Raw genomic sequence first — 42,901 nt, forward strand, 5'->3', positions numbered from 1 at the left:
CGCCCCGACGCCGGGCGCGGGGCGGTCCGCCGCGCGGGCGCGCGACGCGGCGGTCGCCGCGCTCGCGCTCGGCGCCGTCGGGGCGGCGCTGGTGCTGGTGGCGCACGGCTCGGCGCAGCAGGCCGTGCGGTCCACGGGCTCCGTGGTGCTCGAGCTCGTGGGCTACGGCGCGCTCGTGGCCGCCGCGCTCGTGCTCGTGGTCGGGCTCCTGCGGGCGTTCGCCCGGCCCGCGCCCCCGTCGCAGGAGTGACCCGGCCGCGCCGGGGCCGGGGCCCGGCCCATCACCGGGCCGTCAGCGGTCGCCGGGGCCCGCCTGCTCGGCGAGGGTCTGCTGGGCCTCCTGCGCCTCGGTGATGATGCGGCGCATGGCGTCCTCGGCGGCCGCCGGCTCTCCCCGGCGCACGGCCCGGGCGACCTCGGCGTGCCATTCGATGGCGTCGGGATTCGGGTCGGCCGGCATCAGGTGGTGGTGGGTGCGCCCGGCGAGAACCTCGCCGACGACGTCGGCGAGCGCGGCGTACATCTCGTTCCCCGACGCCGCCAGCATCGTCGTGTGGAACACCTGGTCGGCCGCCAGGTACGCGTCGAGGTCCCGCGCCCGCGCGTGCACCGTCATGTCGGACACGGCCGAGGCCATCCGTGCCGCCTGCTCGGCGGTGGCGCGCTGGGCGGCCAGTGCCGCGGCGGCCGGTTCGAAGCCCGCCCGGAGCTCGCTGAGCGACCGCAGCTGGGCGTCGCGCTCGGCCCCGTCGAGGCGCCAGCGGATCAGCCGCGGGTCGAAGACGTTCCACGCCGCGCGCTCGCTGACGGTGATGCCGACGCGCCGCCGCGACGTCACCAGCCCCATGGCGCCGAGCACCTGCACCGCCTCGCGCGACACCGAGCGGGAGACGCCGTACGTCGCGTCGACGCCCTCGAGCGTCAGCACGGTGCCCGGCGGCAGGTCGCCGGCCACGATGCGGTGGCCCAGCGCGTCCAGCACGTCCTCGCGGCGACGGCCGGCGCCGGTGGACGGGGTGGTGGACGGGGTCGACGGGGTGGGGGACGGGGTGACCGACGGGGCGCCCGGGGGGTTCGGCACCAGCGCCTCCTCGCAAAGATCAGATTTATTCGCGTAACGGGGTTGTAAACGGCAGACGAATCATCGCACACTGTCCGGGCCCCGATGTGATGCCGCGCACAGCACGTGCGGGACGCCCGGGCGCCTGGACGAGGGAGCCGCCGATGACCGATCCGACCCGCCCGGGGCCCCGGCCCCTCGTCGTCGTCATGGGGGTGTCCGGCTCCGGCAAGTCCACCGTCGGAGCGGCGCTCGCCCAGCGCCTCCGCGTGCCGTTCGGCGACGCGGACGACTTCCACCCGCCGGCCAACATCGCCAAGATGTCCGCCGGCCACGCCCTCGACGACGCCGACCGCGAGCCGTGGCTCGAGGCCATCGGCGCCTGGCTCGCCGAGCGCGCCGAGGCCCGCGGCGGCGTCGTGACCTGCTCCGCCCTCAAGCGCGCCTACCGCGACCGCATCCGGGCGAGCGCCCCCACCGCCGTGTTCGTGCACCTGGCCGGCTCGCGCGAGGTCATCGCGGCGCGCCAGGCCAGCCGCCCCGGCCACTTCATGCCCGCCTCGCTGCTCGACTCCCAGTTCGCGACGCTCGAGGACCTCGAGCCCGACGAGACCGGCTTCGTCGTCGACGTCCGCCTCTCCGTCGACGACCTCGTGGACGCCGCGGCGGCGCGGCTCGCCGTACCCTCCGCCGACCCCACCCCCGACCCCACCCCCGACCCCACCCTCGACCCCGCGGGCCACCCCGCCGACGACCAGGAGCTGGACCGATGACCACCCTCCCCGTGCCCTCGACCGAGGGCCTGCTGGCGGCGGTGCGCCCGCTGGCCACCGGCGACCTCGTGCAGCCCGTCAACGGCGGCGCCCAGCTCGTGATCGGCGGTCTCGCCGGCATCGCCGTCGTCGTGGTGCTCGTGGCCGTCGCCAAGCTGCACCCGTTCCTGGCCCTCGTGCTCGGCGGGTTCACCGTCGGCGCGATCGCGGTCGTCGGCTCCGACGCGGAGGTCGACGGCGAGGCCTACGACTTCCAGCACGTCGTGACCGTGTTCAGCACGGGCTTCGGCAACACCACCGCCAGCGTCGGCCTGCTCATCGCGCTCGGCGCCATGTTCGCCAAGCTGCTCGCCGACTCCGGCGGCGCCGACCAGGTCGTCGACACGATCGTGGGCCGGGCCTCGCCGCGGGCGCTGCCGTGGGCGATGGCGGGCGTCGGTGCCCTCATCGGCCTGCCGATGTTCTTCGAGATCGGGCTCGTGCTGCTGATGCCCGTCATCTACCTCGTCGCCCGGCGCGCCCAGATCTCGCTCGTCGCGATCGGCATCCCGACGCTGGCCGGCCTGTCCGCGATGCACGCCCTCGTGCCGCCGCACCCCGGCCCGCTGCTGGCCATCGACAACCTCGGCGCCGACCTCGGCGTCACCCTCGGCCTCGGCGTCCTGCTGGCCATCCCGGTCGTCATCGTCGCCGGCCCGCTCTTCGGCATCCTGGCCGCCCGCTGGGTGCCGGTGGCCGCGCCGAGCGACGCCGACTCGCCCGTCTCGGTCGGCGGCCGCTCCGGCGGCGTCACCGGCGGCGGTGACCCGGGGGAGGCTGACGGCGGCGTGCGCCGGCCCGGCTTCGCGACGACGGTCGCCACCGTGCTGCTGCCCGTGATCCTGATGATGGGCAAGGCCCTGGCCGACGTGCTGCTGGAGGAGGGCAACGGCGTGCGCACCGTGCTCGACCTGCTGGGCACCCCGTTCGTCGCCCTGCTCCTCGCCGTGCTCGTGGCCATGTGGACCTTCGGCTTCGGGCTGGGCTGGAGCGCGGGGGAGGTCGGCAGGAGCGTCGAGAGCTCGCTGCCCGGCGTGGCCGGCATCCTGCTCATCGTGGCCGCCGGCGGCGGGTTCAAGGAGGTGCTGGTCTCGACCGGCATCGGCACCCTGCTGGCCGAGTGGGCGCAGGACGCGAACGTGTCGGTGATGCTGCTCGCCTGGGTGCTCGCCGTGCTCATCCGCCTGGCGACCGGGTCGGCGACCATCGCGACGGTCACGGCCTCCTCGCTGATGGCCGGCCTGGTCGACGGGCTCAGCTCCGGCGAGGTCTCCCTCATGGTGCTGGCGATCGGCTCGGGCTCGGTGTTCTTCTCGCACCTCAACGACGCGGGGTTCTGGCTGGTGAAGGAGTACTTCCGCCTCGACGTGCCCCAGACCATCAAGACCTGGTCGGCGATGGAGACCGTCCTGTCGGTCACCGGTCTCGTGCTGGTGCTCGGGCTCGACCTGGTGATCTAGGCGGGGTCCCCGGGCTGCCCGGGCTGCGGGGTCTCGTCGCCCACGACCCCGGCGACCCCCGCGGCCCGGGCGGCCTCGCCGTACGCCACCGCGAGGCTCGCGACCGTCTCGTGCGCGTTGAGCCCGCTGGGGTTCGGCACGACCCACACCTCGCTGGTGCCCCACGGCTCGGGCTGCCGCCCGGCGACGGCCTTGGGCAGCCCGAACGCGCCCCGGTACGCCGTGATCCCCGCGACCGCGACGACCCGCGGGCGTCGCTCCTCGACGAGCACGCGCAGGCGCGCCCCGCCCGCACGCAGCTCGTCGCCGGTCAGCTCGTCGGCCCGGGCGCTGGCGCGGCGCACCACGTTCGTGATGCCGATGCCCCGCTCGCGCAGGTGGGCCCGGTCGGCGTCGCTCATGCCGTCGGCCGGGTCGATGGGCCGCGTGATGATCCCGGCCCGCAGCAGCGCCGGGTAGAACCGGTTGACCGGGTGCGCGAAGTGCGTCTGCGTGGCCGCGGTCCACAACCCGGGGTTGATGCCGACGAACAGCAGCCGCAGCGGCGGGTCGCCCGGCCCGGGCAACAGGTCGGGCACCGTGGCGCCGTTGAACGACTCCAGCTCGGCGCGGGTGAACCGGGTACGGCGGGGCGGCGGCACCCGGCGAGCCTGCCACACCGCGCCACCGCCGGTTTGCGCCGACCGCGCCCGGGGAGGGTCGGCGTCGTGACCACTCCCCACGCCGCCTTCGCCACGCCGTACCCGCCGTCGGAGGAGACGTTCGCCGGCTCCCTCATGCTCCAGGTGGCCCGCGGCGTCGAGGACCTCGACGACCTCCGCGACCAGGTGGAGGACCTCGTCGAGCACGACGACTTCTCCGCCGTCCACCCCGACGACCCGGTGCCGACCCTCGAGGAGGCCCACGCCCTGCTCGACCAGGTCGTCGCCGCCCACGACGCGGTGGTGACGGAGCCCTCGCCGAGCGCGCTCGCCCTCGAGCGGGCGCTGGCCGCGCTGCCGGGCCGGGGGATCGCGGTGTCGGTCGGTGAGGGGTTCGACGCGGGCGAGGCCGCGCGGGAGGGGTACGCCGCCGCGCGCGAGCTGCCCGGTGCCGTCGGCTACGTCTACTGCCACCTGCAGGACCTCGACCGCGTGGTGCTGACCGGCCGGCTGCTGCTGGGCTTCAGCGGCATGTCGGGCCGGCTCGACGACGAGGCCGCGGCGGTCGGGCGGACCGTCGTCGAGGTGCTCACCGACGCCGGGCTCCCGGTCGCGTGGGACGGCGACCCCGGCGCCCGCGTCCTCGTCGACCCGGTGCGCTGGGAACGCCCCTTCGGCACGCGCTGACACGGGCCTGGTCCTGCGGCGGGCCTGGTCCTGCGGCGGGCCTGGTCCTCAGCGGGCCTGGTCCTCCCAGCGGCCGGCGCCCACCACGCGGTGCGGGAGCCGGCCCTCCGGCCCCGGGCCGGGCTGGCAGCGGGGGCACCACCAGGTACGGCGGTTCGCGGCGTCGTTCGCGAGCTCGGCCGCCACCTGCACGGTCGTGCCGCACCGCAGGCACGGGCGCCCGGCGCGGCCGACGACCCAGTGGCTCTCGCCGCGGCGGCTGCTGCCGGTGGTGACCTGGTAGGCCCCGGGCGCGGTGACCGAGTGCCGCAGGGCGGTGGCGGCGCGGGCCACGAGAACGGGCAGGTCGACCTCGCCCACCGGCGTCCACGGGCTGCGCCCGACGAGGAACGCGAGCTCGTTCACCCACAGGTTGCCGAGCCCGGCCAGGAGGGTCTGGTCGAGCAGTGCCGAGACGAGCGGGGTCGCGGGCCGGGTGAGCAGGCGCCGCACGGCCTCGTCGGGGTCCCAGTCCGCGCGCAGCGGGTCGGGGCCCAGGTGGCCCACCACCGCGCGCTCGTCCGACGTCGCCACCAGGTCGAGGTCGTGCAGCTTCTGGCCCCAGGCCGTGGGTCCCTCGGTCGTCGCGAGCACCACCCGTACGTCGGGCTGCACCCGCCGCGGCAGCTGCTTGCCGGCGCCCGTCACGGTCCAGCTGCCGTCCATGCGCAGGTGGGAGTGGAGCGTCACGTCGCCGGAGAACCGGGTGAGCAGGTGCTTGCCGTGGGTGGCGTGCTCGAGCACCGTGCGCCCGGCCAGGTCGCGGGTCGCGAGCCGCGGCACGCGGAAGTCGCTGCGGGCCAGCGTGCGCCCCTGCAGCGACCGGTCGAGCCGGCGCGCGAGCAGGTGGACGCTGTCTCCCTCGGGCACGCCGTCGACGGTAGCCGCCCGTGACAGATGTCATCCCCGACCCGTGACGACCGCTGCCGGACCGGTGACGGGGTGCACTGCCGCCGGGGCGCCAGCGGGCGGAGGGTGGAGCCATGACCACCACACCGACGCCCGCGACCACGCCCGGGGAGGCAGCCGTGCGCAGCACCCCGACGTCCGACGACCCGTCCGACAACGCCATCACGGTGCGCGGCCTCGTGCGCCGCTACGGCCGCGGCGCCGACGCCTTCGAGGCGGTCCGCGGGCTCGACCTCGACGTGCGCCGCGGCTCGGTGACGGCCCTGCTGGGCACGAACGGGGCCGGCAAGACCTCGACGCTCGAGGTCGTCGAGGGCCTGGCCCGCGCCACCGAGGGCGAGGTGCGGGTGCTGGGGCTCGACCCCGTCCGCGACCGCGCGGAGGTGCGCCGCCGTACCGGCGTGCTGCTGCAGAGCAGCGGCTTCTCCGGCGACCTCACCGTCGTCGAGACCGCGCGGATGTGGCACTCCACCCTCAGTGCGCCCCGCCCGGTCGACGAGGCCCTCGGGATGCTCGACCTCGCGGGCCGCGCCGACGTCAAGGTCCGCTCGCTGTCCGGCGGCGAGCGCCGGCGCCTCGACCTCGCCTGCACCCTCATGGGCCGCCCCGAGCTGGTGCTCCTCGACGAGCCGACCACCGGCCTCGACCCCGAGAGCCGCCGCGAGGTGTGGCGCCTGGTGCGCGGGCTGCGGTCCGCGGGCGCGACGGTGGTCATCACGACGCACTACCTCGACGAGGCGGAGGCGCTCGCCGACCGGCTCGAGATCATGCACGCCGGGCGGATCGTGCGCAGCGGCACCGCCGGCGAGATCGCCGCAGGCCACCCCTCCACCATCACCTTCGACCGCCTCGAGCGGGCGCTGCCGGACCTGCCCGGCGGCCAGGTGGACCCCTCGTCGTACGGCGAGCCCCGCACCGTGCTGCACACCGTCGACCTCCAGGTCACCCTCACGGCCCTGCTCGACTGGGCACGGACCGAGGGCATCCGCCTCGACGCGCTCGACGCCCGCACCGCCAGCCTCGAGTCCGTCTTCCTCGCCATCGCGGACGGCGCCTCCACCACCGGCACCCCCGCCGCGACCGACCTCCCGAAGGGAGCCTGACCATGTCCTCGACCACCCCGCTCGCGTCCCTCGACCTGACGCCGGCCCCGGCCGACGCCCCACGGGTCGGCCCGCTGCGCCGACTGGTCGGCCTGGCCCGCGCCAACGCGCTGCTGCTGACGCGCAACCGGATGACGCTGTCCTACGCCCTGCTGCTGCCCCTGCTGCCCCTCACCTTCCTGCTGGCGGGCGACCGCGGCGACACCACCGCCGGCACCACCGCGATGAGCAGCGTGCTGATGCTCGGCGCGCTCTTCCCGGTCTTCTACAACCTGCTCTCCCTCGTGGTGACCCGCCGCGACGAGCTCGTGCTCAAGCGGCTGCGCACCGGCGAGGCCCGCGACGGCGAGATCCTGCTCTCGATGGCGCTGCCGGGGGTCGTCGCCTTCGTGCTCATCTCGGCCGTCGCCACGGTCGCGCTGCTGGCCCTGGGCCAGCCGGCCCCCGCCAACCCCGTGGTCGCGATCGCCGCCGTCCTGCTGGGCGCCGCCGCCTTCGCCGGCCTCGCCTTCTGGACGGCCGCCTGGACCCGCAACGCCGAGGCCGCTCAGCTCACCTCGATGCCGGTCATCCTCATCGCCGTCGTCGGCAACCTGCGCGCCGTCTTCCCCGAGCGGCTGCAGCCGTTCGTCGACCTCACCCCCGGCGCCGCGCTCGACGCGCTCGCCCGCGCCGGCTGGTTCGGCCAGGACGTCGAGGGCGCGGAGCTGTCGTTCGCGGAGACCTTCACGACCGCCGCCGAGCCGCTGCTCGTGCTCGCCGCCTGGACCGCCCTGGCGGTCTGGCTCACCCTGCGCACGATGCGCTGGGAGCCGCGGGCCTGAGACCGGGCGGCGACCGCGGGTCGCCGCCCCGCCGCGGTGCCGGGCCTCCTCGGGGGAGGGGCCCGGCACCGCGTGCGTCGTGACGGACAGGTCGGGGAGGATGGACGCCATGGCGCGGTGGAACGGGTTCTGGACCCGGCGGACGGACGTCCAGCGGGTCGACCTCTACACCCGCTGGTCGTTCTACCTCATCGCCTGGTGGATGAACATCAGCCTCCTCGGCACCGCGCTCGCGGAGCTGGGCGGGGAGGCGGCGTCCGCGCTGCCGCTGCTGGTGGTCACCGTCGTGCTCACGGTCGCGGCGACGGCGGGCATCGGGCGCGTGCTCGACCTGCACCCCCGCGACCCCCTGGAGGACCCGCGGGCCCGGCGCATCGTCGTCGGCGTGGTGGTGCTCGCCCTCGCCGTGCTCGTGTCCGCCGCCCTGCTGCCGCTCGAGGGCCGGGTGGCCGCGACGGGAGTGGCGTTCTCGACGACCGCCTGGGTGCTCGGCGGGGTCCGCCACCGCGTCGTCGCCGCGGCCGCCCCGGCGGCGCTCCTCGTCGGCGCGCTGGTGCTCGTGCCCGACCGGCCCGGGTCGGCGGTCGCCTTCCTCCTCGTCCACGTCTTCTTCGTCTTCACGGTGCGGGCGTCGCTGTGGCTGCTCGGCGTCGTCCGGGAGCTCGACGTCGGCCGGGCCGCCCAGAGCGAGCTGGCCGTGGCCGAGGAGCGGCTGCGCTTCTCCCGCGACGTGCACGACGTCCTGGGGCGCCACCTGTCCACCATCGCGGTCCAGGCCGAGCTCGCGGCCACCCTGGCGCAGCGCGGCGACGAGCGCGCAGAGGCGACGATGCTCGACGTACGCTCCGCCGCCCACGAGGCGCTGCGGGAGGCGCGGGCCCTCGCGCGCGGCTACCGCCCGACCGACCTCGCGGCCGAGCTGCGCGGCGCGCGGTCGCTCCTCACCTCGGCCGGGATCCGGTGCGAGGTCGGCGTCGACGAGGTGCCCGAGGAGTGGCACGAGGCGGCGGGGTGGGTGATCCGCGAGGCGGTGACGAACGTGCTGCGCCACTCGTCCGCCACCCGGGTGCTGGTGCGGTGGCAGGCGGGCGAGCTGCTGGTGGAGAACGACGGGGCCCGCGGCGAACGCGGCACCGGGGCCGACACCGGCAGCGACACCGGCAGCGACACCGGCAGCGACACCGGCGGCGGGGCCGGCGTCGGGTCCGGCCTCATCGGGCTCGCGGAGCGCCTCGCGCCCCTGGGGGCGGAGCTCGACGCCCGCCGCGACGACGACTGCTTCCGGGTGCGGGTCCGCTTCCCGGTCCGAGCGCCGGGCGCCCCGGCGCCGGAGGAGGTGGAGGCGTGACGATCCGCGTGCTGCTGGCCGACGACGAGAACCTCATCCGGGAGGCGCTCGCGCAGATGCTCGGGCTGGAGGACGACCTCGAGGTCGTCGCCCAGGCCGCGAGCGGCAGCGAGGCCCTGGCGGTCGCCCTCAAGGTGCAGCCGGACGTCGCGGTGCTCGACCTGCAGATGCCGGGCCGCGACGGCGCCGGGCTCGACGGCATCGAGGTGGCCGAGGAGCTGGCCTCCCGGCTCCCGGGCTGCGCCTGCGTCATCGTGACCAGCCACGGCCGGCCCGGGCACCTCAAGCGGGCGTTGGCTGCCGGCGTACGCGGGTTCCTGCCCAAGACCAGCTCGGCCGCGACACTGGCCGAGGTGGTGCGCACGGTGCACCGCGGCGGCCGCCACGTCGACCCCGAGCTGGCCGCCGAGGCCATCAGCGCCGGCGACAGCCCACTGACACCGCGCGAGTCCGACGTGCTGGAGCTCGCGGCCGACGGCGCGCCCGTGGAGGAGATCGCCCGGCGGGCGGCGCTGTCGCCCGGCACGGTGCGCAACTACCTCTCGAGCGCCGTCACCAAGCTGGGCGCGGCCAACCGCCACGACGCCTGCGCGACCGCGCGCCGCATGGGCTGGATCTGAGCGGCGCCCCGGCGCCCCGGGGCCGGGCCCCTCAGCCCCGCGGCACCAGCGCGATCCCGTTGGGTACGGCGCGCACCGCCCCGTCCGAGGGCCGGTTGGCCAGCCGCAGGCGACCGGCGACGTGGGCGAGCATCGTCGTCGACCCGCCGCCGTCGAGGTTGAGGGCGTCCTCCGCGCCGATGCGGGTCGCGATGGTGCCCATCTCGTAGTGGGTGGCGCCGCGGCTGCGGGTGGAGCGCCCGTCGACGACGACGAGGAACAGCCGGTTGGCGTGCCGGTCGTAGGCGATGCTCGTGCGGGGCGCGAGCGTGGTGTCCGACCGGTTGACCACGCGGCCGTCCTTCGCCAGCAGGCCGCTGCCGCCGACCGCGACCGCCGGGTCGCCCGCGACCGAGGCGCGCGGGGTGACCACCCGCCCGTACGGCATCGCCAGCAACTGGCTGGCGGCGTCCCCGCGCGCGACGAGCACGTAGCCGTCGGCCGGCATGCTGCGCCGCTGCGTCGGCGCGTTGAGCACGACGCGGCCCCGGGAGACCACGGCGGTGCGCACGTCCCGGTCGCCGCCGGTGAGGGTCCCGGCGTCGACGGTCGCGCCCCACCGGGTGTTGTAGACGCCGACGGAGTCGTCGGCCACGCTGGGGGAGTTGATCCCGGACACCCGCACGGTCGGGAACTCGGCGAGCCGCGCCTGCAGGTCGAGCGGGCCGAGGCCGACGCGGCCGGTGCGGGTCAGGAAGAACGCGTGGTTCCAGCCCGCCTCGGGGCCGTGCAGCACCCCGCGGGACCGCGAGATCCCGAACCCGCGGGGCGCGCCGGTGCCCGCCACGTCGAAGAAGTCGCCGTTGACGGCCGCCACGGCGCCCCCGGCGAGCCGGTCGAGGGTGGCGCGCTGGGCGACGCGGTTCGTCGACGTGTTCTCGACGCCGACGCTCGTCGCGGAGAGGTTCACCGTGAGGACCTGGCCGGTGAGCCGGCCGCGGTCGTCGGCGTAGGTGAGCGCGTGGAGCGACACGCCCCGGGTCAGCATCTGCCCGTTCACGAGCCGGAGCGGCTCGGCGGCAGCAGCGGAGGCGGCGGCCGCGGCGCGGCGTACCTCGGCGGAGGGGGCGGCGGACACGGGAGGGGGCACGGCGCCGACGGCGAGCAGGAGGAGGCTCGCGCCGGCCACCGCGATGCGGTGGGAGGGCATCACCCCACCGTAGGGGCGGGGCCCCGTGGCGCGCGGAGCGGCGAGGTGAACGGTGCGTAAGATCGCCGCGATGCGCCCGACCCCGCCCCCCGCGACCGACCCCGCCGAGCTCGACGTCGACCCCGCCTGGGGCGTCCTCCCGCCCGTGTCGGTGGTGATGCCGGTGCTGGAGGAGGAGCCCTACCTCACCGAGTCGGTGGCGCGGGTGCTGGCGCAGGAGTACGGCGGGGAGCTCGAGGTCGTGCTCGCCGTCGGGCCGTCGCAGGACCGCACCGAGCAGATCGCCGCGGAGCTCGCGGCCGCCGACCCACGTGTGCACGTCGTGCCGAACCCGACGGGCCGCACCCCGCAGGCCCTCAACGCCGCGATCGCCGCCTCGCACCACCCCTACGTGGTGCGCGTCGACGCCCACGGCTTCCTGCCGCCCGACTACGTGCGCCGCGTCGTCGCGCTGCTGGAGGCGACCGGCGCCGCGAACGTGGGCGGGCGGATGCACGTCGAGGGCGAGGACGACTTCGGCCGCGCCGTCGCCGTCGCGATGAGCTCGCGGCTGGGCATCGGCGGCTCGCGCTTCCACGTGGGCGGGGAGCCCGGCCCCGCCGAGACCGTCTACCTGGGGGCCTTCCGCCGCGACGTGCTGGAGCGGCTCGGGGGGTACGACGAGCGCTACCGCCGCGCGCAGGACTGGGAGCTCAACCACCGCATCCGCGCCGCGGGCGAGACCGTGTGGTTCGACCCGTCGATCGCCGTCACCTACCGCCCGCGCCGCACGGTGCGTGCGCTCGCGAAGCAGTTCCACGGCTCGGGGCGCTGGCGCCGCCGCGTGGTGGGGCACTACCCGGAGACGGCGTCGGTGCGCTACCTCGCGCCGCCGGTCGTGACGGCCGCCGTCGCGGTCGGCGCGGTCGCCGGCGTGGTGGGCGAGGTGACCGGGTCGCGGCTGCTGCGGGCGGGCTGGCTCGCCCCGCTGGGGTACGCCGGCGCGGTCGCCGCCGCCTCGGTGCCGGAGGGCCGCGACCTGCCGCCGCGCGCCCGCGCCTGGCTGCCCGTCGTCATCGCCACCATGCACCTGTCCTGGGGTGCGGGGTTCCTCCGCGACGTCGAGCGCGAGCAGCGGGCCTGAGGTCTCCCCGCCTGGATGGGAAAACCCCAGCCGCCTACTTCTTCGCCGCCTCGACCTTCTTGCGCTGGGTCTCCATGTAGGCCTCGATGACCTCGTCGGGGTCGCCGTCGGCGCGCAGGACGCCGGAGTCGAGCCACAGCACGCGGTCGCAGGTCTCCTTGATGGTGCCCATCGAGTGGCTGACGAGCAGCACGGTGCCGGCGCGCTCGCGGATCTCGTCGATGCGGCGCTGGGAGCGGGCCTTGAACGAGGCGTCGCCGGTGGCCAGCGCCTCGTCGATCATGAGGATGTCCGGCGACGCGGCGGTCGAGATGGCGAACCGCAGCCGCGCCCCCATGCCCGAGGAGTAGGCCTCCATCGGCAGGCGCACGAATTCGCCGATGTCGGCGAACTCGACGACCTCGTCGTAGTGCTGCGCGACCTCGTCGGGCTTCAGGCCCAGCGCCAGGCAGCCGAGGATGATGTTGCGCTCGCCCGACAGGTTCTTGATGAGGGCGCCGGAGACGCCGAGCAGCGAGGCGACGCCGTCGGTGTAGATCGCGCCGCTGCTCACCGGCATCGCGCCGGCGACGGCGCGCAGGAGGGTCGACTTGCCGGAGCCGTTGTGGCCGATGAGCCCGATGGACTCGCCGTGGTGGGCGACGAACGAGACGCCCTTGACCGCGTGGACCATGTCGACCGCGCCGACGCCCTGGGTGAAGCCCTGGGCCCAGCCGGGCAGGCGGGAGCTGCGGGTGCGGCGCTTGCCGCCGTACGTCTTGTACTTCAGGTGCACGTCGTCGACGACGAGCACCGGCCGGCCCCGGTCGGGGGTCGCGGGCGCCGCGGGGGTCGCGGGCACGGGGGTGGGGGTCGCGTCAGCCACGGCCGTACTTCGCCTCCGCCCGCCAGAAGAAGAGGAAGCCCACCAGCAGGGTGCCGAACGCCCAGGCCGCGGCGGCGATCCACAGCGACGCCGAGGGCTCGGCCTCGACCATGAGGCAGGTGCGGGCGAGCTGCAGGTAGACGGCGACCGGCTGGTACTCCAGCACCGTGCCGAGCAGGCCCGAGCCGGCGTAGGAGGTGATGGAGAAGAACACGCCGGAGAAGTACATGAGCGCGCGCATCGCGAACGGGATGAGGTTCGCGACGTCGCGCACCTCCACCACGAGCCGGGCCAGCAGGAACGCCATGCCCGTGCCCCACAGGTGCATGAGGGCCACGGCCCCCGGCAGCGCCAGCCACCACCAGCGCAACGGCTCGCCGGAGATGGGCATGAGCACGAGCAGCACGACGATGGCGGGCAGGAACGCGATGAGCTCGGTCAGCACCGTGGAGATGGGCAGGAGCGCCCGCGGGAACTGCAACGAGTTCACGAGACCGGTGTTGCCGACCACGGCCTTCGAACCGAGCGTGATGGCGCGGGTGACGAACTGGAAGAAGAAGACACCGACGAGCAGGTAGGCGATGTAGTTCTCGACGCCCCGGTCGGTCTTCAGCACGTAGCCGAAGATCGTCAGGTAGACCGCCGCGTTGATGAGCGGGTTGAGGATGTTCCACGCCTGGCCGAGGTAGCTGCCCTGGTTCTGGCTGTAGGCCTGCGACCGCGCCAGCACGAGCGCGAAGTGGCGCCGCTCGAGCAGTCCCTTGAGGTAGGCACCCAGCCGGGGACGACCGCCCACCTGGCGCAGGCCGTGCCGCTCGGCGATCTCCTTCAGCGAGTGCCCGACCTCCTCGGGGAGGCGGCCCTGCTGGTCGGCGACCGGCTCGGCGCTCACGCGCGGACCTCACGGCGGCGGGTCATGCGGGGGCTCCTCGGGACGGTGCGGGGGACTGCTGGGGGACGTCTGCTCGTGCTGCGAGCACCCCGCAGAGTAGCGCGTGGGGCCCTCGCGTCCGAGTCGCGGCCCGCCCGCGTGGCCCCCGCGTCGCCGCCCACGTCGTCACCCGCGCACCCACCCGCGCGCTCACCCGCAGGGGATGGAGCCGAGGCGGGCGAGGCCCTCGAGGTCGCCCGGCCCGAACTCGGTCTGGCCCGTGTTCTCGGCGTGCATCAGCTCGGTGGGGTCATCGACGTGGCCGAGCCCGACGAGGTGCGCGAACTCGTGGTCGACGATGGCTTGGCGCTGCTCCGTGCCGCCCGGCTCCCGCTCGATCGCCGCGAGGTCCTCCCGGTCGAGCACGACGATCCCGCTCGCGAGGTCGCCGACCTCGTCCTCGTCGGCCCACATCACCAGGGCCGGCTCGGGGTTGCCCGCCGGGTCCAGCCCCCGGTCGTCGATCTCGCGGTCGTCGGTCTCGCCGACCACCTCGAGGTCGAGGCCGGTGGCGCCCTCGATGGTGGCGACCGCCCGGTCCACGAGCTCGCGGTGGTCGTCGGGCGCGCCCTCGGGGTTGACCACGACGCGGATCGGGACGCACGGGTCGTAGCCGACCGGCTCCTCGCTGCCGTCCTGGGTGGCGGCGAACGCGTAGGTGCCCTGGCCGGGCTCGTAGTCGGCGCCCTCGCCGTACCGCTCGAGGCCCAGCGCGGCCCGCAGGGGCGCGGCGGCCGGGGCCACGGCGAGCGTGGCGACGACGAGCAGGGCGACGACGATGCCGGCCGGGACCGCGCCGCGCAGGGTCAGGCCACCCCCGCGCCCACGCCGGGGAGGCGGCGGGGAGTACGGCGACGCGCCGAGCCCGTAGTGCGCGTCGAGGCGGTCCAGCGCCTCGAGGCGGCGGAGCATCTCCTTCTCCCACCGCACCCGCTCGCGCCGCTCGCGGCGCCCCTCGCGTCCCGTCCCACCCACCGCGTCATCATCCCCGCTGGCCCGGTGGCGACGGGCGGGAACGGGCGGGAACGGCGTCAGAGCTCCCGGGTCAGGAAGACGCTGTGCGGGTCCGGCGCGTAGTCGGCGAACGGCGGGCACTCGACGAACCCGTGGCGGGCGTAGAGCGCCCGGGCCGGGGCGAAGAACGGCTCGGTGCCGGTCTCGAGGCTGACCCGCTCCAGACCGCGGGCGCGGGCGAGGTCGAGCACGTGCAGCAGCAGCGCCGTACCCGTGCCGGAGCGGACGCGGCCGGGGTCGGTCCGCATCGACTTCAGCTCGCCGTGCGCGGCGTCGAGGCGCTTGAGGGCCGCGACTCCGAGCAGGGCGCCGTCGGGGTCGCGGGCGGTGAGGAACGTGACGGCCGGCTCCCGCAGCGCCTCGAGGTCGAGGGCGTGCACCGACTCCGGCGGGGAGACGGCCCGCATCTCGGCGAGGTGGCCGCGCAGCAGGGCCACCACGTCGGCGGCCGCGACGTCGGGCTCGGGGGCGATGACGGGGGCGGGGGCGGGCACGGCGCGAGGGTACGACGCGGGTCACCCGGCGCGGGCAGCCCGGTCGGTGCGCGGGTCAGGCCAGGTCAGACCCCGGACAGGACCACCCGCACGGCGAGGTGGTCGCTGTCGGCGACGCGGCGGGTCGCGGCGGCCGTGACGCCGACGACCCCCGCCGGGTCGTCGAGGAGCACGTGGTCGAGCTGCACCCGCGGCCGCACCGCCGGGTGGGTCGGCTCCCGCAGCGCCGGCGTCATGCCCGCCGCGCGCACCGCGAGGCGCCCGGGCAGGTTGAGGTCGCCGAGCAGCACCAGCGGCCGGGGCAGGTCGCGGCACCAGCGCACCACCTCGCGCAGCTGGTCGCGGGCGCGCCACGGGCTGAAGGACAGGTGCGTCGTCACGACGGCCACCTCGCGCGCCGGCGTCGCGACGACCGCCGCCACCGCCACCCGCGGCTCGTCGGGCACCCAGAGCACCCGGCGGCCCGCCCCGGCCGGCAGCGGCACCGGCAGCCGCACGCGCGACGGCCCCAGGCGCAGCTCGCGCCACGCGACGACGGGGTGGCGCGAGAGCAGCGCGACGCCGTACGACGGCTCGTCGGGCCGGTCCTGCGCGTCGTCGCCGGCGGGCCGGAAGGTCGACGCGGAGCCCGGCGTCCCGTGCACCGCCGCCGCGAACCGGGCGTGCCACGGCGGCGCCCCGGCGCCCCCGCGCTCCCGTCCGCGCAGCGCCGCGGCGAGCACCGCCGTCTGGTCGACGCGGCCGCTCCGGGGCAGCAGGTGGTCGACCTCCTGCACGGCGAGCACGTCGACGTCGAGGGCGGCGGCCGCGGCGGCCCACCGGCCCCAGCTCGCCGCGCCGAGCGCACCGCGCCGGTCGCGCCCGCTCGCCGCGTTCGCGGTCGCGAGGGTGAGGACGGGCGGCACGGCGCCCACGGTACGACCGGCGGGGTACCGGCGGCCGTGGACGAGACGAGCGCACCGCCGCCCCTCCGCCTGCTCGTGGTGCCGGGTCTCGGCCTCGACGCGCGGTCGTGGGCCCCGGTGGAGGCGCGCCTGGGGTGGCCGGTGACGGTGCGCACGCTCCCGGGGTACGGGGAGCCGGTGCCGCGCGGCACCGACCTCGCGCCCGCCGTGCTGGCGCGCCGGGTGGCCGACGACCTGGCGGGGCTCGGCGCCGGCCCGCCCGTCGTGCTCGCCGCCCACTCGTCGGGCTGCCAGGTCGCGGCCCACGCCGCCCGCCTCGCGCCGGAGCGGGTGGCCGCGCTGGTGCTCGTGGGCCCCACGACCGACCCCCGGGCCGCCGGCTGGCCCGCCCTGGCGCGGCGGTGGCTGGCGACCGCCGCCCGGGAGGACCCGCGCCAGGTGCCGGCGCTGGCGCGGCAGTACCGCCGTACCGGTCTCGGGTCCATGACCCGCACGATGGACGCCGCGCGCCGCGACGACGTGCGCCGCGCGCTCGCGGGCCTCACGTGCCCGGTGCTGGTGGTGCGGGGACCGCACGACCGGATCTGCCCCGCCGACTGGGCGGCGAAGCTGGGCCGCCCCGTCACGCTGCCGCGCGGCGCGCACATGGTGGTGACGACCCACGGGGCCGACGTGGCCGCGGCCGTGACGGCGTTCCTCACCGGGGAGGGGCTCGCCTGACGCATGATGAGCGCCGTGGCCTCCGAGCGGTGCGACAACGTCTTCGTCGAGGGCGACAACCTCGCGGTGCTCGCCGGGCTGCCCGACGCCTCGTTCGACGTCGCCTACCTCGACCCGCCGTACAACCGGGCCACGACGCTCGCCTACCGCGACGACTTCCGCACCGGCGCCCGCGCCACCCGGCACGCGGCGTGGGCGACGATGATGCGGCCCCGGCTCGAGGAGGTACGCCGCGTGCTCGCCCCCGGCGGCGCGCTCTTCGTCAGCATCGACGACCGGGAGGCGGCGCGGCTGCGCCTCCTGCTCGACGACGTCTTCGGCGAGGAGTGCTTCCTGGCCCAGGTGGTGGTCAACCTCAACGCGAAGGGCCGCCAGCTCGGCGGCGGGTTCGCGACCAACCACGAGTACCTGCTCGTCGTCGCCCGCGACGCGGCGGCCTGCGTGCTCGACCCGACGAGCCCCGACGGCGTCGACCCGGCCGACTTCCCCCACACCAGCGACGACGGCCGGCGCTTCCGGCTGCTGCCGCTGCGCAACACGAACAAGAAGTTCCGCCCGTCCACCGCGCCGACGCTGCACTACGCGCTGCACGGGGACGCCGCGACGGGGCGCGTCGCCACCGAGCCGTTCGCGGGGTCCGCGCCCGTCGTACCGGTCTTCGGCGACGGCAGCCCCGCCGTCTGGCGCTGGTCGCGCCCGCTCGTCGACGAGCGCCCCGACGACCTCGTGTGCCGCCGGGTGCGCGGCCGGCTGGGGGAGCGGGTCGACGTGTTCCAGCGCGACTGGTGGGAGGAGGGGCGGCGCAAGAAGCTGACGACCATCTGGACCGCCGCGGAGGTCGGGTCGACCGACACCGCCGTGGCCGAGGTCGGGGCGCTCGTGGGCAAGGCCTTCGACTCGCCGAAGCCGACCGGCCTGCTGCGGCGGGTGCTCGCGACGTACCCCGCCGACGCGCGCGTGCTCGACCCCTTCGCGGGCAGCGGCACCACGGGCCACGCCACCGCGCTGCTCAACGCCGCCGACGGCGGCACCCGCACCTGCCTCAGCATCAACCACGGCGAGGCCGTGCGGCCCGGCTCGCCGGCGTGGGACGCGGGGTTCCGCTCGGTCGCCGACGTCACCCGCGCGCGCCTGCGGGCCGTCGCGGCGAGCGTCGGGGGCGGGTACGTCGAGCGGCCCGGCCCGCTGCCCGCGGCGCCGGCCGAGGCGCCGACCGAGGCGCCGGTCGAGGACGCCCCTCAGGCGACGCCGACGGCCGACTCGAGCGCCGCGACCTCCTCGTCGAGGTAGGTCAGCAGCCGCTGCAGCCGCGGGACGGTGCGCCGGCAGCCGGTCAGCCCGAAGCCGAGGCGCCCGTCGTAGGAGGTGCAGGTGATGTTGAGCGCGATGCCGTGCAGCGGGATCGACAGGGGGTACATCCCGACCATCGGCGCCCCGTCGAAGAAGCGGGTGCCCTCGGGGCCCGGCACGTTGCTGATGATGAGGTTGAAGGGCGGGCGGGTGACCCCCTGCAGGCGCAGGAGCGGCAGGGCGACGGCCGGGGCCAGCCCGAGCGCGGACATGGCGAGGGCCTGGGCGTTCGTCATCGAGTCCAGCGCCTCCTTGCCCTCGACCATCGAGGTGTGGACGGCGGCGAGCCGGTCGGCGGCGTCGGCCCGGTCGGTGCCGAGGCGCACCATCACGGCCCCCACCGCGTTGCCGCCGGCGGCCGACGCCGTGCTCGCCTCGCCGCGCTTGAAGGACACGGGGACCATGGCGGTCAGCGTCGCCTCGGGCAGCGCGTGCAGGTCGAGCAGGTAGGAGCGCAGGGCGCCGCTGCACATCGCGAGCACCACGTCGTTGAGCGTCGTGCCCGACGCCCGCCCGATCGCCCGCAGCCGGTCGAGCGGCCAGTCCTGCGCCGCGAACCGCCGCGCGCCCGTGATGGGCCGGTTGAGCAGGGTGCGGGGGGAGTAGAAGCTGACGGCCGACGTCTGGTTGCGCAGGCCCCGGTTGAGCGTGCGCACGAGCGAGCCCGGCAGCCCTGCCGCCTCCCCGGCGATCCCGAGGGCCGAGCGCAGGGCGTGGCCCGCCTCGGCGAGCCCGTGCCCGTGGTGCCCGTGCTGGCCGTTGTGCCCGCCGTGGCCCGGGCGCCCGCCGCGGCCGGCGTCGGTGCGCAGCGCCCAGGGCGCGGGCATGTCGCGCTCGTCGGGGTCCTCGCTCAGCACGGCCTGCAGCAGCCGCATGGCCGCGACACCGTCGAGCAGGGCGTGGTGCATCTTGGAGTACATCGCGAACCGGCCGTCGGCCAGGCCCTCGATGAGGTGCCACTCCCACAGCGGCCGCTCGTAGGCCAGCCGCGTGCCGTGCAGCCGCCCGCACAGCTCGAGCAGCTCGCGGATGCGGCCCGGCTGCGGCAGCGCGCTGTGGCGCACGTGGTGCTCGACGTCGAACTGGGAGTCCGTCGCCCACGTCCACTGCCCCGCGGTCGCCAGCGAGCGGCGCGGGTGCTTGAGGAAGAGCGGCGCCACCTGCTCGGTCGCCCGGAGCCGCTCGACGAGGTCGGCCGCCCACGACGGGCCGGCGTCGGCGGGCGGCTCGAAGAGCTGGAGGGCCCCCACGTGCATCGGCATGCTGCGGTTCTCCGCGAGCAGGAAGGCGGTCGCGGTGGGGTCGAGCGGTGCTCCCACGGGGTCTCCGTCCGGGTACGTCGGGGGGTGCGGCACGCCGTACGTGGCCTGGGTCACACCGACGCGTCCCCGAAGTGTTGCAGAGCGTTGACCGCGCGGACGTGTCGGTCACCGGCGTGGACGGTGCAGGGTGGCTGCGCCGCGTTCCACCACCTCTCGGGAGCACCTGTGTCCAGCCTGCGCACCTCACCCACCTCGTCCCTCTCGTCCCCCTCGCACCTCTCCGCGCCGCTCGCCCTGCTGGCGGCGGTCCTGCTCGCCCTCGCCGGCCTCGTCGCCGTGCCGGGCCCGGCGCACGCCGCGACCTACACCGCGTCGGTGACCCGCGCCGTGGCCGACCTGCCCGGGGCCACGGAACGGCGCACCGGCTACGACCGCTCCCTGTTCGTGCACTGGGTCGACGCGGACGGCGACGGCTGCGACACCCGCGAGGAGGTGCTCCTCGCCGAGGCCGACGCGGCGCCGAGCACGGGGGCGGGCTGCGCCATCTCGGGCGGGCGGTGGTTCTCCTACTACGACGCGACGAGCTACACCGCCGCGTCCAGCCTCGACATCGACCACATGGTGCCGCTGGCGGAGGCCTGGGACTCCGGGGCGTCGGGCTGGACGTCGACCCGCCGGCGGGCGTTCGCGAACGACCTCGGGTACGCCGGGTCGCTCGTCGCCGTCAGCGCCGCCACGAACCGCGCGAAGGGCGACCAGGACCCGGCGGAGTGGATGCCGCCGGCCGGCTACCGCTGCCGCTACGTCACCGAGTGGGTGTCGGTGAAGCACCGGTGGGGCCTGAGCGTCGACAGCGCCGAGCGCTCCGCGCTGACCTCCCTGGCCTCGGGGTGCAGCCAGACCGTGTCGGTGACCGTCTACTGAGCGGCCGAAAGCGTCCCCAGTCGCGGGGGGGGGGGGGGGGGGGCCCCCCCCGCGGGGGGGGGGGGGGCCCCCCCCCCCCCCCCCCCCCACCACCACCCCCCCCGCCCCCGTCGCGCCGAGCTCGTCGGCGCACGAGAAGGGGGAGACCTGATGGAGAACAGCAGCAGCACCCGCAGCACCCGCACCACCCGGGGCGCCCGCCCCCGGCGGGCCCTGGTCGCCGCCGGCGTCGCGCTGGCGGGGGCAGGCGTCGGCGTCGGCGTGCTCGCGGCCACGCTGACCGCGGCCACGGCCACGACGGCGGAGCCCGCCGCCCGGGCCGCCTGGGTGCCGCCGGGCGACACGGTAGTGGCGGTCGAGGGCGACGCGGAGAACGGCTTCACCGTCCACCACCTCGACGGGTCGTCGCTGCACCCGCCCACCCTGTCGGAGTCGACCGCCGAGTGCGGGGAGTACGACACCGAGGTGCAGGCAGCCGTGTGCCAGGCCGAGGTGGAGACCTGGTACCGCGACCTCGCCGACCTGCAGGTCGCGATCCGCTGGGCCCGGTACGACGCCGCCCGCCGCCCCCGGGGCGAGGTGCTGCACGACAGCGTGCGCTGAGCGCGGGCGGGCGGGGACGGCCCCCACCTCTGGCATGATCGCGGGGTGGAGGCCGTGCCCGTCGACCGGATCTGGGAGAAGGGACGGCTCTCCGTCCGCGCCCGCGTCGCCCGGTGGCGCTCGAAGTCGTTCGTCGTCGCCCAGTGCGCCGTCGCGGCGGGCGTCGCCTGGTTCATCGCCGCCGACGTGCTCGGCCACCCGACGCCCTTCTTCGCCCCCATCGCGGCGGTGCTGGGGCTCGGCACCTCCTACGGCCAGCGCCTGCGGCGGGTGGCGGAGGTGGCGGTCGGGGTCGCGGTGGGCGTGCTCATCGCCGACCTCCTCGTGCTCGAGATCGGCACCGGGGCCTGGCAGCTCGTGCTCATCGTCGTGCTGTCGATGTCGGCGGCCCTGCTCCTCGACGGCGGCCAGCTGCTCGTCACCCAGGCGGCGGTGCAGTCCATCGTCGTGGCGACGCTCGCACCCAGCCCCGGCGGCGCGTTCGTGCGGTGGACCGACGCGCTCGTCGGTGGCTCCGTGGCGCTCGTGGCGGCCACGCTGGTGCCGTCCGCGCCGCTGCGGCGACCGCGCGAGCAGGCGGCGGTGGTCGTGCGCAAGGTCGCGGCGCTGCTGCGCGCCTCGGCCGAGGTGATGGGCGACGGCGACACCGAGCGGGCCTTCGACGTCCTGGCCGACGCCCGGGCGAGCGACTACCTGGTGCGCGAGCTGCAGGCGGCGGCCGACGAGGGCATGTCGGTGGTGGCGTCGTCGCCGTTCCGCACGCGGCACCGGCACTCGGTGCGCCGCATGTCCGAGCTCGTCGAGCCGCTCGACAAGGCGCTGCGCAGCACCCGGGTGCTGACCCGTCGTACCGCGATCGCGGCGTACCGGCGCCGGCCCGTGCCCCCGTCGTACGCCGCGCTCTGCCACGACATCGCGGAGGCCGCGGAGGCGGTGGCCGACGAGCTGGCGCGCAACCGGATGGCGGAGTCGGCGCGGCCGCTGCTCCTCGCCGCGGCTGCGGGCTCCGGCCGGCTGGAGCGCACGAGCGAGCTGAGCGTCGAGGTGCTGCTGGCCCAGATGCGCTCGGTGATCGCCGACCTGCTCGAGGTCACCGGCATGGAGGCCCTCGAGGCGACCGACGCGCTGCCGCCCGTGCGGGGCTGAGCCCCGGCTCGCACGGCCCGCCGCGGCCTCAGCCCGGGAGGCCGTCGCGCAGCTCGCGCACCACGGAGTCGACGACGGCGACGAGGTCGCCCCCGGTGGCGGCGGCGACCTGCCGCTGGCGCTGGTACGACGCGCCCCGCCGCGGGATGTCGGCGACCGAGCGCAGCTCGTCGACGCAGTCGAGGCGCCGCGCGACCGGCTCGAGGCGCTCGAGCAGGTCGTCGAGGTCCTCGGTCACGAGCCGCTCGCGGGAGGCGGCGTCGAGGATGATGATCGAGTCGAGGCCGTAGCGCGCGGTGCGCCACTTGTTCTCCTGCACGTGCCAGGGCGGGAGCACGTCGAGGGTCTCGCCGGCGGCGAGGCGGGTGTCGACGTCGACGACGAGGCAGTGCACGAGCGCGGTGAGGGCGGCGAGCTCGGTGAAGTTGGAGACGCCGTCGCAGATGCGGTTCTCGATGGTGCCGAGGTGGCAGGCGGGGCGCAGGTCCCAGCGGATCTCGGAGAGGTCGTCGATGACGCCCGTCGTGAGCTGGTCCTGGGCGAACGCCTCGAACTCCTCCCAGCGCTGGAACTGGAAGGGCAGGCCGGCGGTGGGCAGCTGCTGGAACATCAGGGCGCGGTTCGACGCGTAGCCCGTGTCCGTGCCGGCCCACACCGGCGAGGACGCGGACAGCGCCTGCAGGTGCGGGTAGTAGGTGAGCAGCGCGGAGAGCACGGGCATGACGCGCGACTGCTCGGGCAGCCCGACGTGCACGTGGACGCCCCAGATGAGCATCTGCCGGCCCCACCACTGGGTGCGGTCGATGAGCTCCTGGTAGCGGTGGCCCGGCGAGAGCAGCTGCGTCGACCACGACGCGAACGGGTGCGTGCCGGCGCCGAAGAGGTCGGTGTCGTGCTCGGCCGCGGCGGCGGCCACCACGTCGTACGTCGACCGCAGGTCGGCCATCGCGCCCGCCACGTCGGTGGCCACCCCGGAGACCAGCTCGACGGTGTTGCGGAGCAGCTCGGCGTGCAGCACCTTCGGGTCGTCGAGGCGTCCGCGGGCCGTCTCGAGCACGTCGTGCGCGCGGTTCACGAGGTCCCGGCTGTCCCGGTCCACCAGGGCGAGCTCCCACTCGACCCCGAGGGTCGGACGCGGGGACGCGTGGAAGTCGATGCGCACGTGCAGAGCCAACCACAGGGGTGCGCAGATCACGTCGCGGCCGAGGCGGGGGACCGGCGCCGCGCGTGCGAGCATCTCCGACCGTGGCTGCCGAGACCCGCGACACCCGCACGCTCAACCTGACCCTCGACCTCTGCCTCCGGGTGGGGGAGCTGCTGCTCTCCTCCGGCGCCGGGGCCGCCGACGTGACGGCGACGATGCAGTCGCTCGCCCGCCACCTCGGGATCCGGCACCCGGAGATCGACGTGACCTTCACGTCGCTGGCGATGTCGTACCAGCACGACCCGGAGGAGCCTCCGGTCATGCAGATCCGCCAGGTGAAGCAGCGCGACATCGACTACGACGACCTGACCAAGGTGGACCGCCTCGTCCGGGCGGTGCTCACCGACGAGGTGGACCTGGCGGGCGCCCGCGCGCGCCTGGCGGGCATCGTGTCGTCGGGGCACGGGTCGCCGCGCTGGCTCGTCACCGCGGCGTGGGGCCTCATGTGCGGCGGCGTCACCCTGCAGCTGGGCGGCACCCTGCTGGTCGTCGGGCTGGCGCTGGTCGCGGCCGCGTTCATCGACCGGGTGCAGCTCGCGATGTCGCGACGGCGGCTGCCGGGCTTCTACCAGCAGGTGGCGGGCGGCCTGGTCGCCGCGCTCCTGGCGACCGCGGTCGCCGCCGCCGTGCCCGACACCGATGTCTCGCTGATGGTGACGGCCAACATCATCATGCTGCTGGCGGGCATCGGGTTCATGGGCGCGATCCAGGACGCGCTGACCGGTTTCTACGTGACCGCCGGCGCGCGGGTGCTGGAGGCGCTGCTCGCGACGGCCGGCATCATCGCGGGCGTCAGCGGCGGCCTCACCCTCGCGGGGCTGCTCGGCGTCGAGATCGCCCGCGTCGACCCGGGGCGCGCGGGCTGGGAGGGCGTCGGCACGCTGGCGCTCGGCTCCGCGGTCTGCGCGGCCGCGTTCGCCGCGGCCAGCTACGCCCCCCGGCGCTCGCTGGTGCCCGTCGCGGCCGTCGCGTCGCTCGCGATCCTGCTCTACAGCGCCGTGCTGGCGGGCTCCGACAGCCGCGTCTGGGCCGCCGCGATCGCCGCGTTCGCGATCGGCACCGTGGCGTACGGCGTCGCCGGCCGCGTCCGCGTGCCCCCGCTCGTCATCGTGGTGCCCGCCATCGTGCCGATGCTGCCGGGCCTGACGATCTACCGCGGCCTGTCGCTGCTGGCCGAGGGCGGGACGTCGACGTCGGTGGGCCTGCTCGCGCTCATGCAGGCGGCGTCGGTCGCGGTGGCCCTGGCCTCCGGCGTGATCCTCGGCGAGTACCTCGCCCAGCCCCTGAAGCGCGAGGTCGGCCGGCTCGAGAGCCGGCTCGCGGGCCCCCGCCTCGTCGGCCCGCTGCGGGTGCGCGCGATCCGTCGCCGCTGAGGGGCGCCGCAGCTGGGGGGCCGTCGCGGCCGGGTCTCAGGCCCCCGGTCGGGGGAGGTCGGTGCGGGGGGAGGCCCAGCGCGGGTCGGTGCGCACGAGCCCGGCCACGGCGAGCACGAGCAGCAGCACCCCGGCCGCCGTCAGGTACGGCGCGGCGAGCGCCCAGCGCAGCAGCACGGGCTGGAAGCCGGTCAGGGCCATCGGGTCGTCGCCGTCGGCCACCACCCGGGCCTCGACCGTGCCGCCCGCGGCGGGGAGGTCCCCGCCGTACCGCTCGCTGACCGTCCCCTCGACGGACTCCCGGTCACCGCCGGCCGGGGTCCACGTGGCCGCGCAGGTGCGAGGGCTGCCGGGCGGCGGGCCGGTGGTGCAGCGGGCGTCCTCGGCCACCGTGGCCGCGACGACGCGGGCGTCCGTCCAGCCCCGCGCCGCGGAGTGCACCAGCCACCACACGGGCGCGCCGACGAGCACGAGCACGGCGCCCAGCACCGCGACGGCCTCGAGCGCGCGGACCAGCCCGGGCCGGCGCGGCGCGCGCAGGTGGACCGGTACGCCGCTCACCGGGCCGCCACTCACCGGGCGCCGTCCTGCGCGTCCAGCACCCGACGCAGCGCCGCGAACCACGGCGCGGCGCTGCCCGCGTCGTACGGCGGGTCCCCGGCCGTGACCGCGGCCAGCACCTCGTCGCGGGAGCGCTCCGCCGCGGCCGCGACGTCCGCGGGGTAGCCGAGGGCGACCCGGTGCTCGGCGAACTCGTCCTCGTCGTCGACGTAGACCGTGCCGTCGTCGCGGCGCACCACGTCGAGGTCGAGGTCGACGGAGCGCAGGACGGGCACGGGGCCGGTGAGGTCCCACGTCGGCGGGGTCGCCATGTCGACGTAGAGGGCGCACCAGATGCCCGGTGCGTGGAGCGCGACGACGCGGTGGTGCTGGGGGGAGAAGACGACGACCTTGTCGACCGCGGCGTCGAACTCGAGGCCGGGGCGCGCGTGCCGGGTGCCGGCCGGGGCGCCCAGCCACTCGCCGTACCGGTCGTGCCCGAGGTGCAACGCGTCGTACTCCCAGTGCGGCGCCCCGCCCCACTTCGTCATCGCGACGCGGACGCGGGTGCCGGGGGCGAGGTCGTGCACGGGGGACATGGTGGCCGCAAGGTACCCCGCGACGTCGCGTCCCGCCGGGCCGACACAATGGCTCCCGTGGTGCTCGGGGAGGTGGTGCTCGGTCGGCGCGCGTTCGCAGGGGCGCGCGACGCGTGGTCGTCGCTGCGGCATGAGCCGTGGCTGGCCGTGGCGGTGGTCGCCTCCTGCCTGGCGTTGTTCGACGCGGTGGTGCGGCTGAGCACGCGCAACCTGGTGACGGTCGTGCCGGCCTTCCTGGCCCTCGGGCTCGTCGCCCTGCACCGGGCGGGGGTGCGGCCGTCGGCGCTGCGGACGCCGCTCGACCTGGCGGTCGGGGCGGGGCTCGCGGCCGGCGGGGTCGCCTTCGTCGTCAACGGCCTGCACGGCGGGCGCCGGCTCGTGGAGTGCGCGGTGCTGGTGGCGGCGTTCTACCTCTTCGTCGGGGTGCAGCGGGCGTGGGCGCACGGGCGGACCGCGCTCGCGCTCACCGGCGCGCTGGCGGTGGGGATCGCCGCAGCGACCGCCGTCGCCCAGTGGGTGACGGGCGCCGACACCGGCTACTGCCGCGCCGAGATCGTCGGAGGAGCGGACAGCTGCCAGCGGGGCGACGCCGCCGTGCGGGCCGTCGGGACCCTGTCGAACCCCAACCTGCTCGCGCCCGTCCTCGTGCTGCTGGTGCCGGTCGGCTGCGTGGCGCTGCGGGCCGTCCTCGGGCGGCGGCGCGGCCGGGTCGCCGCCGCCTCGCTCGGCGTGCTCGGCGCGGCCGCGGTGGCGACGACGCTGTCGCGCGGCGGGCTCGTCAGCCTCGGGGCGCTGGGCGTGGCCGCCCTCGCGCTGCGCTACCCGTCGCGGCGCACCCTCGTCGGCGCCGGCCTCGCCGTGGGCGCCGGCGTCGTCGTGGCGTTCGGGGCCCTGCTCGCCCGCTTCTCGATCGGCCCGCGCGCCGACGTCTACCGCGAGTCGCTCGGCCTCGTGCGCGAGCACGTGTGGGGCGTGGGGCTCGGGCGCTCCGGGCCGTTCATCGATGCCCGCGTGCCCGGCGACCAGCGCTTCTACCACTCCCACAACCTGTGGCTGACGTGGCTCGTCGAGGCCGGTACGGCGGGCCTCGCCGCCACCCTCTGGCTCACCCTCGCCGTGGTCCTCGTCGTCGTGCGGGGCGCCCGGCGCGGCGACGCGCTCGTCGTCGCCGCCGGCTGCGGGCTCGCCGGGTTCGCGGTCATCAGCCTCTTCGACAACCCGGCCTTCCGGCAGTCCGTCGCCGTCCCGCTCTGGGCCGTCGTCGCCATCGCCGTCGCCCGCGAGGCGGTCCCGCGCCGCGGCGAGGACGAACCCGGGGCGGCCGGGCAGTTCGAGTCGAGGGCGAGGGATGCGGGGAGGGGTCGCGGCTAGCCGCGCTGCTGGTGGTCGAGGTGGCCGCCCCGGCGGCCCTCGAGACACGCCGGGACACGCTGGGCGCGGTGTCAGCGGTAGTCGAGCACTATCGGTGACACCGCGCCGCGGAGCTGGGGACTCGCGCGGGTACGACGGCGTACGACGGCGGTCCAGGCGGCTGCGCCGTGCGCTGGGGGTCGAGGTGGCCGCGGGCGTTCCGGTGGTCGGGGTGGCCGCGCGCATTCGGTGGTTGAGGTGGGTGCGCTAGCACCCCTCGAAACCACGCCGTGACATGCCGGTGGTTGAGGTGGCCGCGGGCGTCCCGGTGGTTGAGGTGGCCGCGCGCACTCCGGTGGTTGAGGTGGGTGCGCTAGCACCCCTCGAAACCACGCCTGGACATGCCGGTGGCCCCGCCACGTGGTGCTGGGGTGGCGGGTCGGCAGGGCTGGCGGTGCTAGTCGAGCGGTGTGGTGCCGGTCGAGTCGACGGCGTAGCGGAGCCCGTGGGGGCTGGTCCAGATGTAGGTGCCGAGCGCGTCGCGGTGGTAGCGCCATCGCTGGTCGGGCGGATGCTCGGCGAGTGGGTCGATGCCGGGTGGGTCGTCGCTCGGTGGGCTGGCCCCCGTGGGTGACGGGTGGGTCTTGGCTCGGTGCTCGCCTCGGCACAGTGGCGCGAGGTTGCTGGTGGAGGTCTGGGCGGCGCCGGGTGCTGCTTCCCACCGGTAGGGCCGGGTGTGGTCGAGGTCGAGTCCCCTGGCTGGTCGCCCGCAGTAGGGGAAGGCGCAGGTGGGCCGGTCGAGGCGGACGCGGTCGGCGATGCGGTCGGGGATCTCGTAGGCGTCGACCGCGACGTGCTCGCTGAGGTCGATGACCGGCTTCACGACGACCTGCGTGCCGGGCGTGCGGCACCAGTCGCGGACCTGGTCGGCGGTGATGAGGGCGCGGGTGTTGTCGAGGCGGGCGAGGTCGATCCCGGTGCCACCGGTCGCGGTGTCGATGGTGGGCCCGTCACCGTTGCGGTGCGAGGCGATCGCGGCGTCGTTGAGGTGGACGTAGAGCACGACCTGCCGTGCGGGTGTCCGAGTAGCGGCAACGGGCGCCCCGCCATGGTCGGCGGCCGCAGTGGACTCGTCGGTCGCGCCAGCGGCGGTGGTCGCGCCGTAAAGGTCGAGTGCGGTCTGGCGGCGGGCGAGCTCGCCGAGGGCCATGGAGCGGCGGACGTCGAGGTCGGCGTCGCAGCCCGCGGCGGCGAGGTCGGCAGCCACTCGTTGGACGGCACCCTGCAGGTCGAGGGCGTCAGCGAGATCGAGGGTGCCGTGGACGGGCACGACCCCGGTCCAGGGTGAGGCGGCGTCGACGGGGGTGGTCTCGATGGTGAAGTAGCGGCCGGCGTCCGCATCCGCCCGGTCGAGCTCGGCGTTCTCGGGGTCGAACCGGGCGACGGCCTCGGCGACGAGGCGCTCGACGGTCGGCATGGTGGCGCGGTGCGCGACGGGCGCGAGGTTGCGGTCGACGAAGTCCGCGCCCTCGCGAGTGAGGGTGCGGGTGAGGGTGGCGATCTTCCTCGCGCGCCACACCGGCAGCGCCTGCTTCTGCGTCAGGGGGTCGGCCCCGGCGAGGACACGGTCCCAGAGGCGGGGGAGGCGGTGGCGCAGCTCGATGGCGTCACCGACGAGCGGTCGGCCGGAGGTGACGGAGCGGCCGAGGGCTGCGGAGATCTCGTAGAGGCAGAACTCCGAGACCAACGGCGCGCCGGGGCCACCGAGCTCGAGGAACCGGTCGCCACCCGGTACCGACCTGGGGTCTTCGGTCCAAATTCCGAGCGGGCCGATGGGGTCGCCCACGGTGCCGTCGGTGTGGGCGTCGGCCCAGTCGGCGACCGCGACGAACGCCGCCACCTCCGCAGCGCGCTGGGTCGCTGCAGCGGCTCGGGCGGTCGCGAGCAGCGCCGTCGAGTCGATGGCCGGTGGGGCCTCGACGACGGCGGTGCTCGGGTGGTTCATGCCGACAACGCTAGGGGCGACCACCGACAGTTTCGGCCCGGAGAGCGGGGGCTGGGGAAAGAAGATCAAGGAATCTGAGCGTCGCCAGAGCCCCTCGGTCGGCGACCGTTCTCGAGGTGGTTTCGAGGGCCGCCGGGGCGGCCGCCTCAACCACCGAACGGGGCGGCGACCCCGACCACCGAACGGGGGCGGCCACCTCGACCACCGGCCTGTCCGCCCCGGTGACACGGATCGCGGCGATCTCCGCCGCGAGGCCCTGCTTGGCGGTCGGCCCGGGCGGGTTCGCCGCGATCGGGGCTGGTGCGCACCTTCGCCCGTGGTTTCGAGGGCCGCCGGGGCGGCCACCTCAACCACCGAATGCGGGGCGGCCACCTCGACCACCGAAGGGCCGCCGGGGCGGCCATCGAAACCACCGGACGACGGCCACCCACCCCCCGAACGCACCGCACCCACCCCGCCCCCCGACGTACCGCCGCCGAAGAGACGAACGGGCGCCCCGGGACCCTCGCGCGAGGGTCCGGGACGCCCGTTCTCGGCCGCGCGGGGACGGCCGGGTGTGGGGGACGGGTCAGCAGGGGGTCAGGGCATCATGCGCTTCGCGCCGGCGGCGAAGACGTCCTGGTAGCGCGCGCCGAGGAGCTTGCCGACGGTGTGGAGCGCGTGGGCGTCGGCGCCGATGAGCAGGCGCGGCTGGTTGCGCAGGATGGCGCGGACGATGACGCGGCCCGCCTCCTCCGAGGTGGTGCGCGCCAGCTTCTTGTCGAAGAACTTGGTGAGCGTCTCGTGGTCGCCGTCGGCGGTGACGCGGCCGTTGCGCACGATGCCGGTCTTGATGCCGCCGGGGTGCACGGCGGTCACGCCGACCTTGTGCTTGGAGATGAGCATCTCCTCGCGCAGGGCCTCGGTGAAGCCGCGCACGGCGTACTTCGTCGCGTTGTAGAGCGTCTGGCTCGGCATGGAGATGAGCCCGAACAGCGACGAGATGTTGACGACGTGGGCGTCACCGGAGGCGATGAGGTGCGGCAGGAACTCCTTGGTGCCGTTGACGACACCCCAGAAGTTGATGCCGACGATCCACTCCATCTCCTCGTAGGTCATGTTCTCGAAGTCGCCCGACATCGAGACGCCGGCGTTGTTCATCACGACGTTGACGCGGCCGAACTGCTCGGCCACGGCTCCGGCGTACGACGCCACGGCGTCGCGGTCGGCGACGTCGAGGCGGTCGGAGCGCACGGCCCGCGCGCCGGCGGCCTTGACGAGGTCGACGGTCTCGGCCAGGCCGGCCTCGTTGACGTCGGAGATGGCGAGGTGCGCGCCGCGACCGGCCACGTTCACCGCCGTGGCGCGTCCGATGCCGGAACCGGCACCGGTGATCACCACGACCTTGTCGTCCAGGGTCTTCATGCGGGCACGACCTCTCGCTCGGTGGGGGCGCCGGGGGTGGGTCCCGGCGGGGTGGTGGGCTCCGGGACGGGCCCGGTCACACGGTAGGCACGGGTGTCGAAGCGCGACAGGCCGAGCCGGAAGTTGAAGGTGGAGCGCGGCCACAGGGTGGTGTTGCGGCCGTGCTCGTCGAGGTACCAGCTCGCGCAGCCGCCGGTGCTCCACACGGTGCGGCCCATGCGCCGGTGCAGGCTGTGGTTCCACGCGGCCTGGGCGTCGGGGCGGGGCTCGATCGCGGCGTACGAGTTGCGGGCCATGACGCGCAGGGCGTCGCGGATGTAGGCGACCTGCGACTCGATGATGAAGACCATCGACGAGTGGCCCAGGCCCGTGTTGGGGCCGACGACCTGGAACAGGTTGGGGAACCCGGCGATGGTCGTGCCGCGGTAGGCCTGCATGCCCGACTCGGCCCACGTGTCCGCCAGCGAGCGGCCCTCGCGGCCCACGATGTGGTGGGCGATCGGCTGGTCGGTCGTGTGGAAGCCGGTGGCCACGACGAGCACGTCGATCTCGCGCTCCGTGCCGTCGGCGGTGACGACGCCGGTCGGCGTGATCCGCGCGATGCGGTCGGTGACGAGCTCGGTGTTGTCGGCGGCGAGCGCCGGGTAGTACGCGTTCGAGATGAGCACGCGCTTGCAGCCGAACTTGAAGTCGGGCGTCACCTTGCGGCGCAACTCGGGGTCGTCGATGGCCTTGCGGATGTTGGCCTTCGCCAGCAGCTCGGCGGGCTTGGCGATGTCGGGCGCCACGGTGAAGGCGGGCACGTAGGTCTCGCGGCCCCAGTAGATGGCCGTGCGGTAGAGCTTCTGCAGGCCCGGCACGGCGCGCAGCGCGAGGCGCTCGAACGCCGGGTAGGTGCGGTCGTGGCGCGGCATGACCCAGGGCGCGGTGCGCTGGTAGACGTCGAGGTGGCCCGCGACCTTCTGCAGCTCGGGCACGATCTGGATGGCCGAGGCCCCCGTGCCGATCACCGCGATGCGCTTGCCGGCCAGGTCGACGTCGTGGTTCCAGCGGGCCGAGTGGAAGATCTCGCCGCCGAAGTCGTCGATGCCCTCGATGTCCGGCAGCTTGGGCTCGGACAGGCCGCCGGCCCCGGAGACCAGTACGTCGGCACTCAGCTCGCCCGCGGAGGTGCGGACCTTCCAGCGCGCGACCGAGGCGTCCCACTCGGCGTGGTCGACGCTGGTGCCGAACCGGAAGCGGTCGAGCACGCCGGAGCGCTCGGCGACGCCGTCGAGGTAGGCCTTGATCTCCGGCTGCGCCGAGAAGGAGCGCGACCAGTCGTTCGGCGCGAAGGAGAAGCTGTAGAGCTGGCTGGGCACGTCGCAGGCCGCACCGGGGTAGGTGTTGTCGCGCCACGTGCCGCCGACCGAGTCGCCCTTGTCGACCACGAGGAAGTCGCGGCCGTCCTCGGCCAGGCCGATGGCCGTGGCGAGGCCGGCGAACCCGGCGCCGACGACGAGGACGTCGACGTGGGCGGGCAGGGGCCCGGTGTGCCCGGGGGAGCCGGCGTGGCTGCCGGTCGTCGTCGCGTTGGTCATGAGGGCAACCGTGACACGCTGTTGAACCCAAGTCAATAGCCAATTGGAACGACGTTCAGTAGGGTGCTCCCATGACTGTGACGAGCGGTTCGGCCGGCGGGGGACGGGTGCGCCTGGCCCCGGCGGAGCGTCGCGAGCAGCTGCTCGACCTCGGGGTCGAGCTCCTCTCGACGCGCGACCTCGACGAGCTCTCCATCGACCTGCTGGCCGAGAAGGCCGGCATCTCGCGCGGGCTGCTCTACCACTACTTCGGCAACAAGCAGGAGTTCCACGAGGCCGTCGTGCGCCGCGCGGCGGACGGTCTCATCGCCGTCACCGCGCCCGTCGCCGAGGGTGACATGGGCACCCGCCTGCTCGTCTCGCTCGACCGCTACCTCGGCTTCGTCGAGGAGAACCACCGCGGCTACGTCTCGCTCAAGCGCGCCGCCAACGGCAGCAACTCCGTCATGCGCGAGATCTACGAGGAGGCGCGCGCGGCGCTGACCGACCGCATCTTCGACACCGCCGGGGCCGACGGCCTCGCCGAGTTCGGGGTCGTGGACTCGCCGTCGGTCCGCATGATGGTGCGCGGCTGGGCCGTGCTCGTCGAGGACGTCGTCATCCACTGGGTCGACGACCCGTCCGGCATCACCCGCGACGACCTGCTCGCCTCGCTCGCCGCGATGCTCGCCCACGTGGCGACCAGCGCGCCGCCGGTGACCGTCGCCCCCGCCACGCCCCCCGCGTCCCCGGAGGCCTGAGCCCGTGTCCTGGCAGATGCGCGCCGTCGGTGCCCTCATGCGCGCCACCCGCAAGCGCCGCTTCACCGACCCCGACGGCGGCGCCGCCCTGCTCGCACGCCCCAAGGGCGACCCGACGCCGCCGGCCCGCCTGACCCGCCGCCTGCTCGCGACGAGCGAGACCCTCGACGGCTTCCAGGTGCACACCCTGCGCCGGTACGGCGCGCCTCGCGGCACGCGTCCGGTGGTCGTCTACCTGCACGGCGGCGCCTACATCAGCGAGATCGTCCGCCAGCACTGGGACGTCGTCGCCGGTCTGGTCGACGCGCTCGACGTCGAGGTGCAGGTGCCGATCTACGGCCTGGCGCCGCAGCACACCGCCGCCGAGGCCCGGTCCCTCGTCGCGACCGTGCTGGACCGGCTGCGGGAGCAGGGGCGTCCGGCGTACCTGGTCGGGGACTCGGCCGGCGGCGGCCTCGCGCTCGTCGCGGCCCAGCAGGAGGCGGCCCGGCGCGGCGAGGACTCGCCCGTCGTCGGCCTCACCCTCCTCGCGCCCTGGCTCGACCTGTCGATGGCCAACCCCGGCATCGACGCGGTCGAGGCGGTCGACCCGTGGCTGGCCCGCGCCGCCCTGCGCGAGGTCGCGCGGGTGTGGGCGGACGGCACCCCGCTCGACGACGCGCTCGTCAGCCCCCTGTTCGGCGACGTCGCAGGTCTGCCGCCCGTCGACCTGTGGGTCGGCACGCGCGACGTCACGCAGCCCGACTGCCGCCTCCTGGCGCGCCGGGTCCAGGACGCGGGCGGCGTGGTGCGCTACCACGAGGTCGCGGGCGCCATCCACGTCTTCCCGCTGCTGCCCGTGCCCGAGGGCCGCGCCGCGCTCCGCGAGATCCACGCGCACCTCCGCTCGGTGCTGGGCTGACGCCACCGCCGGCGTTGCTTGTTGTCGACCTGACAACTACTGTCGCCGAGGTGTTCACCAGCGACTTCCCGATCTTCTACGTCACGGTCGACGTGGTGCTCTTCGCGGTGCGCGAGGGCCGGCTCGAGGTGCTGGTGGTACGCCGCGGCGAGGCGCCGCACGAGGGTCGCTGGGCCCTGCCCGGCGGGTTCGTCGGCGACGACGAGGAGCTGCTCGCCGCCGCCCGCCGCGAGCTGGTCGAGGAGACCGGCATCGCGGGGGAGGGGCTGGCCCTGGAGCAGCTCAAGACGTTCGGCGCCCCCGACCGGGACCGGCGCCCGCACCGGGTCGTCAGCGTCGCCTACCTCGCGGTGACGCCGAACGCCGAGCTGCCGACCGCCGGCAGCGACGCCCGGGAGGCGGAGTGGCGGCCCGTCGACGACGTGACGGGCCACCTCGCCTTCGACCACGACGAGATCCTCGCCGAGGCGCGCGCCCGGGTGGCGTCGAAGCTGGAGTACACCCGCCTCGCCGCCGCCTTCCTGCCCCCCACCTTCACGATCGCGCAGCTGCGCGGCGTCTACGAGGCGGTGTGGGGCCTGGCCATCGACCCCGGCAACTTCCAGCGCAAGCTGCGCGCCGCCACCGACTTCCTCGCCTCCACGGGGGAGTCGGTCAAGCCCGCCGGCGGCCGGGGGCGCCCGGCCGAGGTGTTCCGGGCGATCGGCGAGCCCTTCGAGGCGCTTGCCGTGCCGGTGCCGCGGAGCTCGATGTGAGGTCGGGTCAGGCCGGTTCGTCGCGGGGGAGGAGTGCGGCGTACTCGGCGAGGGCCCGGCCGTAGAGCGGCACGGCCGGTGCGTGGTCGGCGAGCACGAGGCGCAGCGCGTCGCTGCGGCGGCCGAGGTCGTGGAGCGTCAGGGCGAGGAACGCCCGGGCGGCCGGGCCGAGCCGCTCGTCGTCCGCGACCGGCTCGAGCAGCGCGACCGCCTCGTCGAACCGGCCGACGTTGCGCAGGGTGCTGGCGAGCTGCACGGTGGCGTAGCCCTGCCGCTCCGGGTCCAGGCCGGTCGCGAGGGCGGCCCGGTAGTGGGGGATGGCCGCGTGCTCCTCACCCAGCATGTCGTGCAGCGAGGCGCGCTCGAACGCGGCGGCCGCGTCGCCCTCCGGCCGTTCGGCCAGCAGAGGTTCGAGGGCGGCCCAGGCGTCCTCGGGGTGCGCGTCGTCCGCGCCCGCCCAGAACGTCGCGACGCGGTCGTCCCACGAGGCGCCGGGGTGGCGGGCGGGGTGGGTGGGCACCCGCCCACCCTAGGTGGGCGGGCGCCGGACCTCGGGCGGCGCACCTGGCGCGAGGCCTACGAGGCCCTCGCCGTGCCGGTCGCCCGCAGCGCCAGGTGAGGCCGGGCCTGGGCGCGCACCTGCGCGAGCGGCAGCTCGTGGCGCGCCAGGGAGCGCCGCAGGCGGCGCACCCCGTGCAGGTCGTCGATGGCCGTGCGCAGCACGTCGACCCGGCTGTCGGGGTCGTCCACCCAGTCGACCGGCACCTCGTGGATGCGCAGCCCCGCGCGCTCGGCGAGCACGAGCAGCTCGGTGTCGAAGAACCAGGTGTCGTCCCGCACCAGCGGCAGCAGCGCGCGGGCCGCGTCGGCCCGCACCGCCTTGAACCCGCACTGGGCGTCGCGGAACCCCACGCCCAGTGCCCCACGTAGCAGCAGGTTGTACGACCGCGACACGACCTCGCGGCGGGGGCCCCGCCGTACCCGCGAGGTGGGGCTGAGCCGCGACCCGATCGCGAGGTCGGAGTGGCCCGAGACCAGTGGCGCCACGAGCGGCAGCAGCGCCTTGAGGTCGGTGGAGAGGTCGACGTCCATGTAGACGAGCACGTCGGCGTCGCTCGCCCCCCACGCGGCCTTGAGGGCGAGGCCGCGGCCCTTGCGGTCGAGCCGCAGCACGCGCACGCCCGGGTGGGTGGCGGCGAGCCCGGCCGCCACCTCGGCGGTGCGGTCGGTGGAGGCGTTGTCGGCGACGGTCAGCCGCCAGGTCCACGGCAGCGTCCGCAGGTGGGCCGTCACCTCCGCCACGGCCCGGGGCAGCGCCCGCTCCTCGCAGTGCACCGGCACGACGACCTCGAGCACCGGCGCGCTCACCGCACACCGCCCGAGAGGTCGTAGAGGGTCACGCCGTCGACGGTCGTCGCGGTGAACGTCTCCTCCACCCACGCCGTGATCTGGCTCGCCGTGCTGGTGTCGCCCGTGTCGCCGGCACCGCCGCCGCCCAGCTGCCCGCCGCCGGCGACGAACCAGCGCACCTCGCCGTCCGCGACGTAGGCCTGGAACTCCTCCAGCGTCGGGCTGGGGTCGGAGCCGTTGAACCCGCCGATCGCCATGACCGGCTCCTCGCTGGCCAGCTGGTAGCCCGCCGCCGAGTTGGACCCGACCGTCGCGGCCGCCCAGGTGAAGGCGTCGGCGTCCTCGGCCAGCAGGGCCGTGATCGCGTCGGTCGACTCGCTGCCGGTGAGCAGCCCGCCGACACCCCCGCCGGTGCCGGTGCCCGCGCCGGCGCCGGCGCCGGGGACGGTGCCCGCGCCCGGCAGGCCGCCCGTCCCGGCGGGTCCCCCGCCGAAGCCCCCGCCGAAGCCCCCGCCGGGGCCCCGTCCGCCCCCGGTCCGGCCTCCGGGGCCGGCGCCCGCCCCGGCACTGCTGGGGCCGGCGGCCACGATCGAGCCGGTGTGCGGCGTCGCCGCGGTCGCGACGGAGTACGCCGCGGGCGCGGCCAGCGCCGCGAGCAGGGCGGCGACGGCCACGGCGTACCCGGCCTTCCGGGGGAGGTGGCGCGCCCCCACCACGAGCAGCGCGGTCACCAGCCCGACGACGAGCACGCCCCAGCGCAGCGCGGGCGCCCAGCCGGCGCGGTCGAGCAGCACCGACGCCCACACCGCGGTCAGCGCGAGCGTGCCGCCCAGCAGGCCCGACGCGACGAGCGAGCCGCGGGCCCGCCACAGCACGACCGCGCCGACCGCGGCCAGCAGGGCGATGGCGGGGGCGAGGGCGACGGTGTAGTACTCGTGGAAGATCCCCTGCATGAGGCTGAACGTCAGCCCCGTGACGACCAGCCACCCGAGCATCAGCGTCAGCGCGGCCCGGGTGAGGCGCGCGGTGCCGGGGGTGGCGCCGAGGGTGGCGCCGGGGGTGGCGCCGCGCCCGGCGAACCAGAGCCCCGCGACGCCGAGGACGAGCGCCGCGGGCAGCAGCCACGCGACCTGGTCGCCGACGGAGTCGGAGAAGAGCCGCATCAGGCCCGGGCTGCCCCAGCCGCCCCCGCCGCCGACGGACCCCTCCTCCTCGCCGTTCAGCCGGCCGAGGCCGTTGTAGCCCAGTGTCAGCTCGAGGATCGAGTTGCCCTGCGAGCCGCCGATGTAGGGCCGCGAGTCCGCCGGCCACAGCTCGACGACCGCGATCCACCAGCCGCCGGCCACCACCATGGAGCCGAACGCCACGAGCAGGTGCAGCCCGCGTCGCCACCAGGGCGCGGTGGCGAACACGGCGTACGCCAGGGCGAGCGCCGGCAGCACGAGGAACGCCTGCAGCATCTTGGTGAGGAAGGCCAGCCCGACGAGGGCCCCGCCCAGCGCGAGCCACCGCACGGGGTGCCCGACCACGCGGCCGGTCACCCCGGGCACGGGCGTCGCCCCCTCGACCGCCCGCAGGGTCGCGTACGCCGCGCCCACCAGCAGCAGGACGAGCAGCGCGTCGGGGTTGTCGAAGCGGAACATCAGCGTCGCGACGGGGGTCAGGGCGAGCGCCGCGCCGGCGAGGATGCCCGCCGCCCAGGACCCCGTCGCGCGCCGCGCGGTCGCGTGGAGCAGGGCGACCGCGCCCACGCCCATCAGGGCCTGGGGCACGAGCAGGCTCCACGACGAGAGCCCGAACACCCGGATCGACAGGGCCATCGGCCACAGCGACAGGGGTGTCTTGTCGACGGTGATCGCGTTGCCGGCGTCGGAGGAGCCGAAGAAGAACGCCTTCCACGACTCCGAGCCCGCCTGCGCGGCCGCGGCGTAGAACGAGTTGGCCCACCCCGAGGCGCCGAGGTCCCACAGGTAGAGCAGGGCGGTCGCGAGCAGGAGCGCGGCGAGGCCGGCGCGCTCGCCGGTGCGGCGCTCGACCCGCCGGAGGCGGTCGAGCAGGCGGGAGCTGCGTGCGGCGGGGTGCGCGGCGTACGACGGGGGCGGCGCCGGCGGGGCCGGGGCGTCGCGCGCGACGAGGTGGGGCGAGGCGGTCGAGTCCATGGCACGAGGCTCGACCGCCTCGCTGGGTCGTCCGTGGGGACGACCTGTGGTGCGACTGTGAGACGCGGGGTCTCAGGCGCCGGTGACGACCGCCTCGAGATGGTCGAGGCCCCAGGCGAGGTCCTCCTCGGAGACGACGAGCGGCGGCGCGAGACGGATGGTGGAGCCGTGCGTGTCCTTGGCCAGGACGCCGCGGGCCATCAGGGCCTCGCAGACCGCGCGGCCGGTGCCGACCGCGGGGTCGACGTCCACGCCGGCCCACAGCCCGCGGGTGCGGACGGCGAGCACGCCGCGCCCGACGAGCCCCTCCAGCCGGGTGCGCAGCAGCACGCCGAGCCGCTCGGAGCGCTCCTGGAACTCGCCGGTCGCCAGCATCTCGACGACCTTGGTCGCGACGGCGCAGGCGAGCGCGTTGCCGCCGAAGGTCGAGCCGTGCTGGCCCGGGTGGAGCACGCCGAGCACGTCGCGGTCGGCCACGACGGCCGAGACCGGGACGATGCCGCCGCCCAGCGCCTTGCCGAGCACGTAGAGGTCGGGCACGACCTCCTCGTGGTCGCACGCGAAGGTGCGACCGGTGCGGCCGAGGCCGGACTGGATCTCGTCGGCGGCGAACAGCACGTTGTGGCGGCGCGTGATCTCGCGGACCTCGCGGAGGTAGCCGGTCGGGGGCAGCACGACGCCGCCCTCGCCCTGGATGGGCTCGAGCAGCACGGCGACCGTGTTCGGTGTGATGGCGGCCTCGAGGGCCGCGGCGTCGCCGTACGGCACCTGGGTGAAGCCGGGGGCGAACGGGCCGAAGCCGTCGCGGGCGTCGGGGTCGTCGGAGAAGCCGACGATGGTCGTGGTGCGGCCGTGGAAGTTGCCGCCGGCGACGATGATCTCCGCGGAGTCCACCGCGACGCCCTTGATGTCGTAGCCCCACTTGCGGCAGACCTTGATGGCCGTCTCGACGGCCTCGGCGCCGGTGTTCATCGGCAGCACGAGCTCCTTGCCGGCGAGGTCGCCGAGCGCGGAGCAGAAGGCGCCGAACTGGTCGTGGACGAACGCGCGGCTCGTCAGCGTCAGCTTGTCGAGCTGTGCGTGCGCGACGGCGACGAGGTCGGGGTGACCGTGGCCGAAGTTGAGCGCGGAGTAGCCGGCCAGCATGTCGAGGAACCGGTTGCCGTCGACGTCGGTCATCCAGGCGCCCTCGGCGTGGGCCACCACCACCGGCAGCGGGTGGTAGTTGTGCGCGGTGCGCTCCTGCGCCTGCTGGAAGTAGGCCTGGCTGCGGGGTGCGTCGCCGTCCTGCGCTGCGTCCCGGGGGGTCCCGGTGGTCCTGGTGGTCCCGGTGGTGGTCGGCTCGGTCACGGTGCCGGTCATGCTCGCCTCCTCGTGGTCGTCGGGCGTGCGGTCCTGTCCCGCTCGGCGGCTCCGAGATGGATTGTCAGACAATCGGCCCGTCGGACAGGGTAGCCCCCCTCGGCGGGAGTGCCACCTCCACCGTGGTGGCTCCCGGCGCACTTCTCAAACCGACGCGGCCGCCGTGCGCCTCGACGATGGCCCGCACGAGCGCGAGGCCGAGCCCGGAGGAGTCCCCGCCCGTGCGGGCGCCGTCGCCGCGCACGAACCGGTCGAAGGCGTGGCCGGCGATGGCCGGCGGGAACCCGGGGCCGTCGTCGCTCACCCGCAGCACCACCCGGTCGCCCCGGTCGCCCCCGTCGGCCCGCTCGAGCGCCGCCGCCACCGTCACGGTCGTGCCGGCCGGGGTGTAGCGGCGCGCGTTCGTCAGCAGGTTGCTGACCACCTGGTGGAGGCCGTGGGCGTCGCCGTCGACCTCCACGACCTCGTCGGGCAGGTCGAGGCGCCAGTGGTGCCCGGGGGCCAGCACCTGGGCGTCGGCCACCGCCTCGAGCAGCAGCAGCGTGAGGTCGACGGGCTCGTGCGCCATCGGGCGGCCCGCGTCGAGGCGGGCGAGCAGCAGCAGGTCCTCGACGAGGCGCCGCATCCGGCCCGACTCGCCCTCCACCTTGGCGAGCGCGGTGCGCGCCGCGTCGGCGTCGTCGGGACGGCGGCGGGCCAGCTCGGCGTACCCCACGATCGTGGCCAGCGGCGTGCGCAGCTCGTGGGAGGCGTCGGCGACGAACTGGCGCACCTGCTGCTCGCTGCGGTGCCGCGCCGCGATGGCGTCGTCGACGTGGGCCAGGAGGGTGGCGAGCGCGGCGCCGACCTGGCCGACCTCGGTCGCCTCGTCCGTCAGGTACGCCGGCACGCGCCCGCGCAGGTCGACCTCGCCCTCGGCGAGGGGCAGGGTCGCGACCTCGTGCGCCGTCGCGGCGACGTCGCGCAGCGGCCGCAGCTGTCGGCGTACCACCACCGACGCGGCACCCGCGGCGACGAGCACGGCGGCGAGGCCGATGAGCAGCTCGTAGAGCACGAGGGAGGCGACGGCGTCGTCGACCCGCTCGGTCGGCAGGCCGGAGACGACCACGGACCCGTCGCTGCGCGCGGAGGCGACGACGCGGTAGGAGCCGAGCGCGGGGAGGTCGACCGCGTGCACGGCGCCGTCCGCCGGCACGTCCGCGAGCTGGTCGAGCGCGGCCGTGGAGAGCACGCGCTCGCCGCAGACCTCCTCGGTGAGCACGATGCCGTCGGTGCGGTCGGCGTCGTCGTACAGCTGCGCGAACAGGGTGCCGGGGCCGCGGCTGCCGGGCACGAAGCGGTCGCCGCACGGACCGTCGGCGGGGCCGCCGTCGAGGCCCTGCGGCGCCGGTCCGCCCGCGCGCTGCGCCAGCGAGCCGACCTCGCCGTCGAGCTGGCCGGTGAGGTTGCCCTGCATCGCCAGGGTCGTCGCGGCGCCGATCGCGAGGGCCACCAGGGTGGTCAGCAGCACGGTCGTGGCGACGAGCCGGGAGGTCAGCGTGGCGAGCTGGCGGCGCCGGGGGGTGGCCCGGTCGGTCCCGGCAGGCCCGGCGGGCCCGGCGGGCCCGGGCGGTGCGTCGGGCACCGTCAGTCCGCCGGCTTCAGCACGTAGCCCGCGCCGCGCATCGTGTGGATCATCGGGGCGCGGCCGGCGTCGATCTTCTTGCGCAGGTAGGAGATGTAGAGCTCGACGACGTTGGCCTGGCCGCCGAAGTCGTAGTTCCAGACCCGGTCGAGGATCTGCGCCTTGCTGAGCACCCGGCGCGGGTTGCGCATGAGGAAGCGCAGCAGCTCGAACTCCGTCGCCGTCAGGGTCACCTCGTCGCCGCCGCGGCGCACCTCGTGGCTGTCCTCGTCGAGGCTGAGGTCGCCGACGACGAGCACGTTCTCGCGCTCCGCGGCCCGGGCACCGGCGCGGCGCAGCAGGGCGCGCAGGCGCGCGACGACCTCCTCGAGCGAGAACGGCTTCGTCACGTAGTCGTCACCGCCGGCCGTCAGGCCCGCCACGCGGTCCTCGACGGCGTCGCGGGCGGTGAGGAAGAGCACGGGCACGGCGGCGTCGGTGGAGCGCATCCGGCGCAGCACCTCGAGGCCGTCGAAGTCGGGCAGCATCATGTCGAGCACGACGACGTCGGGATCCATCACGCGGGCGGCGGCGACGGCGGTGCTCCCCGTGTGGGCCATCCGGGTCTCGAAGCCCTCGTAGCGCAACGCCATCGACACGAGCTCGGCGAGGTTCACCTCGTCGTCGACGACCAGCACGCGCAGCGGCGAGCCGTCCGGGCGGGTCAGGTCCATGCCCCCGACTGTGCCGCAGTCACCTGTGCGTCCGCTGTGGACGCGCTGGGTGTCGCGCTGGGTGTCGGGCCGGGGTGTCGGGCTGGGGTGTCGGGTGGGGGCCCGCGGGGTACGCAGCGGCGCGTGACCCCACCCCCCTCGGTCCCCACCCTCGTCGCGCTCACCGTCTGGCGGCTCCTCGTCGCCGGGGTCGCGCTCACCGGCTTCCTCGCGGCCACCGCCCGGTTCGGGGGCGACGCCTGGCAGGGACTGAGCCAGCTGGCGAGCCTCGTCGCGGCGGTCGTCTACCTCGCGCTGGCCGCCTACCCGGCGACCGTCGGCTTCCGCCGCCACGAGCCGCGGTCGTCGTGGGTGCGCGGGGCGACACTGGTGGTGCTCCTGCTCGTGGGCGGCTCGTGGTTCGCGCTGCTCGGCGGCGCGGTGGACACGACGTGGTCGCTGCTCGAGCACCTCGTGACGCCGCTGCTCGTGCTCGCCGACTACCTCGTCGTGGGGCGGGGGCAGCGGGAGTCGCGCTGGTGGCACCCGCTGACGTGGCTGCTGCCGCCGCTGGCCTACCTGGCGTTCTACTACGCGGCCGGCCTCGACATCTACGGCTTCCTCGACCCGTCGTCGTCGGCCTTCGTGCCGACGCTCGCGGGGATGCTCGTGGGCGTGCTCGCGCTGGGCTACGTGCTCGTGGGGTACGGCGTGCTGCGGCGCTCCCAGCACGATCTTCGGTGACGCTGGGCCGGTGCACAGCCCGGGCACAGGCCCGCCGCGCACCGTGGGCCCATGAGCGAGCAGAACCCCCGCTACCCCGCGCCCCCCGACCTGTACGCCGGGCCGCCCCCGCCGCCGCCGCCGTACGCCGGGCCGCCCCCGCCGCCGTACGCCGGGCCACCCCCGACGGGTGCCCCGCTGCCGGGCCCGCCGCCCGTGGCCCCGACCGCCGAGCGACCGGCCCCGCCGCGCCGCACGCTGCGCCAGCGCGCGATGGCGCTGCGGGCGACGGCCGCCGTGGCCCTGGCGAGCGTGGTCCTCGGCGCCGGGGGCGCCGTGGCGCTCGGGGCGGTGAGCGACGGCGCGGACGAGGCCGGCCAGGGCGGACCGGGGGGTCGGGGCGGCCAGTTCGCGCCCGGTGGCCAGGTGCCGCCCGGTGGGCAGGTGCCGCCAGGTGGGCAGGTGCCGCCGGGGGCTCAGGCACCCGGCAGCTGACCCGGTTCGTGGTGGC

Annotated in this window: 43 protein-coding genes; 21 read left to right on the forward strand and 22 right to left on the reverse strand. The window is 75.8% G+C overall.

Translation table 11 applies throughout. The annotated features are described in order from the left end of the window. Positions 1-250: hypothetical protein (locus tag INN71_RS17300; RefSeq protein ID WP_301801337.1), on the forward strand; the 250-nt coding region annotated here is incomplete at its 5' end. 42 nt (positions 251-292) lie between these two features. On the opposite strand, the gene INN71_RS17305 is transcribed toward INN71_RS17300, so the two are convergent. After that, the gene (locus tag INN71_RS17305) at positions 293-1,081 is read right to left on the reverse strand and encodes a FadR/GntR family transcriptional regulator (RefSeq protein ID WP_301801339.1); all 789 of its coding nucleotides are present in this window, start codon (positions 1,079-1,081) and stop codon (positions 293-295) included. Between the two features lie 143 nt (positions 1,082-1,224). Here INN71_RS17305 and INN71_RS17310 point away from each other — a divergent pair, with 143 nt between their 5' ends. Together INN71_RS17310 and INN71_RS17315 are read left to right on the forward strand one after the other, a co-directional pair. After that, entirely contained in the window at positions 1,225-1,833 is a 609-nt protein-coding gene (locus INN71_RS17310) for a gluconokinase (RefSeq protein ID WP_301801340.1), read from the forward strand. Next, positions 1,830-3,332 (forward strand): GntP family permease, encoded by a 1,503-nt coding sequence (locus INN71_RS17315; RefSeq protein WP_301801342.1) that lies wholly within the window; start codon positions 1,830-1,832, stop codon positions 3,330-3,332. The genes INN71_RS17310 and INN71_RS17315 overlap by 4 nt, the downstream gene beginning before the upstream one ends. On the opposite strand, the gene INN71_RS17320 is transcribed toward INN71_RS17315, so the two are convergent. Beyond that, positions 3,329-3,973 (reverse strand): mismatch-specific DNA-glycosylase, encoded by a 645-nt coding sequence (locus tag INN71_RS17320; RefSeq protein WP_301801343.1) that lies wholly within the window; start codon positions 3,971-3,973, stop codon positions 3,329-3,331. The two genes, INN71_RS17315 and INN71_RS17320, sit on opposite strands and share 4 nt — an antisense overlap. Before the next feature lie 66 nt (positions 3,974-4,039). On the opposite strand from INN71_RS17320, the gene INN71_RS17325 reads away from it, so the two are divergent. Beyond that, entirely contained in the window at positions 4,040-4,660 is a 621-nt protein-coding gene (locus INN71_RS17325) for a hypothetical protein (RefSeq protein ID WP_301801345.1), read from the forward strand. Between the two features lie 48 nt (positions 4,661-4,708). Here INN71_RS17325 and INN71_RS17330 read toward each other — a convergent pair whose 3' ends face one another. Then, positions 4,709-5,569 (reverse strand): Fpg/Nei family DNA glycosylase, encoded by an 861-nt coding sequence (locus tag INN71_RS17330; protein WP_301801346.1) that lies wholly within the window; start codon positions 5,567-5,569, stop codon positions 4,709-4,711. A 113-nt stretch (positions 5,570-5,682) separates the two neighbouring features. Here INN71_RS17330 and INN71_RS17335 point away from each other — a divergent pair, with 113 nt between their 5' ends. The 4 genes from INN71_RS17335 (at position 5,683) to INN71_RS17350 (ending at position 9,503) form a co-directional block, all read left to right on the forward strand. After that, a complete protein-coding gene (locus tag INN71_RS17335; protein ID WP_301801348.1) occupies positions 5,683-6,711 on the forward strand; it encodes an ABC transporter ATP-binding protein in 1,029 nt (342 codons plus the stop codon). A 2-nt stretch (positions 6,712-6,713) separates the two neighbouring features. After that, positions 6,714-7,535, forward strand: a complete 822-nt coding sequence (locus INN71_RS17340) for an ABC transporter permease (RefSeq protein WP_301801350.1) — start codon at positions 6,714-6,716, stop codon at positions 7,533-7,535. A gap of 109 nt (positions 7,536-7,644) precedes the next feature. Continuing rightward, positions 7,645-8,883, forward strand: coding sequence for a sensor histidine kinase (locus INN71_RS17345; protein WP_301801351.1), 1,239 nt, complete (start codon positions 7,645-7,647; stop codon positions 8,881-8,883). Beyond that, positions 8,880-9,503, forward strand: coding sequence for a response regulator transcription factor (locus INN71_RS17350; RefSeq protein ID WP_301801353.1), 624 nt, complete (start codon positions 8,880-8,882; stop codon positions 9,501-9,503). Before INN71_RS17345 ends, INN71_RS17350 begins: the two co-directional genes overlap by 4 nt. Positions 9,504-9,534: 31 nt before the next feature. Here INN71_RS17350 and INN71_RS17355 read toward each other — a convergent pair whose 3' ends face one another. Next, positions 9,535-10,692 (reverse strand): phosphodiester glycosidase family protein, encoded by a 1,158-nt coding sequence (locus INN71_RS17355; RefSeq protein ID WP_301801354.1) that lies wholly within the window; start codon positions 10,690-10,692, stop codon positions 9,535-9,537. Positions 10,693-10,762: 70 nt separating this feature from the next. On the opposite strand from INN71_RS17355, the gene INN71_RS17360 reads away from it, so the two are divergent. Beyond that, positions 10,763-11,815: a glycosyltransferase family 2 protein gene (locus INN71_RS17360; RefSeq protein WP_301801356.1), complete on the forward strand. Its 1,053-nt coding sequence runs from the start codon at positions 10,763-10,765 to the stop codon at positions 11,813-11,815. A gap of 34 nt (positions 11,816-11,849) precedes the next feature. On the opposite strand, the gene INN71_RS17365 is transcribed toward INN71_RS17360, so the two are convergent. The 5 genes from INN71_RS17365 to INN71_RS17385 form a co-directional block, all read right to left on the reverse strand. After that, the gene (locus INN71_RS17365) at positions 11,850-12,680 is read right to left on the reverse strand and encodes an ABC transporter ATP-binding protein (RefSeq protein WP_301801358.1); all 831 of its coding nucleotides are present in this window, start codon (positions 12,678-12,680) and stop codon (positions 11,850-11,852) included. Continuing rightward, positions 12,673-13,572, reverse strand: a complete 900-nt coding sequence (locus INN71_RS17370; RefSeq protein WP_301801361.1) for an ABC transporter permease — start codon at positions 13,570-13,572, stop codon at positions 12,673-12,675. The genes INN71_RS17365 and INN71_RS17370 overlap by 8 nt, the downstream gene beginning before the upstream one ends. Positions 13,573-13,761: 189 nt before the next feature. After that, on the reverse strand, positions 13,762-14,586 hold the full coding sequence (locus tag INN71_RS17375; protein ID WP_301801363.1) for a hypothetical protein: 825 nt from the start codon (positions 14,584-14,586) through the stop codon (positions 13,762-13,764). A 56-nt stretch (positions 14,587-14,642) separates the two neighbouring features. Further along, on the reverse strand, positions 14,643-15,119 hold the full coding sequence (locus tag INN71_RS17380; RefSeq protein ID WP_277501039.1) for a GNAT family N-acetyltransferase: 477 nt from the start codon (positions 15,117-15,119) through the stop codon (positions 14,643-14,645). A 65-nt stretch (positions 15,120-15,184) separates the two neighbouring features. Next, entirely contained in the window at positions 15,185-16,024 is an 840-nt protein-coding gene (locus INN71_RS17385; protein WP_277501040.1) for an endonuclease/exonuclease/phosphatase family protein, read from the reverse strand. A 36-nt stretch (positions 16,025-16,060) separates the two neighbouring features. Here INN71_RS17385 and INN71_RS17390 point away from each other — a divergent pair, with 36 nt between their 5' ends. Next, complete coding sequence (locus INN71_RS17390) at positions 16,061-16,744, forward strand: alpha/beta fold hydrolase (protein ID WP_277501042.1); 684 nt, start codon at positions 16,061-16,063, stop codon at positions 16,742-16,744. A 15-nt stretch (positions 16,745-16,759) separates the two neighbouring features. Next, a complete protein-coding gene (locus tag INN71_RS17395; protein WP_277501043.1) occupies positions 16,760-18,034 on the forward strand; it encodes a site-specific DNA-methyltransferase in 1,275 nt (424 codons plus the stop codon). Here INN71_RS17395 and INN71_RS17400 read toward each other — a convergent pair. Beyond that, positions 17,983-19,413 carry a wax ester/triacylglycerol synthase family O-acyltransferase gene (locus INN71_RS17400; protein ID WP_277501044.1) on the reverse strand — a complete coding sequence of 477 codons (1,431 nt, stop codon included), beginning with the start codon at positions 19,411-19,413 and terminating at the stop codon, positions 17,983-17,985. The two genes, INN71_RS17395 and INN71_RS17400, sit on opposite strands and share 52 nt — an antisense overlap. A gap of 168 nt (positions 19,414-19,581) precedes the next feature. On the opposite strand from INN71_RS17400, the gene INN71_RS17405 reads away from it, so the two are divergent. From INN71_RS17405 to INN71_RS17415, 3 genes are all read left to right on the forward strand, one after another. Further along, positions 19,582-20,280 carry an HNH endonuclease family protein gene (locus INN71_RS17405; RefSeq protein ID WP_277501045.1) on the forward strand — a complete coding sequence of 233 codons (699 nt, stop codon included), beginning with the start codon at positions 19,582-19,584 and terminating at the stop codon, positions 20,278-20,280. Positions 20,281-20,430: 150 nt separating this feature from the next. Then, positions 20,431-20,883 carry a hypothetical protein gene (locus INN71_RS17410; RefSeq protein WP_301801368.1) on the forward strand — a complete coding sequence of 151 codons (453 nt, stop codon included), beginning with the start codon at positions 20,431-20,433 and terminating at the stop codon, positions 20,881-20,883. 45 nt (positions 20,884-20,928) lie between these two features. Further along, entirely contained in the window at positions 20,929-22,029 is a 1,101-nt protein-coding gene (locus INN71_RS17415) for an aromatic acid exporter family protein (protein ID WP_277501290.1), read from the forward strand. A 28-nt stretch (positions 22,030-22,057) separates the two neighbouring features. Here the strand turns inward: INN71_RS17415 and INN71_RS17420 are convergent, their stop codons facing one another. Next, the gene (locus INN71_RS17420; RefSeq protein WP_277501291.1) at positions 22,058-23,266 is read right to left on the reverse strand and encodes a glutamate--cysteine ligase; all 1,209 of its coding nucleotides are present in this window, start codon (positions 23,264-23,266) and stop codon (positions 22,058-22,060) included. An 8-nt stretch (positions 23,267-23,274) separates the two neighbouring features. On the opposite strand from INN71_RS17420, the gene INN71_RS17425 reads away from it, so the two are divergent. Continuing rightward, positions 23,275-24,606 (forward strand): threonine/serine exporter ThrE family protein, encoded by a 1,332-nt coding sequence (locus INN71_RS17425; RefSeq protein WP_301801370.1) that lies wholly within the window; start codon positions 23,275-23,277, stop codon positions 24,604-24,606. A gap of 36 nt (positions 24,607-24,642) precedes the next feature. On the opposite strand, the gene INN71_RS17430 is transcribed toward INN71_RS17425, so the two are convergent. Both INN71_RS17430 and INN71_RS17435 read right to left on the reverse strand, forming a co-directional pair. Beyond that, the gene (locus INN71_RS17430) at positions 24,643-25,167 is read right to left on the reverse strand and encodes a hypothetical protein (protein WP_301801372.1); all 525 of its coding nucleotides are present in this window, start codon (positions 25,165-25,167) and stop codon (positions 24,643-24,645) included. 11 nt (positions 25,168-25,178) lie between these two features. Continuing rightward, positions 25,179-25,745, reverse strand: coding sequence for a DUF402 domain-containing protein (locus INN71_RS17435; RefSeq protein ID WP_277501294.1), 567 nt, complete (start codon positions 25,743-25,745; stop codon positions 25,179-25,181). 57 nt (positions 25,746-25,802) lie between these two features. On the opposite strand from INN71_RS17435, the gene INN71_RS17440 reads away from it, so the two are divergent. Beyond that, complete coding sequence (locus tag INN71_RS17440) at positions 25,803-27,116, forward strand: O-antigen ligase (protein WP_277501295.1); 1,314 nt, start codon at positions 25,803-25,805, stop codon at positions 27,114-27,116. Between the two features lie 436 nt (positions 27,117-27,552). Here the strand turns inward: INN71_RS17440 and INN71_RS17445 are convergent, their stop codons facing one another. The 3 genes from INN71_RS17445 to INN71_RS17455 form a co-directional block, all read right to left on the reverse strand. After that, positions 27,553-29,100: an HNH endonuclease signature motif containing protein gene (locus INN71_RS17445; protein ID WP_301801374.1), complete on the reverse strand. Its 1,548-nt coding sequence runs from the start codon at positions 29,098-29,100 to the stop codon at positions 27,553-27,555. 579 nt (positions 29,101-29,679) lie between these two features. Beyond that, complete coding sequence (locus INN71_RS17450) at positions 29,680-30,504, reverse strand: SDR family oxidoreductase (RefSeq protein WP_301801376.1); 825 nt, start codon at positions 30,502-30,504, stop codon at positions 29,680-29,682. Next, entirely contained in the window at positions 30,501-32,084 is a 1,584-nt protein-coding gene (locus tag INN71_RS17455; protein ID WP_301801378.1) for an NAD(P)/FAD-dependent oxidoreductase, read from the reverse strand. Before INN71_RS17455 ends, INN71_RS17450 begins: the two co-directional genes overlap by 4 nt. A gap of 71 nt (positions 32,085-32,155) precedes the next feature. On the opposite strand from INN71_RS17455, the gene INN71_RS17460 reads away from it, so the two are divergent. Genes INN71_RS17460 through INN71_RS17470 form a run of 3 tightly spaced genes read left to right on the forward strand, consistent with a single transcriptional unit; the run spans position 32,156 to position 34,480 of the window. Beyond that, a complete protein-coding gene (locus INN71_RS17460) occupies positions 32,156-32,824 on the forward strand; it encodes a TetR/AcrR family transcriptional regulator (protein ID WP_301801379.1) in 669 nt (222 codons plus the stop codon). Positions 32,825-32,828: 4 nt separating this feature from the next. Next, a complete protein-coding gene (locus INN71_RS17465) occupies positions 32,829-33,725 on the forward strand; it encodes an alpha/beta hydrolase (protein ID WP_301801381.1) in 897 nt (298 codons plus the stop codon). Positions 33,726-33,775: 50 nt separating this feature from the next. Next, positions 33,776-34,480: an NUDIX domain-containing protein gene (locus tag INN71_RS17470; protein WP_301801383.1), complete on the forward strand. Its 705-nt coding sequence runs from the start codon at positions 33,776-33,778 to the stop codon at positions 34,478-34,480. Between the two features lie 7 nt (positions 34,481-34,487). Here INN71_RS17470 and INN71_RS17475 read toward each other — a convergent pair whose 3' ends face one another. From INN71_RS17475 to INN71_RS17500, 6 genes are all read right to left on the reverse strand, one after another. Continuing rightward, positions 34,488-35,000: a tetratricopeptide repeat protein gene (locus tag INN71_RS17475; protein ID WP_301801384.1), complete on the reverse strand. Its 513-nt coding sequence runs from the start codon at positions 34,998-35,000 to the stop codon at positions 34,488-34,490. Positions 35,001-35,056: 56 nt separating this feature from the next. After that, positions 35,057-35,848: a dolichyl-phosphate beta-glucosyltransferase gene (locus INN71_RS17480; RefSeq protein WP_301801386.1), complete on the reverse strand. Its 792-nt coding sequence runs from the start codon at positions 35,846-35,848 to the stop codon at positions 35,057-35,059. Beyond that, the gene (locus tag INN71_RS17485; protein WP_301801387.1) at positions 35,845-37,989 is read right to left on the reverse strand and encodes a glycosyltransferase family 39 protein; all 2,145 of its coding nucleotides are present in this window, start codon (positions 37,987-37,989) and stop codon (positions 35,845-35,847) included. Before INN71_RS17485 ends, INN71_RS17480 begins: the two co-directional genes overlap by 4 nt. Before the next feature lie 72 nt (positions 37,990-38,061). Beyond that, positions 38,062-39,351, reverse strand: coding sequence for an ornithine--oxo-acid transaminase (rocD, locus tag INN71_RS17490; RefSeq protein ID WP_277501617.1), 1,290 nt, complete (start codon positions 39,349-39,351; stop codon positions 38,062-38,064). A gap of 64 nt (positions 39,352-39,415) precedes the next feature. Continuing rightward, complete coding sequence (locus tag INN71_RS17495) at positions 39,416-40,975, reverse strand: cell wall metabolism sensor histidine kinase WalK (RefSeq protein ID WP_277501616.1); 1,560 nt, start codon at positions 40,973-40,975, stop codon at positions 39,416-39,418. Positions 40,976-40,977: 2 nt separating this feature from the next. Next, positions 40,978-41,688, reverse strand: a complete 711-nt coding sequence (locus INN71_RS17500; protein ID WP_277501615.1) for a response regulator transcription factor — start codon at positions 41,686-41,688, stop codon at positions 40,978-40,980. A gap of 123 nt (positions 41,689-41,811) precedes the next feature. Between INN71_RS17500 and INN71_RS17505 the strand changes: the two genes are divergently transcribed. Beyond that, a complete protein-coding gene (locus INN71_RS17505) occupies positions 41,812-42,411 on the forward strand; it encodes a hypothetical protein (protein WP_277501614.1) in 600 nt (199 codons plus the stop codon). A gap of 51 nt (positions 42,412-42,462) precedes the next feature. Beyond that, entirely contained in the window at positions 42,463-42,885 is a 423-nt protein-coding gene (locus INN71_RS17510; protein WP_301801390.1) for a hypothetical protein, read from the forward strand. Positions 42,886-42,901 lie beyond the last annotated feature (16 nt).

The organism is Nocardioides sp. ChNu-153, assembly GCF_030466625.1.
GTDB lineage: Bacteria > Actinomycetota > Actinomycetes > Propionibacteriales > Nocardioidaceae > Nocardioides.

Coding starts and splice junctions, on each gene's coding strand:
- INN71_RS17315 (WP_301801342.1), top strand. CDS start 1,830: ATGACCACCCTCCCCGTGCCCTCGACCGAGGGCCTGCTGGCGGCGGTG.
- INN71_RS17460 (WP_301801379.1), top strand. CDS start 32,156: ATGACTGTGACGAGCGGTTCGGCCGGCGGGGGACGGGTGCGCCTGGCC.
- INN71_RS17345 (WP_301801351.1), top strand. CDS start 7,645: ATGGCGCGGTGGAACGGGTTCTGGACCCGGCGGACGGACGTCCAGCGG.
- INN71_RS17340 (WP_301801350.1), top strand. CDS start 6,714: ATGTCCTCGACCACCCCGCTCGCGTCCCTCGACCTGACGCCGGCCCCG.
- INN71_RS17420 (WP_277501291.1), bottom strand. CDS start 23,266: ATGCTCGCACGCGCGGCGCCGGTCCCCCGCCTCGGCCGCGACGTGATC.
- INN71_RS17410 (WP_301801368.1), top strand. CDS start 20,431: ATGGAGAACAGCAGCAGCACCCGCAGCACCCGCACCACCCGGGGCGCC.
- INN71_RS17310 (WP_301801340.1), top strand. CDS start 1,225: ATGACCGATCCGACCCGCCCGGGGCCCCGGCCCCTCGTCGTCGTCATG.
- INN71_RS17335 (WP_301801348.1), top strand. CDS start 5,683: ATGACCACCACACCGACGCCCGCGACCACGCCCGGGGAGGCAGCCGTG.
- INN71_RS17510 (WP_301801390.1), top strand. CDS start 42,463: ATGAGCGAGCAGAACCCCCGCTACCCCGCGCCCCCCGACCTGTACGCC.
- INN71_RS17355 (WP_301801354.1), bottom strand. CDS start 10,692: ATGCCCTCCCACCGCATCGCGGTGGCCGGCGCGAGCCTCCTCCTGCTC.
- INN71_RS17435 (WP_277501294.1), bottom strand. CDS start 25,745: ATGTCCCCCGTGCACGACCTCGCCCCCGGCACCCGCGTCCGCGTCGCG.
- INN71_RS17455 (WP_301801378.1), bottom strand. CDS start 32,084: ATGACCAACGCGACGACGACCGGCAGCCACGCCGGCTCCCCCGGGCAC.
- INN71_RS17360 (WP_301801356.1), top strand. CDS start 10,763: ATGCGCCCGACCCCGCCCCCCGCGACCGACCCCGCCGAGCTCGACGTC.
- rocD (WP_277501617.1), bottom strand. CDS start 39,351: ATGACCGGCACCGTGACCGAGCCGACCACCACCGGGACCACCAGGACC.
- INN71_RS17500 (WP_277501615.1), bottom strand. CDS start 41,688: ATGGACCTGACCCGCCCGGACGGCTCGCCGCTGCGCGTGCTGGTCGTC.
- INN71_RS17450 (WP_301801376.1), bottom strand. CDS start 30,504: ATGAAGACCCTGGACGACAAGGTCGTGGTGATCACCGGTGCCGGTTCC.
- INN71_RS17485 (WP_301801387.1), bottom strand. CDS start 37,989: ATGGACTCGACCGCCTCGCCCCACCTCGTCGCGCGCGACGCCCCGGCC.
- INN71_RS17445 (WP_301801374.1), bottom strand. CDS start 29,100: ATGAACCACCCGAGCACCGCCGTCGTCGAGGCCCCACCGGCCATCGAC.